This is a genomic window from Polaribacter sp. Asnod1-A03 (assembly GCF_045063585.1).
GTDB lineage: Bacteria > Bacteroidota > Bacteroidia > Flavobacteriales > Flavobacteriaceae > Polaribacter.
Genome location: NZ_JBEFOE010000009.1, coordinates 3563140 through 3620810, shown reverse-complemented (window position 1 = coordinate 3620810; position 57671 = coordinate 3563140). Strand labels below are relative to the sequence as shown.

Here is a 57671-nt window from a genome sequence, read left to right as displayed (position 1 = left end):
AAAAAGTAATTTTTTTTCATGTTTTATAAATTATAAGTTATAGTGTAAAAGTAGAAATAATTTAATAAAACTAGCTTTATAGCAGATTAATTTATAGTTAACCTATTTAGCAAACCCCCAAAAAAGCTTATGTTAGTTAAACATTAATTAAGTGTTATCAAATTAAATGATTGTTAAGTAACAACCTTTCTAATATATTTATTAGTATTTTTGGTCTTCAATTTGTACTTTAATTAGTGATATGAATAAAAACGATATTAAAATTTTATTAGTTGACGATGAACCAGATATTTTAGAAATTGTTGGTTACAATTTAAAAAATGAAGGTTATCAAGTTTTTACTGCAACAAATGGACAAGAAGCCATAAAATCTGCTAAAAAAAATATTCCACATCTTATTTTATTAGATATTATGATGCCAGAAATGGACGGAATAGAAGCTTGTGAGAAAATTAGAAAGATAAAATCTTTAGAAAATGTTATTATTTCTTTTTTAACTGCAAGAGGAGAAGATTACTCTCAGGTTGCTGGTTTTGAAGCTGGTGCAGATGACTACATTACAAAACCTATAAAACCAAAAGTTTTAGTTAGTAAAGTAAAATCTCTTTTACGTAGACTTAAAAGTGAAAAAGCTAATGATGAAGTTTTTACTATTGGAGATATTATTATTGATAGAGATGAATACGTTGTTTATAAAGCTGGTAAAAAGATAGCTCTACCAAGAAAAGAATTCGAACTTTTTTCTTTACTAACCTCTAAACCTGGTAAAGTTTTTAAAAGAGAAGTTATTTTAGATACCGTTTGGGGTAACGAAGTTGTTGTAGGAGGAAGAACAATTGATGTTCATATTAGAAAACTAAGAGAAAAAATTGGCGATAACCATTTTAAAACCGTAAAAGGTGTTGGTTATAAATTTGTTTTAGAAGGAGCAGATAAATAAGTATTAGCATTGCTCTTATGAAATTTAAAAAAACATACTCTTACGCTCTTTGGTCTGCAATTTATTTAACAATAATCTCTGTTGTTCTTGCTACAATAGCTTATTATTTTATAATAAATCATTTGGGTATTGGTGCGTTGGTTATTTCTATCATTTTACTTTTTTTACTTTCTTTCTTTATAATTCAATATAGAGCAGAGCATTTTATCTATAGAAGACTTAAAAAAATATACCGAGATGTATCTATCTTAGATGAAAAAGATTTAAGAAGAGATTCTGTAACAACAGATATAGATAAACTTTCTAAAAGAATGCAAAATTTTGTAGAAGGTAAAAGTCTAGAAATAAAAAGCTTAACAAAAAGAGATTCTTTTAGAAGAGATTTTTTAGGAAATGTTGCGCACGAGCTTAAAACACCCTTATTTACTGTACAAGGTTATATTTTAACCTTATTAGAAGGTGGTGCAATAGACGACAAACAAATTAGGACAAAATATTTAGAAAGAGCAAATAAAGGTGTAGAAAGATTAGTTGCAGTTATTAAAGATTTAGACATGATTGCCAAATTAGAGAATGATGGCATGAAGATAGATATGAAAGTTTTTAACATTTTAGAATTAATTCAAAATGTTTTTGACCTTTTTGATATGAAAGCTAAAAAGAGAAATGTAACCTTAAAATTTGATAAAATATATGAGTTTCCCATTTTTGTAAAAGGAGATTTAGAAAAAATAGAACAAGTTTTAATAAACTTAGTTGTAAATTCTATTAAATACGGAAAACCAAATGGAATTACTACAGTTTCTGTTGATAGTTACAACCAAAAAAAGTTTATTATTAAAGTTAATGATGATGGAGAAGGAATTAAACAAGAACATCTTTCTCGTCTTTTCGAAAGATTTTACAGAGTAGACCAAAGTAGATCTAGAGAGCAAGGTGGTTCTGGTTTAGGTTTATCTATTGTAAAACACATTATAGAAGCACACAACGAAACCATTTTGTTAAAAAGTACTTACGGCGAAGGGTCAGAGTTTTCTTTTACCATGCAAAAAGCTAATTAATTCGGATTTCAAATCTGATTTCAAATCTGTTTCTACAGAATATAAACCTTTGTAATCTTTAAGTTTACAAAGGTTTTCTTTTGTAAAGTTTTTAATATCAGAAGAAGGAGCAATCTTTTTTTCTTCTAAATATTTTGATAGATATTCTTGTTCTGGTTGATTTTCTGTAGGAATTAAAAACACCTTTTTACCTAAAACAGCCAAATCCATAATAGAAGAATATCCAGATCTACAAATAATCATTTCACTAGAATTGATAAAATTTTGAAGTTGATGAGAAAGTAAATAATTATAAAAAGTAATATTTTCTGATGTCCATTCTCTTTGTTCTAATTCTACTTTACCTAAAACAAAAATAATCTTTCTTTTATCATTTTTAAACTCAGAAATTAATTTATTTTCTAAAAACGTTCTGTTAGATTCTGGGCCAGAAATAATGACTAAAATGTCTATATTTTTAGTTAATTCTTCTTTTTTAAATCTACTTAAAACTCCAATATATTTTAAATTGATTTTCTTTTTGGTAGATGATAATTTTCCTGAAAATTCTGAATTTTCATTATCAGGAACCCAACATTCATCAAATTTTTTAATGATTTTTTGATGAAAATAAGAAGTTAAAAAAGTAGTACCACCAGACAGTACATTTATTTGATGGGTTACATAAACAGAATGTACTAAATTACTTCTTACTCCGAATCTGTTATCAGAAATTACACCAACTATTTCTTTGTTTTTAAGCACAAAATCACTTATAATTTTGTGCTCTTTTTTTATTGCTTTTAAAACTCTAGGAATTTGAAAAAGTAATTTTACTTTTAGATTTTTACCATAAGAAATATGGTAAGAAGGTAACTCTAAACTTTCTAAAGCAGAAAATTCTTTCTTTAGAAAAGACAAAGCAATTCCATCTGAAGCAATTATTGGTATAAAATTATTTTTTAACAACTCATTAATTAACGGCACACATCTAGTTGCATGCCCCAAACCCCAGTTAAGTGGCGAGATTATAATTTTTTTTTGAGTAGTATTCATTTATACACCTACTTTAAGCTACAATTTTTATAAAAAAGCAGTTAAAATTTGAACTAAAGTTTAGATTGTAAACAAATGCGTTAAGAATTCAAATGGCATCCTTTTTTTCTTTTTCTGAAAAAAAGATAGAACCTTTCGACTTCGGTCAAGATAAATTCCAAGTCTGTTTAAACACCTAAATAAAAAATTGTTTACACTAAATCGAAACCAATGTCTTTTCTATAATTCATTTGATCGAAGTTTATTTTATCGATGCTTTTGTAACTTTTTTCTAAAGCTTCTTCAATTGTATTTCCAAAAGAAGTTACCGCCATAACTCTACCTCCGCTTGTTACAACTTTATCCTCTTTAATTGTTGTTCCTGCATGAAAAACAATAGATTCCTCTACGGTATCATAACCTGTAATTTCTTTACCTTTTTGGTAAGTTTCTGGGTAACCGCCAGAAACCAACATAACAGTTGTTGCTGTTTTATCGGTAACAGAAAAAGATTTTTCATCTAAATTTTTATTGGCAACACCTTCAAATAAATCAAATAAATCTGACTCGATTCTTGGTAATACAACTTCTGTTTCTGGATCTCCCATTCTTACATTGTATTCTACCACAGAAGGGTTTCCGTTATCATTCATTAAACCAATAAAAATGAAACCTCTATAATCTATTCCATCTTTTTGTAAACCAGCAATGGTAGGTTTTACAACTAATTCTTCTACTTTATCTAAAAATGCTTTATCTGCAAATGGCACAGGAGAAATTGCCCCCATTCCACCAGTATTTAAACCTGCATCTCCTTCGCCAATTCTTTTATAATCTTTTGCTGAAGGTAAAATTTTATAATTTTTACCATCTGTTAATACAAAGACAGATAATTCTATTCCTTTTAAAAATTCTTCTATGACTACAGTTGATGAAGCTTCTCCAAACTTTTGATTAGAAACCATTTCTTCCAATTCTGCTTTTGCTTCTTCTAAAGAGTTTAAAATTAACACTCCTTTACCTGCTGCCAAACCATCTGCTTTTAGTACAAAAGGTGGTTCTAACGTTTCTAAGAAAGAAAAACCTTCTGTTAAGTTTTCTTTTGTGAATGATTTATAACGTGCAGTTGGAACTCCATGTTTTTGCATGAATTGTTTCGAAAAGTCTTTAGAACCTTCTAACAATGCTCCGTCTTTTTTAGGTCCGATTACTGGAACGCCTTTTAAATCATTGTCTGCTAAAAAGAAGTCGTGTACACCTTCTACCAAAGGTGCTTCTGGACCAACAACTACCATTTTAATATCATTTTCTAAAACAAGTTCTTTAACTGCTTTAAAATCCGTTGGATTAATATTGATATTTTTTGCTATTTTATCTGTTCCTGCATTTCCTGGTGCTACAAAAAGTTGTTCAATTTTTTTGCTTTCCGTTAATTTTAATGCAAAAGCGTGTTCTCTACCTCCAGAACCTAAAATAAGTACATTCATTGTTTGTTGTGTTGTTGTTATTGCAAATATATTTTAATTTATTAGGAAATTAGAATCCCCACTTTAAAAAATATTTAATTGCAGATGTTGCATGTCTAAAGAATAATTTTATGTCTTTAGAAGAGCCTTGTTTTAGAACATGTACTATTTCTTCTTTCGGAAAATAAATTGTCTTTTTACCTAATTCATCTATCCTTTTACAGATATCTACATCTTCCATATATAAAAAATAACGTTCATCAAAACCCTGTAAACTAACAAAATCTAATGTTTTGTATAAATGAAAACATCCTGTTACCCATTCTACAAAAAAGGGTTTCTTTAAATCTTTATCCTTGTATTGCCCTTTGAATTTAGTTGATTTAAAAAGTGGTTGTAAAAAAGTAAACCTTCTTACTAAAAGTTCTGATATTAATGGAAACCTCCTACAGGAATATTGATGTTCTCCATTAGGAAACAAAACTTTTGGGGCAATCATAGAGACGTTTTCCTCTTTTTCTAATGCTGAAATTAAATTAGGAATAACCAATGACGTAAAACTAACATCAGGGTTTAGAACTAAATGAAATTTTGATTCTTCTTTTACTCTAGGTAATACAACATTATGTCCTGCACCAAACCCAATATTATTACCTACACCAATATACTCTACCTCTTTTTGTCCAAAAATATTCTCGAATATTTTACCTTGAGTATTGTCTATTAAATAGAGCTTTTTCTTTAACGGAGTATTTAAAAAACAATTAATTGTATTTGTAAGCTCTTCTAAATTCTCATTATAAAGAACTATTGATACAGTTAGATCTAATTTTTCTACCATTTATTAATATGCATTTTCTTCTCCTTGAGAAACATTTAAAATAGTTTTTAAAATGATTTTAATATCTAAGAAAAATGACCAATTTTCTATGTAAAAAATATCAAAACGGACTCGATTCTTAATATCTGCTCTTTTTTTAATCTCACCTCTGTAACCACTTACTTGAGCTAAACCTGTGATACCTGGTTTTACAATGTGTCTTTTTAGATAATCATCTACCTCTTTTTGATATTCTAAAGATAAACTACCTAAATGTGGCCTAGGTCCAACTATACTCATGTTCCCTAACAGAACATTAAAAAACTGAGGTAATTCATCCATACTTGTTTTTCGTAAAAATGAACCTATTTTAGTAATTCTACTATCATTTTTTGTAGCGTGTATTTTATCTGCATTACTATTTATTTTCATAGATCTAAATTTGTAACACATAAACTCTTCTCCATTAATTCCTTCTCTTTTTTGTTTAAAAATTAAAGGTCCTTTTGACTCCAATTTTATTAAAACCCAAAGAATTGGCATTAACCAAGATAAAATAAATAGGCAAACAAATAAAGAAAAAAATATATCAAAAAGTCTTTTTATATAGAAATTTTCTGCAAACTCGAAAGGTAACTTGTTTACATTTAAAACCATTAATGAATCATCATAATATTGTATACTTTGATTTTTACTATATAATTCTGTAGAATTAGGAATCAATTTAAGTATGATGTTTTTCTCAATGGCAAATTTGTTTATTTTTTTGATTTCACCATTAGATAACGTAGTTAAAGAACAATATATTTCATCTACATCATATAATTTATTATATTTAAAAAACTCTTCTAAACTACCTAAATATTCTTTATTCTTATAAACTCTGTCGGAAAAAAAACCTAAATAACTGTACCCTAAATTAGATTTACTTTTAAAGAGTTTAATGATATTTTTTGATGATTCGTCAAAACCTATTACAATAGTTTTTCTAAGGTTATTACCTAAATATCTGTAACGCTTTAAAAGAAAAAACCATAAAAACTTAAAACCTGATATACTTAAAAAAATAGAGGCCAAAACTAAAGATTGCTTGTCTACAATTTCTCCTTCTCTAAAAATACCATAATAGGTAAAATAGCCTAAGAAAAACAGTATAAACTGTTTACCTAATAAAGTAAACAGCCTAAGATATCTGGTATATCTATAAACAGCATAGAATTTTACTAAGTAAGAAGTTATAAGCCAAAAAAACGAAATATAAAATAAAAAATTAACACTTAAATATTCTTGATCAGAAATAAAATAAGCAATAAAATTTATAATAAATACATCTAAAATAATTTTAAGGGGCTTAATCAAATAAGAGTATCTTTTTTTCAAACGATTTTTTAATTTATAGTTTTAACGAAAAACTTTTAATATCATTTCATCAATTGTAAATAATTTAGCAGCTACTAACTTTTGATGTTCTTTATTGATATTTTTTTCAATTAATAATTTCATTTTTTTTACTAATGTATTTGTATCCCAATTTGTAGCAATTAAATCTAAATTATTTTTTTCAAAAAGCATTTCTATTTCACTTTCTTTATCTGTAATAACTAATAATTTACAGCCAGATGCTAACAAATTTGGTAACTTAGATGGTAAAGAGCCTTTAGAAGTATTTTCTTTTTGAGGCACAATTTGTATTGTACTTTTACTATATAACTCTTCTAAATTTTCCTTTTTTACTAGTGGATAAAAAAGAATTTTTTTATTATTATTTTGTTTTTCTAACATTTTAAATGATTCTCCTTCAGAAAAAATATAATAGACTGTATTCTCAATTTGGTCTGATGCTTTTAAGAAAAAATCATATAATTTTTCTGGGTTTTGTTTATCACCTAAAGCACCTGAATAAACTATATTATTTTTGTCCTTATCAAAAATTGATTCTAAATCATTAGTTATATTATCTGTTATGGAAACAAATGGATACTGTACTTCTAGTATTTTTTCTTGTAAAGAATATAGCTTTTTAGCCTCATTTTTCATTTCATGAGAAAGAAATAAAAGTTTATCGCAATTTAAATAACATTTTTTTTCTACTCTATGAATAAAAAAACGAATAGCTTTATTTAGAAAACCAGATTTACCTTCTGAATAAACTTCTTGTAAATCATGTACCATACCAACTTTCCTTGTTTTTTTATTTAAAAAAGGAAGAATAAAATAAAATGCAAAACTTGGCGGAAATATAGGTATTATTAGATCTTTGTTTTTTTGATGTTTTCTTAGTTTTCTTAAAACAAAAAAAGCAAAACTAAACTCTAAAACTAACCGTCTTATTATAGTTTTATTTGAATAATACAAATAAGAACCTCCTCTTATAATCTTAACACCTTTAAGTTTGTCTTTTGATTTTTTAACCTTCCATTTAGGATAAAATGGATGAAAACACAGAACAGTTACTTCATGCCCTTTATTAACTAATTCTAAAACAAAATTTGTATTAAATTTTCCGGTAGAAATAGGTTCTGGATAAAAAAATGGGGAAATTATTAATATTTTTTTTTTACTTAACACTTTTTCTGTCTCTAATTATTTTTGCAGGATTACCATTACAAACTTTATAAGCGGGTAAATCTTTATATACACTACTTCTAGCTCCAACAACAGTTCCTCTTTCTATTGTTACTCCTGGCCCTACAAAAACATCAGTTGCCAACCAACACTGATCTTTTATTGTCACTTTTTTAGAGAAAATATTAAAAGTTGACTTTTTGTAATCATGAGAAGCTGCGCAAATATAACTTTTTTGAGAGACAACCGTATTATTTCCTATTTCAATTTCTCCTAAAGAATATAGAACTACATCATCTCCAATCTGACAGTAATCGCCTATAGAAACCCTCCAAGGATATGTAACCCTTACCGTAGGTCTTATAATAACGTTCCTACCTATTTTGGCTCCAAAAAATCTCAATAAAAAATTACGAAAACCATACATAAATTGTGGAGAGTTTTTAAAAAAAACACTCTGCACAATCCACCATAATTGAACAACAAAAGCATTTCTCCCTCTAAAGTTTTTAGGTAGTTTATATGTGTCTAATTGTTGCATTAATCCTCTCTTTTTTACAAAAAATAAATAAGGATGTAAAATAACAAAATAAAACTAGTCCGTAATGCCTAGAAAGGTAATTTTCTGTAAGATTTATAAACAAAATCTGAAAAAAAATAAAAAGACCCAATAAATTATATCTTATACTTTTAAAAACAATATACAAGTATAGCAGAAATATTAAAAGAAATAAGACACCGCCATATAAGATTAAATTAAAATAATAATTATGTGTATTAAATGTACTAATTTTATAAAAATCACTATCATTATTCTCTGCAAAACAATTATTTAATTCCTCTTGCAAATTACTACCATACCCCCAGAAAGGCACTTTCTCTGTTAACAAAACATCACATTTATATATAGCAACTCTTGTATTGGTAGAGTTATAACGATTACCAATTATTGGTTTACTAATTTCATTTTTTATTTCATCGAATCTTTTTGAAACAAAACTGTTATTTAAAAAACAAAAAACAGTTAAAATAGTTAAATTACTTACTATTAATATAAGTTTTCCTCTTTTAATTTTTGGAGAAAAAGAATAAAAGACAAACAATAATACAGTTAATAAAAGTAAAATAATTACAATTCTTGAACTAAATAAAAACAAAAAGAATATTGAAAATATAATGTTTAAAAAATTAAATATTTTAGCTTTTTTTAAATTAAATAACGAAATTGTTATACTTAATAAAATGTAAGAACTAAAATATGTTGGATGTATTTCAAAAAAATAATTATTACTAACATACTCTCTAAAAAAAGGAATATTTTCTTTACTTATATAAAACAATTTATCCATCGGGTTCTTAAGTAAAAAAGTAATTAAAAACAATAATGTTTGAATTATAACTGATACTTGAAAAACAATAAGAGACTTAATTTTTATGTGATAATTTATAAATTTAGGTTTATATAAAAATAGAAGCGGAAAAATTAAAAAAGGAAGATTTAATAAAATTATTTTAGAATTATAACTTTTAGATAAGAATTCATACGATAAGAATAAAAAGAACGGAATTAAAAAAGTTAAATTTTTAAATTGAAACTTGTGTTTCTCTGGGTTTTTAAAAAAATAAAATAATGTTAAAAGTGAACATAAAATAATAATCATAGAATTATGATTAGGTTGTAGCAAAGGCAGTGTCGCTAGACTAATAAATGCCCCTTTTGTAAAATATTCGAGTGCCTTACTCATTCTCTTATTTGATTTGACAAGATTTATACAATTCTAACCAATCCTTAAATCTCTCTGACCAAGAATAATTATTAATAACAAAATTATATAATTGTTCTCCGTTTTTATTTCTTTTTTCAACATCCCATTCTAAAATTTCGTCCAAAGCAATTATTAACTCTTTTAAATTAGGGTTTATTAATCTGCCTCCATTATTGTTCCATTCTGGTTTTAAACCAGTTTGATGAGTGGTAATAACAGGCGTTTTTAATATTGCTGCTTCTAAATTTACCATCCCAATAACTTCTGAATGAGATGGAGCTACTAATACATGAGCATTACTAATTAGTGTTTGTTTTTTATCTCCAGAAATTAAACCTAAAAACTCAACTTGATTATCTATTTTTAATCGCTCTATTAAATCATCTAAGTTTGATTTATATTCATTTATTTTTCCTGCAATTTTTAACTTTACACCTTTATTCTTCATTTTTGAAAAAGCTTCTATTAAAAGATCGATTCCCTTTTTTTTATCTAATCTTCCTAAATAAAGAATATACTTTTCCTTTATTTTGTCTTTTAAAAAAACATCTTTCGAATCACTTATAAGATTAGGTATTTCTATTATACTCTCTTTATTAAATAATTTTGTAAGATTATGTTTTTCATCTGGTGTTATTGCATGAATAAAATTTGCTTTTTTAAAAACATTTTTAGCAACATTATTAAAATAGATTTTCTTTTTTACAGTTCCTTTTTTCCATAACCAAGGCTCATACATACCATGACAACTTAAAATAAAAGGAATTTTATTATCAATCGAAAATTGAGCCGATTTATATTGCGGGTACGTCCAAACACCATGTATATGAATTACATCAAAATTATATTCTTCATTGATTAATGTTATTTTTTTTATCCATTCTTTAGAATATAACCAAGGCTTACTGGTGTTTACAATAAAAATATTATCTAATTTTTCTTCTTTAGATGATAAAATACAAGAAAAAAATCCTGCTTTATTTAAATAGTGATTCAAATCCTTAATAACAGTTCTCAATCCTCCACTTTCAATTGAATAATCTTCAACTACATGTAATATCTTCATTAGAATTTTTTAAAAATATTAATAAAAAAAAGTAAAATTCAGGCGGAAAATAATGTCCTTCTCTAATCAGTTTCAGTGTTAAATAGAAAAAAACACTTTGTTGCTCTATTTTTTTATCACTTTTAAATAATTTAAAACTTCTATAAATAAAATACGTAAAAAAAAGAAAAGAAAAAATTCCTAAATCTGCAATCATTCTTAAAAATAAAGAATTTGCATCGGTCTTATTAATTTTAGAAAAATTTAAAGAAATTAAATACGGAGGAGGTGTCATTTTCGAAAAATATTTTTCATACTCATGTCTATAACTTCCTAAACCTGCACCTAAAGGTTTGTCTAAAAATATTTCTCTTACTATAAATGCATTACTTAAAAATGCATAAGAACTCAAATTTGTGTTTTTTTCGAACTTACCAGTAAAAACAGCACTTAGAGATTTATTTGTTTCTTTTAATTTTCTTACAAAAGGATTACTTGTATTTTCATCTATTGCCTCATTCCATACCGTGCTTATATAAAAAACACTACAACTTAATAGCAAAATTACCAACCAAGAATATTTTAAAAAGTGTTTTACTTTTATTAAAGGTAAAATAACTATTAATCCTAGTCCAATAAAACCAATAGAAGATTTAGATAAAAATATTGTAATTACTAAAATAAATAACCTTAAGTATTTTTTATTTCTAAGAAAATAATATGTTGCAGGAAGCATTATAGCCGCATAATGGGCAGGTTCTTGCATAATACCATTAAGTCTAAATTCTGAGAATGAGTTTATGTTTAAGTAGAAAGTAAGTATAGAAATAATTGCTATATAAAAAGAAAAATCTAAGTACACTGCAAAAAGCTTTTTTACACTAAAAAATTTTAAAAGATTATGGTAATATATACTACTTAAAGAAATACCTAAGATTTGTGCAATTAACAATTGTATTGGGCTAAGTAACAATAAATAGCTAATAGCACCATGAATCAAAAAAAAACCAATTATAAAAATTAAATTTTTATGTATTGTTATTTTTTTAGTACTAGCTAAAATGAAAAAATTTGATAATAATATTACATAATAAAGTTTGATATCTATTACAAAATGAAAAAAAAAGGCTTCTGTAAACAAAGCAAAAATACTACTATAAATTAGGTATTTATCTAATAATGACATTTAGAATAGTTTTAACTTTATACTTAAACATCCATTTAAAATAATATAATTTAGCTATAACATGATTTATTTTACCTGACTCTATTTTGGCTTTGGTTGTTTCTAAATATACTTTCTTTATTTGAGAATTACTAACACCATCTGGTGCCATAATTGCTGTAACAGCATTAAACCAATGAGTTTTTAAATTCTCTTTTGATCTTAATAGTAATTCATAATCTCCAGCAATTTCATAATCAGTATTATAAATACCGAATTTTTTAAAATAATTTTTGTTATGAAATGCACCCACATGAGCAATATTCATACTTTTTCTAAAATCTTTCCACACCCATCTATCTTTAATAATTTTGCTCTCTTCTACTTTTACAATAGAATGAATAAAATCTAATTCGTTAGGTTGTTTTTCTATTTCATTTTTATATTTCTCTAAAGCATTATCTAGATAATAATCATCAGATCCTAAAAAAGAAATCCAACTACCTTTAGCTAATTTTATTGCCTTGTTAAAGGCATCATAAATACCAGTGTCTTTTTCAGAAACCCATGTAAATCTAATATTTTTCTCTTCAAAATCTTGTTCGTAAGATTTAATAATATCTACAGTATTATCTGATGATTTTCCGTCTACAACGATAAACTCAAAATCAGATATTGTTTGGGACAACAAAGAATTTATTGTTCTTTTTAGTGTTTCTCCACTATTAAACGTTACAGTAACAACACTAAACAACATATTTTTTAATTTTCTATTTTTTTGATGAATTTAGCAGGATTACCTCCCCAAATTTCATTATCAGGTATATTTTTTGATATAACACTTCCAGCTGCAATAACAGATTTCTCTCCTATTTCAACTCCTTTTAAAATGATAGAACTTGCTCCAATAAAAGCACCCTCTTTAATTAACACCTTTTCTTTTTTAATACCTGTTTCTGGTATTTTCTTTCTGTCTTCAATATAAATAGAATGAAAATCCGTGTCATAAATCTTGCAGTTTCCTCCTATAAAAACGAAATCTTCAATAACAATTTCTTCACTACAAAATATAGCACAATTAGACATTCCAACGTTATTTCCTATTTTTAGTTTTGCTTTATGCGCAACAACAATACTTGTAAACGTTTGTCCTCCAATCGGGTTTTTAAAATAGCTTGAGTTAATAATAACATTATCGCCTATTACAGTCGATCCTTTTCCCTTTAAAAATAAAGAGCCATTTACTGTAGAGTTTTTACCAAATTTTATATCAAAAATCCTAAATTTTAAATAATTAATAATTTTAGATTTTATAAAATAAAAAAACAAGAAAAACTTATACATAACGCTTTTATTTACTTTAATAAATTATTATAAATGGTATAAACCTTTTTGTTATTATTAATATGACAAAAATTATTTACAGCAAAATCTCTAGCATTGTTCTTCATCAAAGTTAATAATTCTTTATTATTCTTAAGAGTTATTATTTTATCTATGGCTTTGTCAACAGAACCCGGTTTATAAATGTAACCTGTTTTATCATTTATTAATAGTGTATTTTGAGACTCTACATCTGATACTAAAACAGGAATAGACATGGATTGTGCTTCTATTACAGATCTAGAAAAATGAGGTGTTTTAAACGGGCTAATTAATAAATCTATCATTTGCATTTTAGCCTGCACATCTTTAACCATCCCTTTCACAATTACATTATTAGGCATTCTTTTTGCGAGACTCTTTATCTCTTCACTTAGTACCTCAGGCTCAAAACCGTAAATTATTATTTTAATTTTTTTGTCTACCTCTTCTAATTTTAAAGAAATTGACAGTAAATCTTCTATTCCATTTTCGAAATTAAACCTAGCAAAAAAACCTATTATAAAATCATGTTTATTCAGTCCTATAACCTCTCTTTCTTTTTCTCTTATTAAAGAATTAAAAGCATATACATTTTTATCTATCGAATTTTTTATAATTTCTAACCTCTCTTTCTTGAAAGGTTTAGATTCATAATCATTAATTGGGATAAAAAAATCTACATATTTATTATTATAAAAACTTAAGATTTTTCCGAAAAAATTATTTAATAATGGTTCCCTTATATGAGAAACAACTTTTATATTTTTAAAAAAAAAATTTGCAACAAAAGCATATACAAATAAACAACTCGTATTTAAATGCACAATATCTGGTTTTATTTTTTTAATTACTTTGTAAGCAGCAATAATATTAGGTATAATATATAAAATATTTTTAACAAACAATCTAAAACTCATTCCAGAAACTGTAGTTCCATGAAAAGCAAATAATCTTTTTTTACTAACAATAACTTCTGCATTTGCTTTTATAAATAAATCTTTTGCAGGCCCATTAATTAACATAAAAACATATGGTTTATATTTTTTGTTATCTAAACCGCTAAGTAAAATAGATAAACTTTTAGGAGCTCCACCTAATTCCCCAGCATGATGAATATATAAAATTTTATGCAACATTTTGTGTTAACAATCTATTTAATATTAAAAAAACTCCCTTTAAAACTTATCATAGATATTGTGTTTAATGATAAAAAACATCTATCAAACTGTTTTTCCCAAAGTTTTACAATCTTTTTTTCTCCATTTCTATTAGTGTCATCTAAAAAAATTGAATTACGTTTATTCAGGTAATTATTTATAAAAGGTAAAGCAGGATATCTAGACATTTCGAATTCTTTTTCATAAGCTAAAGGTCCATCCACAATTACTAAATCAAACTTCATCCCTTTTATATTGTTTTTAATAACAGATTCGCTATACCATTTGTTATTTTCTATTGAAAGACTTGAACTATCTAAAGGACAATAAATTAAATTTACATATTCAATAAGCTCTTCTTCTTTTAGGATATTTGTTAGAATAGAAATCCATTTTTCATCATGGTCAATTGTCGTTATTTTTAAATTTTTTTTAGAAGTTTTAGCTAATTTAGCCAAATATACTGTTGAAATTCCACCACCAAATTCAATTATATCTTTTCTATCATTAATAATAACATCATTTAATATATAGCTAATACTGCTATAACTTAAAGATGATTTAGAATATGGAAGATATGTTTTAAATTTAAAAACAGACAAATTTAATTTACCAATAATATCTTCTTGATTATTTAAAAAACTGAGTTTATGTTTTATTTTTGACTTCATTAATTTATACATAATATAGATTTTAACTTTAGTTTGAAATTTACCCTTAATTCTTTGAATATTAAATCATAAAATAAACCAACAAAACTGTAAGAAATTAAAGTTGATATTGCCGCTCCTGTTAGTCCAATTTTATTTATTAAAACAATATTTAATATTACGTTTAAAACAGCACCAATAATATTTCTATAGAAAGAATGTAAATAAAAACCTTCTGCTACCAACCATTTTGAACTAATGGTTGTAAAAAAGAAAAATATATTAGACCATATATAAATACTTAAAATCTTATAAGAATTATAAAAACTACTTCCATATAAAATCTCTATAATCCACTCTCCAAAAAAAGTAATAAATAACGATATAAAAACAGCTAACCAGAAAAGCAAACTATAAAGATTTGTAATTCTTTTATGATAAATCTTTTGATCTTTTGATTTATAAAATAAAATTGCCGGAAAAAAAGAAGCTGCAATTATATTAGGTATAAAATACCAAACTTCACTCAAACTAATTGATACAGCATACAATCCTGCAGCATTTGCTCCCAATAGTTCTTTTACCATTATTTGATCTATCTTTACATAAACGATATACATCATACCACTTAAAAACAGAGGCCAACTTCTTTTAAGAAGACTAAGAACATAACTTTTATCAAAACTGAAAACAGAGATTTTAATTTTAGTTTTATTGAAGTATAAAAACGTACATAAATGTATTATCAAAAATTCTAATACAATAACTATCGCAAAATATTTAACTGGTGAATTATAATTTATCAATAAAATTTTCAACAAACTCGATAAAGAAACTGCTATAATTCTAGCATAAACTACAAATCTAGATTTAACTTGACTTTGAAAATAAAAATCGAAAACTTCTAAACTTTGAAATATTAAAAAGGAGGAAAATATTAAAATTAAAAGTCTAATTTCTAAAAAATCTTTATTTAGAAACACAAATACAGTTAGAAAAATTAATGATATTAAACCAAAAAATAGTTTTGTTAAAAAGGCTGTTCCTAAAATATCACTTATTTCTATCTCATTTTTAGCATTTACTAATTCCTTTATTATAATATCATTTAACCCAATCATGGCAATAGGTAAAAATAAAGCAACCAAACTATTACTATATGCTAAAAGCCCATAAGTTTCTGGACCTAAATACCGAGCGACCCAAGCACTTACAAAAATAGCTGAAAAGAAACCTAAAATCTTACTGATAAAAAGCCATAATGTATTATTAAAATACTTTAGAAAATTTACGTTTTCTTTTACTTTAATAATTTTACTTATTAATGATTTAAATATCATTTGTAGCTTGTTAACTTTATAAATTATTTGTGTTATTAAATGTTAAAAAACTTTCTAATACTTTATCTTTTTCTGAAAGCGTAATTTTATCAGAGGGTATTTGCCAATCAATATTTAAGTCTTTATCATTATAAATTACACCAGATTCTGCTGTCGGATTATAATAGTTATCACATTTATAAGAAACGATTGTATCGTCTTCTAAAACAGAAAAACCGTGTAAAAAACCTCTTGGAACAAATAATTGTTTAAAATTTTCGCCAGATAATTCTACTGAGAAAATTTTTCCAAAAGTTTCTGAATCTTTTCTTACATCAACGGCAACATCTAAGATTTTACCTTTTACAACTCTTACTAGTTTTGCTTGAGCAAACTCTTCTGTTTGTAAATGTAAACCTCTTATTACCCCGTATTCAGATTTAGATTGATTTCCTAAAACGAAATCACCCATAAAACCTGTTCTTTCTTGAAATTCTTTTTTATTATACTCTAACAAAAAATACCCTCTATTGTCTTTAAAAAAAGTAGGTTCTATAACAAAGCAATCTTTTAAAATTGTTTCTTTAACTATCATTATATCTTTAATAAATTATTACCATAACCACTTTTTAAAACCGGTTTTGCTAATTGATGCATTTCTTCTTTAGAGATAAAACCTGCTCTAAAAGCTGCTTCTTCAATAGCTCCTATTTTTAAACCTTGTCTTTCTTCTATTACTTGTACAAACTGACCCGCTTGCATTAAAGAATCAAAAGTACCGGTATCTAACCAGGCTGTACCTCTATCTAAAATTTCTACAGAAAGTTTTCCTTGTTTTAAATACACATTGTTTACTTCTGTAATTTCTAACTCACCTCTTTTACTTGGTTTTATATTTTTTACAATTTCTACAACATCATTATCATAAAAATAAATACCAGGTACTGCATAATTAGATTTTGGTTTTAAAGGCTTCTCTTCTATTGATATTGCTTTTAAATTCTCATCAAATTCTACAACTCCATAGCGCTCTGGATCATTAACATGATAAGCGTAAACAATTCCGCCTTCGGGATTGTTATTTGCTTTTAATAAGCTTGCCAGACCCGTTCCGTAAAAAATATTATCTCCTAAAATTAAAGCTACTTTTTCGTTGCCAATAAACTCTTCTCCAATAATAAATGCTTCTGCTAAACCATTTGGGTTTTCTTGAACTTCATACTCAAAACTACAACCAATTTGATTTCCATTTCCTAAAAGTTTTTTGAATAATGGTAAATCTTGAGGTGTAGATATAATTAGTATTTCTCTAATTCCGGCAGAAATTAATGTAGAAATAGGATAATAAATCATCGGTTTATCATAGACCGGCATTAACTGTTTACTAACTGCCAACGTTAATGGATGTAACCTTGTACCAGAACCTCCAGCTAAAATAATTCCTTTCATATTATTGATACTTTTTTAAATACCACTGAATCGTTTTTCTAATTCCCGATTCAAAGTTTTCTTTAGCTCTCCAACCTAATTCATTTTCTATTTTTGATGCATCAATTGCATATCTAAAATCATGACCAGGTCTATCTGTTACAAAACTAATTTGTTCTTTATAAGATTTTTCTTTAGGATATTCTTCGTCTAAAATTTCACAAATTGTATTTGCTATATATAAATTATTTCTTTCGTTTTTACCACCAATATTATAGGTCTCACCTATTTTACCTTCTTTAAACGCGATATCTATTCCTGTGCAATGATCTAATACAAACAACCAATCTCTAATGTTTTTTCCATTACCATAAATGGGAATATTTTCACCAGAAATTGCTTTTCTGATGATGGTTGGAATTAATTTTTCATCATGTTGTTTCGGCCCGTAATTATTAGAACAATTTGTGGTAACAACATTCATCCCATAAGTATGAAAGTAACTTCTTACCATAAAATCTGACGATGCTTTTGATGCACTATAAGGACTGTTTGGCGCATACGGAGTTTCTTCGGTAAACAATCCTGTTTCTCCTAAAGTTCCATAAACCTCATCTGTAGACACATGAAGAAATTTTGAATTATTATATCCTTCTTTAAAAACATTAGGACTTTCCATCCAATAATTTTTAGTTACATCAAGTAAATTAAAAGTTCCGAAAACATTTGTTTTAACAAATGCATCTGGATTTTTAATTGAATTATCTACATGAGATTCTGCTGCAAAATGAATAACACCAACAAAATTATATTCTTTAAAAAGTTTATCAACTAAACTTCTATCACAAATATCTCCTTCAACAAAAATATATCTATCATTATTTTCTAATTCAGACAAGTTAAAAATATCTCCTGCATAAGTTAATAAATCTAAGTTTACAACCTTAAAGCCTTCATTTTTATCTAAAAAAAAAGGAATGAAATTAGAACCTATAAATCCTGCTCCACCAGTTACTAAAATTGAATCCATTTTATTTTTTATAATTATCTAAATATTTATTAACTTGTAATAATAGAAGAACCAAAACCATAAAAACAGCTCCTACAATCGCTAATAAAAAACCATAATTCTTAGTAATACCCTTTATTTTATATCCTGTAGATTGAAAATTAGAAACCACATTAATTATTTCGTATTTCTCAGACTTTTCATCTGCAATATTTCTTAAATCTGAATTTATTTGCCTGTTCGTTGTAAAAAGTTCTAACTCTTTTGTAGTGCTTTTTTGCCCCCCTAAATCTATACTTGTACCTGTAGTTTGCTTTTTTGCTTCTTCTACCATAACCTGCATATAAACTTTTCTTAGAGAATCTATCTGTGCTAAATTTTCTCTATAAATAGAATCTGTTCTATTTAAGTTTTCGTTAATTGATTCTTTTAGCCTATTAAAGTATTTATTTTTTACAACAGAAGAAATAATAACATCGTCTAAAGCATCAAAAACATCATTTTTTTCTGCTACAACACTTATTTTATGCATATAATAATCATAGTCTGTAAATGATTTTTTAAATTCTTCGAATGTATAGCTCTTTACTGTTGTAGTATCAACTGCTAGAACAAAGGTGTTATAAGATTTAATAACATCATTCTCATTTACAATTGGTTTTATAGAAAACTTTTTTAAAGAACCTGCTGTTTCTTTATCTAAATTAAATGTATTTGCTAAACCTAAAGTGTCCTTTTGTTTAACTAAATCATTGTAATAATTAATATTATTATATAATTGTCTAGCACTACTAAAATTTGGTTTCACTAATAAATCTGAACCATACAAATCATTTTTTTTTATCTCCCAAAAAACACCAATTAGACCACCAATTACAGTCGCTATAACTATTTTTATAATATTCTTTTTAAAGAAAACAAGAATGGTTATTATAGAGTGAAATACTCCTTTAAAAATACTACCTATAAAATTAAATAAATTAGAAAATCCTTTTCCTATAATTACAAACAAGGAACCTAAATCTACTTCTTCTTCGTTGTTATTTTGTTTTGTTGACATTGTTTTAGTTTGGTAAAAGTGTAATAGTAAATTATTAAAAAATTTGTTCTAATATTTTTTGAGTAATTGCATATGTTGGTGTAACTCCTGTCATACCTAGACCACCTGAAGCTAATGTTGCACCTGTTTCTAATGGATTATCAGATGCATAATATGCATATCTTACTTTCACTTTTTTAGAAATATTACCTCTAATTTTAGATGCAGATTGTATGGCTTTTTGATAATGTGCTCCTTCCATTTCTAATCCAATAACATTCCATGTAGAGTCATGGAAAAACTTTAAAAGATCTTTATTTTGTAAAGATGTTCCTAAAACAGAAATCATAGAACCATCAAAAACTTCTACTCCAAAACCTTCTAAATCTTCTTTTGTTAGTTCATTTTTAAAAGGATAATTATCTGCTGTACCCTCAAAAATATGTGCAGACGGAATCATAATATCTCCTTTACCTCCTTCTAAAATACCTGCTTTACCCATTATCGAAACAGATTTTACAACTAAATGGTTCTTTTTCTTACTATTTTTATAAGGTTTTAAAAGCTCGTCCATCGTTTCGTAAGCTTGTTCGCCAAAAGCATAATCCATTACAATAATAACAGGACTTTTATCTACAGAATTTACTTTTTTAAAGGGAGAGTTTTCAAAATTAATTTTATCAGTATCTATAACTTGTACATTAATATTTGTACCAGATGTATCTTTAATATAAATTAAACCATTTTTAGAGGCATATTCTTTAACAGCCGTTTGTAAGGGTTTACTATCAGAATTACTTAACAATTGATACAACTCAAACCCTTCATGCTCTTCTGCCTCTTTTGGTAAAGCTCCTTTTGCATAAATAGAATTTAGTACACTGTGCATATTTGCACTGATAATGTGTATTGGCCTTTTTAGAAGTTTATTTTCTTTAAGTATCTTCTTTATATTATTTGCCCAAACATCTCCATAAATATGATGCCCGATTTCTTCAATTAAAACAGAGCTAAAAGTTACTTTTCTTTTCTTATTATCTAAAACCTCATTAATCGCTAACTTACCTAACCAATAGATTAGATGAAAGAATCTGTCTTCGTTACTTTCTGTTTGAAAAGTTTTATGAATTCCTTGTACCTCATCAAAAGTTCTTCCTAAAATATTACTTAAATGAGCAATAGCAACTTCTCTTTCTTTAGCTGTAATTTGTTTATTATAAATAACTATATCTTCTAAATATTTCCATTCTCTAATAAAATCTGCTCCTTCATTAATAGTTACTCTTTTCTGAATCTTATGAGATTCTATAAACAAAAAAGTTAAATGTGTTAGAATGTCATAGATCTCAGATCTACCTCTGGTAATCTCAATATTCATTTGATCTCTGTCTATTCTATAACAATTTCTTCTTCTTTTAGGAGGAATTATTGTTTTAAAATGAGAATCTCTATAACCTTCATCTGCTGTTAAATTAATAAACTGACATTCTTCTATACCTTCTGGTAATCTCTCAATTACATAAGTCAATCCGTTTAACTCTATTCTCTCTTCTGCAATAGAACCATAAATTTCTGGCCTTAAAGACAGTAAAGACTTTCTTAAAGCTTCTCCAGAAATACCCATAGGTTTATAAAAACCTCTAGTAAATAAATGACGCATAGAAATATATAATTTTTCTATGGCATTTGTAGATTCTTGTGCTCTTGTTCTATTTATTTTTATTGCTTTTGTCATTCTATATTTTAAAATTCAAAGATAAAATTATTTAGCCGATAATATTCGTCTATATTCATCTTGGTTTTGCAGTAAATTAACCGCTTGCTTTATTACCTCATCATTTTTTAAATTGTGCTTAAAAACCCCTTCTTGGTAATAATATCTATTTAATATTTCTTCTGTAAGAATTACTTTTAATATGTCTTTATTTTTTGCTATTTCATCAACTTTATTTTTAAATAATTCTTCTTGAATCTTATTATATTCTTTAGAAATATTTTTTAATGTTGATGCTTTGTAAGCTTCTTTAAACAAAGCTTCTTGCTTAGTAACAAATGTAGTGTCTGATTTTAAATAATTTTTAAAACTCTCAAAATCGCTTTCTTTAAATTCAAAATCAATCTCCTTTTCTATTTCTGTATTCTGATAAAAATAATTTACCGAAAAATTAAAAATAGCTTTAGAACTTAACAACTCTTCGGTAGTTTCTGTTTTTGTTGATGTTTTAATTAATACATCAGGTAAAACTCCTCCTCCATCATAAACCGTTCTTCCGTTTGCTGTTTTAAACTCATTTATTCCATTTTCAGAAAATTTTGGAACATTTCCATCTTCATCTCTATTGGTATAATCTAATTCTTGAATACATCTACCACTTGGCGTATAATACTTAGATATTGTTAATTTTAACTGTGTACCATAAGTTAACTCTCTATAACGTTGCACCAATCCTTTACCAAAAGAACGTTGACCCATAATTACAGCTCTATCGTAATCTTGTAAAGATCCACCTACAATTTCTGATGCAGATGCAGAACGATCGTTTACTAGAACAACAACAGATATTTCTAAATCTAAAGGTTTATTTGTGGTTTTATAGGTATTGCTCCATTTTTTTATTTTTGCTTTTGTAGAAACAATTGTTTTTCCTTTTGGTAAAAAGAAATTAGAAATATTAATAGATTCTAATAATGATCCTCCTGGGTTTCCTCTTAAATCAAAAACCAGCTTTTTCATTCCAGATTCTTTTAACTCTTTAAATGCTTTTTTAACTTCTGATGAAGCTTTATCATTAAAACGAGTTAACACAATATAACCAGTTTCTTCGTCTATCATTTTATAAAAAGGAACCGGATTTATAACTACTTTATCTCTAGTAATTTCTTTTTTAAGAATTTTCCCTTGTCTTTCAATTTCTACAGAAAAACGACTGTTAGGTGTTCCTTTTAAAAACATAGATAGTTCTTCTCTTTCCATATTTTTTAACGATTGTCCATCAACAGAAATAATAATATCACCAGAATTTAAACCTGCTTTATCTGCAGAAAACCCTTTATAAATCTCATTAACCTGAATTCCTTTTTCTGTATAAAATACAGAAATCCCGATTCCTCCATATTCCCCCTCTCTACTAATTCTTGCATTTTCTACATCTTGTTCATTGTAAAAATTGGTATAAGGATCTAAATCTTTTAACGTATTTTTTATTGCTTTATTTGTTAATTCTGCAGGGTTAATTTCATCTACATAATACATATTTAACTCTTTAAATAAAGTATTATAGATTTCTATTTGTTTTGCAACCTCAAAAAATTTTGATTTAAAAGAAAACGATAAAAAAATGGCTACAACCAGTAAAATTACAAGCGTAAATGGTTTTATTTTAAAAAGTTTCATCTGATTTTATTTTAACATCTTCTACAAATAAATTCAACAATTTATTCATTTTAGAAAAAAGTTCTTCGTACGTTTTTTCTTCTCTGCCAATATACGAAATCATAAAAACATAAGGTTTTTCTAAATTATCGTAAACAATGTTTTTTTGTAAACGATATGTTTCTCTCATTAATCTTTTTAATCGATTTCTATCTGGAGCTCTTTTAAAATTTCTTTTTGCTACAGAAACCCCCACTTGAGCAGGAAAGTTTGAAGTATGTTCTGTTTGTAAATATACCATTCTAAACGGAAAAGCTTTTACAGAATTCCCTTCTGCATAAAGTCTGCCAATTAGCTTTTTGCTTTTTAAACGCTCTTGTTTTCCTAAAGTATACTTCATTGCCACAAAACTAATAGAAAAGAACTAATTTTTGCCTTTTACATACTTATACTTTACATAAAAATATTCTTTCAAATAATTAAATAACGAATCCTTAAAATATAACATCAAAAAAATAGAGATATTTCTCAATCGTATTCGTTAATAAAATATTGAAACATGATATTTAACAGTTTTTTTTTTTTTTTCGTTATCTAAATTTGTTTCAGAAATTAAGTCTAATTATATCAAGATATATACCATGCAAGAAACTAGAAAAGACATTGTTCAATTTATTAATTTACAATTAGCTACTATAGGGCAACCTATATACAAAGATAATAAAGGTAGTGATGAACAATTATGCGATCCTGATTTTGAAAAAACAACAAGACCATTAATAATGAGTCTTAGAGAAAAATCTAGACTTTTATCGCATCATCTTTCTCCTGCTGACTCAAGAATTCAAGAATTTTTAGATGATTATTTAAAAGAAGTTTCTATAGATAAATCAATTAAATTACCTAACAACACATTAATTTTATCTAAAAAAGGGCAAGCTAGAGAAGCTAGTTTACCTCCAAATGGAGATTCTTTTGTTAGTGATTTAGTAACATCAAAAAGACTTAAACAAGGGGTTTTAAACAATCCTTTACACGATAAAAGAACAACAAAAGGTACTTTTCATATTGTAGAAGGAGATTTACCAGTGCCTTTAGATAAATTTGAAGTACCAAAGATTGTTTTTGCTCACTTTTTAAATGCAGCTTTTAAACCTACTGATGACTTAAATTTATTACCATTTACATCTACGCAAGAAGAAAAAGCAAAAACAATGGTTTCTATGTTACTAAGACCTGTTGTTTGCCCAGAAGTAAAAGGTGTTATTTCAGAAAAATCTTTAGAAGTACGTTTCTATGCTCCAGGTACTTTAGTAAGTAATTTAGATTTTGTAGAATCTATTTTTGGAAATGCCGGAGACCCAAGTTTAGCTCATAATGATGCTGCTCTTGATCCAGAGCATTGGACAGGTCATACAGGTTGTATTGTTTTAGCTCCGCAATTATTAAAACTTAAAAAGAAAGAAGTTGGTTTACCTCATTTTGATGAGGCAACAGATCGTCAGAAGAAAGATGGAATGTGCTGGAAAGATGAAAATGAACTTTATAATAATGGTGGTGCATTTAAAATTACTTGTAGAGACGACAGAGGAGTTGTTGTAACTTTAATTGCAGATAACTACTACGGATATTCTAAAAAAGAAATAAAAACACAAATAAGTTATTCTGCTAATCTTTTTGGTTTGGCAGAAGAAGAGCATGCTGGTGGTGCAATTGCTTATGCAAGACGTGTTATGGGTAACACTGTTACTTGTACAGATTACAATAAATATTATGGTTTAGACCAAACTTTTGAAGATGTTAAAACTTTATTAGCAGATAGAATTGAGTTAATGCCAGAAAATTATGCTGTAGATAAAAACTATCCTAATATCGTTTATATACCAGAAACTTCTTATTTTGATACTAAAACAAATAGTATCACTTGGGATTATAAGGGAGAAGAACAAAAATTAACAATCTCTCCATTTAAAACATATATTCATCCATCTGGAAACAAATTAAACTTAGAAAAACACAAATCTGTTAATCTATGGAGAATGGTAGAAACTTACCCAGAAGGAGTTTTTTGTCATAAACCTTGTACAGTTTCTGGTGGAGGAAAATCAGAAATATCTAAATCTATGCAAAATGCCATTACTTATGGTAGTTTTAATATTCATAATATAGAAGAAGACTTTAAAAAAGCGGATGAAATTATAGAGTTTGATTATTCTACTAGATGGAAAGTTAAAGATCCTAACAGACCAAAATCTAGATCTTTATTAAGTGAAAAAAGAACTTTAGGTTCTGTTGTAAAATTACTTACTCCTAATGAAGAAAACTCAGATGAATTCAATGAATTTTTAGCAAATATCCCTGTACACGTTCGTACTTTAGTTTTATTTGTAAAACGTTTGTTTAGACAAGCACATGGTGCTAAACTAAACTGGAAAGACATGATGTCTGTAGAAATTATTAACGGTGTTAAAGGAACTTCTTTAATATATAACAATACACCAGTTGTTGGTAGTTATGTTCGTATTGGTTTTAATGAACACGGTAATTGGATGCTAAATAAATTGCGTTCTGATTTTGCTGCTTGCGAAAAAATACAAACAGAAGATGATATTACAGCATCTATAACTTTACCAAAAAATCAGTTTAAAGATTTAAACAAAGAGTACACAAACCAAAGTGTAAAAGTAATTGCAAATTGCGAAGCTCATTTATTTCAAAGACCAGATGAAGCAATTGTAAGAGGTTATGATAAATTGGCAGAATTTGATATTATTTCTGATGGTAGGTTTTTAACCAACTACGAAATGTTAACTAAAGAAGATGCAATTGCAATTTACGAAGACACTTTAAACTACGATAAATACACCCAACCTGTTAAAAATTTCATTAAAGAAATCATTGATAGTAAAGATGAAGATATACAGTTTGTTTTACCATCTCATCCAAGAATTGTAGGTGGAGAACCAACTAAAAACCCACGTTATTTAGAACCAAACAAGTTTTATAATGAAACAGAAGCTTCTTATATTTCTGATGTTGGTGTGCGTTTAAAAAGAAAAATTAAACCAGAAGACCCAGTAATTCATGTAGTAAATGCTGTTTTACCTGGTAGAAGAAATAATCCTGCAGAGCGTGAAGCTGGTATTAGACCTTTAGCAGTTTATAATCCAATTCACTACCAAGAAACTCCAGAATTATTTATGGACTTTATCTGTAGTTTAACAGGTAAATCTCCATCAACCACAGGTGCTGGTTCTGAGGGTGCATTAACAAAAGCTCCGTTTAACATGTTAACACCAACAACAGATTTAAATAATGCTTTATTATCTCATATCTTAACAGAATCTAATGGTTTTAGTACAGCAGCAGGTTATGTAGGTGCAGAAAATAAAATTGATCATGATGTTAGTTTATTGATTCCAGAAATTTGGGCAAGAATGGCTCCACAAGACAGAGATCCTAATTACCTAATTAAAAAAGGAGCTTTAGAGAAATTAGAAGATTTTGAACATAATGGAGAAACTATTTTAGCTAGTAGATTAGGTTACAGAATTACTAAAAAATTCTCTTTACTTTGTTTAAATAGATTGTTTGATGAACCTACAGCAGTTTTTAACAAACGCATGCTTAAACCAGAATTACAAAACTTAGAAGATTTTGTAGACGGAATTAAAAATATAACAGAAGCTCAACAAAAAGTTGCTTTAAACTATTTTGAAGACGGAAGTATAGAAGCTGCAATTCCACCATTAAAAATTCTTTTAAACATTATGGCCTATGGTAATTACGAAGGTAAAGACATTAGTGATCCTGAATTAAGAAAATACTTTGACAGAGATTACGTTGTAAATAGCGATTGGTATAAAGAAAGATTACTATTAAAACAACAAAAAGAAATTGCTTTTTTAACAAAACAAGTTCAATATTTAGAAGATTTTATGAGTGATGATAGAAACGAAAAATTAGTTAAAGAAATGGATATTGATGCTCGTTTAGAAAAAGTGAAACAACAATTATCTGAAGCAAAATCTGAAAATTATTTAGAGCTATTAAACGGAACTATTGGTGCAGATCCATTATGTAGAAAATAAATTTAAGAAGCTTCTTTTAGCAATAAATTTGGGCATCGCTTACAGTTGATGCCCTTTTTTTTATACTTATTACAACATTTACTTTTTGGTTTTATACAATTTGTAGAACATACAGTATTACATACAGAAGTCTCTAGTAATGGTGCAACAGCGTTATTTTCAGTATAAAAAACAATCATTCTTTTAAAAATATATTGCAAATATAAATCTTTATTTAGAATAAATAAAAATAATATAATTATAAGTAAATGTTATAAAACATAAAGTTCTGTTAAAGAAGAGTCAGTATTTGATTATTAGTTAAATATTTGCAAAAAATTACTGACTAAAATGACCAAAAAACTACTCCTTATTTGTCTTTTTTTAAGCACAATAACTTTTTCTCAAACTAAAAAATTCTCAATTTCTGGTACTATTAAATCTCAAGAAGATTTAGAGTTATTAGAGTCTGCAACAGTTCATGCAGAGAGGTTAAAAGATAGTAGCATTGTTTCTTATACAATATCAGAAGCAAAAGGTTATTTTAATCTTGTAGGAGAAACATCAGATTCTAAAGTAAAATTAGTAGTTTCTTTTATCGGATTTGAACCTTATTCAAAAATAATTGATGTAAAAAATCAAAATTTAGGAGATTTACTTTTAAAAACAGAAAACTCTTTAGATGCTGTTGTAATTAGATCTAGTGCGCCAATAACAATCAAAAAAGACACATTAGAATTTAATGTAAAATCTTTTAAAACAAAAGCAGATGCCAATGTAGAAGATTTATTAAAAAAATTACCTGGTGTAGAAGTAGATGATGAAGGAGCAATTACGGTTAATGGTAAATCTGTAGATAAAATTCTAGTAAACGGAAAACCATTTTTTGGTAACGACCCAACTATTACTACAAGAAACTTAACCAAAGATATTATAGAAAAAATACAAATTTCTGATACAAAAAACAATGCACAAGCTTTTTCTGGTGAAGATTCTGATGGAGAAAACAAAACTATAAACCTAACCATCAAAAAAGAAAATAACAAAGGATACTTTGGTAAAGTTGCTGCTGGTGCTGGTACTGATAAAAGATATGAGTATGCTGGTATGGCAACTCGTTTTAAAGGGACGGAAAGAATAGGGCTTTTAGCTGGTGGAAACAATATTAACTCACCTGGTTTTAGTTTTGGTAACCAACGTTTACAATTTGGCGGTAATAACAGAAGTTTTGGTGGTGGGCAAGGTATTGTAACCTCTAACAACTATGGTTTAAATTACATTAATTCTTTTGGAAAAATATTTGAATTTTCTGGAGATTATTTCTACAAAAACAGTGAATCTGACAATAAATCGGCAACAAGTACAGAAACTTTTTTATCCGACGGTACAAGTTATTTTAGTACATCAGAAAATACTTCTTTAAACGATAGTGATAGCCATGAAGCTAGTATCGATTTTGAAATAGAAGTAGATAGTACTTTTAGGGTTGATATTGAAAGTGATTTTAATAAAAATTTAAATACCAATAGATACAACAGTTTTTCAGAAACTTTAGATAATAGTAGATCACTTACAAATGATTCTAAAACAGAATCAATTGCAGATTCTGATAAAACTACTTTTGATAATGAACTTAATTTTACAAAAAGATTTGGTAGTAGAGGAGCTTTTTTAAGATTAGAATTAACTGCAAATCTAAACAAAACAGAAAGTGATGATTTAGTAAAATCAGAAACTAATATTTATGGCTCTAGTTCAGAACAAATTATTAGAGATCAATATTCTGATGGTGATATAGATGTAAAAGAATTTGCAAGTGAGTTAACATATCGTTTCCCTTTAATTAGTAATAAATTGTTTTTAGATGTTGCCTATAAAGTTGGTAATACAAAAACAAAAAATACAAGAAGTACTTTCGATTTTGATTCGAATACAGATGCTTATACAAGCTTTAGCGATTTATTAAGTACAGATTTTGAGTATTCAGACAAAACTAGCAGACCAAGTACCAAATTGCAATTTAGAAATGAAAAATGGTCAGCTTCTACAGATATTGCTTTTAATAATAGAACATTAAAAAATTCTGATTTTTTAAGACCAGAAACAAATCTAGAAAGAGAGTTTAATAATTTAGAATATGGAGTAAATGTTCGTTACAGAAAAAGTAGAACTAGCAACTACAGACTTAGATATAACTTTAGAAATGCAACACCAAGTTTATCTCAATTACAACCTTTTAGAGATGAATCTAATCCGTTAAATATAGTAACTGGTAATCCTTTATTATCACCTTCCAAAATACATAGTATAAGATTAGGTGCCTCTAATTTTAACTGGCAAAAAAGAACAGGATTTTGGTCTTTTGCAAACATTACTTTAACCAATGATAGAGTTGTAGCTAATACAATAATTGATACAAGTACATTAATTAGAGAAACAACGTATGCAAATGTAGATGGTTTTATAAGCGCTACTGTAGGTGGTAGTTTTAGTCTTACCAAAAAATGGGAAGATTTTGGAAGTTTAAAAACAGATTTTAGACTTTTTGCTAACTACAATAAAAACATCAACTTTAATAACGGAGTGCAATACTCTAGTGAAATAACTTCTCTTTCTCCAACAATTGGTTTTGATTTTTCTTGGGATGAAGTTTTACAAATAAGGCCAGAATATACAGTTTCTATAAGTCAAAATAGATATGATATAGAAAGTTTTAGCAACAATGATTTTATTAGCCACAATGTTAACATTACAACATCGAGTAGCTTCTTAAAGAAATTTGAGTGGTTAAATGATGTAAACTTTAACTACAATCCTAATATTGCAGACGGGTTTCAAAAAAGTGCTTGGTTTTGGAACACAACATTACGTTATTCAATCTTAAAGGACCAAGGTGCAATTAGTTTAAAAATCTATGATATTTTAGATCAAAACACAAATGCAAGAAGAGTTGCAACAGAAGATTATATTCAAGATTCTTCAAGTACTGTTTTAAATCAATATGCAATGTTATCTTTTACTTGGAAGTTTAATAGTTTGGGTAATGCCGGTAAAAAGTTTGAGCCTAAAGACAGAAGAAGATATAGAGGTTAGACTTTAAAAAACTAAAAATATAAGAATTTATTAACTTTATAAAGGTATTCAGTAAAGCTAATTACAGATTGATTTATTTTTTATTCTGTAAATTAGCTTTATATGATAAATAAGGAAGAAAAAAACACAAATCTAAAGTTTAAACTAACCCATTTACCTAGTTTATTAATTACAAGTGCAAAATCTTGGTTTAATGATGATCCTTTTAATAAAGCTGCAATTATTGCTTATTATGCGATACTCTCATTACCTGCATTAGTAATTATAATCTTTAACTTAGTAGGTTCTATTTGGGGAAAAGATATAGTTGAGGGACAAATTTTAAATGAAATATCGACTGCTATTGGTTCAGAAACAGCTGGAACAATTAAAGAAATGATGGTAAATGATGGAAATCAAAAAACCTCTTTTTTTACAACCATTATTGGTATTGCTACTTTGTTATATGGTTCTACAGGAGTTTTTTTTCAAATACAAAACATTTTAGACTCTATATGGAATGCAAAACCTAGATTTGAAAATGGAGTTTTACAAACAGTTTTTGGTAGATTAAAAAGTTTTGGTTTTATCTTAATAATTGTTTTTCTATTACTGATAAGTCTTGTTTTAACATCCTTATTAAGTACTTTTGGTGAAAACTTAAAAAATATTATTTCTGAGAGTTTGGTTAAATATCTTTTTACTTTAGATATTTTTATCTCTTTAGGTTCTATTTATTTTGTTTTTGCCGCCATGTTTAAAGTGCTACCAAATGTAAACATCCCATGGAAAGCTGTTAGAATTGGTGCTTTGCTAACGTCTATTCTTTTTGTCTTGGGTAAATACTTATTAGCAATTTATTTTAGTGAGCTAGAACCAGGCTCAACATATGGAGCAGCTGGTTCTATAATTTTAGTTATGCTATGGGTTTCTTACACGAGTTTAATACTCTTTTTTGGTGCTCATTTTACTAGAAACTATTCGCAAAAATATCTTTTACAACAACCTGAGTAATAGATTATTTCTTAACACCTAATTTTATTAAAATAGTTTCTAACAAACACCATTTTGTAAATGCAGACTGTATCATATTTACACCAATAAATACACCGAACCACAACCAGTTTATACTTACATAATACGTAAGAAAAACAGTTAACAACACCATAAAACCTACAATCACTCTAAAATATTTATTTAACATTACTTTCTGTTTTTTAAATTTATATAAATCTTTCTATTGGTAAAACAATCGCTTTTAAAGGATTGTTTGTCTCAATATTTTTATTAAACTCTTCTAACAACACAAATAACCCATCTATTTTTTCTTTACCTGTAAAAGAAAAAAACATCGTAGATTCATTTCCGTTTTTTTCTCCAGAAAACCAACTAGAAGCTTTTAATAATGTGGATACATTTTTATAACCATCAATATCTGAACTACTAAAATTTTCAATATTTGCTTTTTTGAAGATTTGTAAAACTTCTTTTTGAAATTCTTCTACGGCTGTAACTAATACTAATTTCATATTATTTTATTTTAATGTCCGTTCGAGCGCAGTCGAGAACTATTTATAATTCTTCTTTTCTATCATGTAATATACTAATGGCACAACCAATAAGGTTAATACTGTAGAAACAATCGTACCTCCCATTAAAGAAATTGCCAATCCTTGAAAAATGGGATCAAATAAAATTACAAATGCTCCAATTACAACAGTTCCTGCAGTTAATAAAATTGGCGTTGTTCTTACTGCTCCTGCTTCAATTGCAGCTTGTTTTAAAGGAATTCCTTCTTCTAATCTTAAGTTGATAAAATCAATCAATAATACCGAGTTTCTTACCATAATTCCTGCTAATGCAATCATTCCAATAAATGAAGTTGCAGTAAAAAAGGCTCCCATAATCCAATGTCCTAAAACAATTCCAATTAATGATAATGGTATCGCAACCATCATTACAATTGGCGCTTTAAAGTTTTGAAACCATCCCACAATTAAAATATAAATTAAGATAATTGCGCCTAAAAATGCGATTCCTAAATCTCTAAAAACCTCTAAAGTAATTTGCCATTCTCCATCCCATTTTACAGTATAATCGTCTTCAAATTCTGGCTGACCTAAATACATTTCGTTTAATTTATAACCTTCTGGAAGTTCAATTTTATTCAATTTTTCTTCCATACCAAGAATTGCATAAGCAGGACTTTCTAATTCTCCAGCCATATCTGCCATCACATAAACAACACGTTTTTGATTTTTTCTATAAATACTTTTGGCAGCAATCGTCTCTTTAATTTCAACCAAATCAGCAATTGGAACCATATTTCCCATTTTAGATTTTACTTTCAATTGAGAAATATCAGAAATTGTAGACTTTTCTTTTTCATCCAAAGTTAAAACTAAGCCAATTTGATTTACTGCATTTTCATCATACAAATTTGTAATTGCTCTGTTAGACAAAGCCATATTCATTGTATATGCAATTTGCTGAGGAGCAACTCCATACAACATGGCTTTTTCTTTATTTATTTCAAATTGATATTCAGTTTGATCGGCTTCAACCATCCAATCAACATCAACTACATCATCTGTATTATTTAAAATATTTTGAACGCTGTTTGCTATTTTAATTTGCTGCTCATAATCTGGCCCATAAACTTCTGCAACAATGGTTGATAAAACTGGAGGTCCTGGTGGCACCTCAACCAACTTTACATTTGCATTATATTTTTTAGCAATTTTCTGAATTTCTGGTCTTAACAATTTTGCAATTCCGTGACTTTGAATTTCACGTTCTCCTTTATCAACCAAATTCACTTGAATATCTGCCATATTGCTTCCACCACGTAAATCATAATGACGCACTAAACCATTAAAAGTTATTGGTGCAGAAGTACCAATATAGTTTTGGTAATTTACAACCTCTGGTCTTGTAGATAAATACTGAGCAATTTCTTGCGTTACAACAGCTGTTCTTTCTAAAGTTGTTCCTTCTGGCATATCTATTACCACCTGAAACTCATTTTTATTATCAAAAGGTAACATTTTTACGGCAACAGAATTGGTGAAAAACAACACCATTGTTGCCATTAAAACTACAAACGTTCCGCCTAAAAACAACCATCTTTTCGTTCCATTTTCTAATAAAGGTCTTTCAAACTTGTTGTATACTCTATAAATAAACGTTTCTTCTAACGGTTTTTCAACTTTTTCTTCTCCTCCTTTTTTATCTTTTTCTCTTAAGAAAATATATCCTAAATAAGGTGTAATTGTTAAAGCTACAAATAATGATAAAATCATTGCAATTGAGGCTCCAATTGGCATTGGCGCCATATAAGGTCCCATTAAACCAGACACAAAAGCCATTGGTAAAACAGAAGCAATTACAGTAAATGTTGCTAAAATTGTTGGGTTACCAACTTCATTAATTGCATATAAAGCTGCTTGTTTAAAAGGCAAACGTTTCATTTTAAAATGCCTGTGCATATTTTCTGCAATAATAATAGAATCATCAACTACAATACCTGTAACAAAAACCAATGCAAAAAGCGTAATTCTGTTTAAAGTATAATCTAACATGTAGTAACTCAACAATGTTAAAGCAAACGTAATTGGTACAGATAAAAACACTACCAATCCACCACGCCAACCCATAGCTAACATCACTACAAGCGTTACAGCAATTATAGAACCAATAAGGTGTAATAACAATTCTGATACTTTATGAGAAGCTGTTTCTCCATAATTTCTTGTCACTTCTACATGAACATCATCTGGAATTAAAGTAGTTCTTAAATGAGCTACTTTATCTAAAACCACCTCTGCAATTTTCATTGCATCTGCTCCTTTTCTTTTAGCAACAGAAATCGTTACTGCAGGATATTCAGATTTATATGTTTGAGCTTTATCACTTGCTTGTCCAAAACCTAAAGACACATAGTTTTGTGGAATTTCTGGTCCGTCAACAATAGTTGCAATCTGTTTTAAATAAATTGGCAAATTCTGCTGCACACCAACTACTAAGTTTTCTACATCTGTAACTGAAGCTAAAAATTTACCAGTATTTACTAAAAATTCAGTATCATTTTTATCAAAACTACCAGAACTTAATTGTGTATTATTGGCTTTTATCATTTCAGAAACAGATAAGAAATCTAATCCGCTAGCAGCCAATTTATCTTTATCTAAAACAACTCTTAACTGACGATTTCTTCCTCCAATTTTATGTGTAATAGAAACATCATTTACTTTCTTAATTTCTGTTTCTAACTCTTGCGCCATTTGGCTAATTTGATAATCACTGTAGTTTTCACTCCACAACGTTAAACCTAGCATTGGCACATCATCAATAGCACGTGTTTTAACCAATGGAAATGTAACACCTTGCGGCATTTGATCCATATGTTTGTTAATTTCATTATACAGTTTTACAAACGAACGCTCAATATCTTCGCCCACATAAAACTGAACAATTACCATTGCTTTTTCGTTCATTGCAGTCGCATACACATACTCTACACCTTTAATATTAGAAATTAATTTCTCTAAAGGTTTTACAACTCTATTTTCTACTTCTGTAGGACTTGCACCTGGATATCCTACAAAAATATCTGCCATTGGCACATCAATTTGTGGTTCTTCTTCTCTCGGAATTAAAAACGAGCTGTACACACCAACAACCATAAAAACGATCATTAGCAAGACTGTCAATTTTGATCCAATAAAGACTTTTGCAATTTTACCAGCTAAACCTTCTTTCATTTTTTTTATTTTTTTGGGCGTTTTAACAGGCTATTCATTTCAATCTTTTTTTGCCATAAATGGCAGCAAAAAAAGGATTTCCACTACTATCCTTAACGCGGAATGTTAGTTATTGAATTGTAATTTTTGCTCCATTAAATAATTTTCCTTCCGCAGAAATTATATAAGATTCATCAGCATTTAAACCTGATAAAACCTCAACATTATTTCCGTAAGTTCTACCTAAACGCAACCAACGCAACAATGCTGTATTACTTTCACTCACTGTATAAACTCCAGATAATTGTCCGTTTTTAACAATTGCATCCGTAGGAATTAAAACCAAAGAAGACTTTGTTTGTCTTTCTACCGGAAACTGAACTGTAGAAAACATTCCTGATAAAATATTTGCATCTGTTGTTTCTAAAGCTATTTTTACTAAATATTGTCCTCCCGTATTTTTAGCAGAAGTACTTACTTCTGTAACTTTTCCTTTTACCGATTTATAAATTGCTTTTACTAAAACATTTACAGTTGTCCCTTTTTTAATTTGAGAAATTTCTGTTTCTGGCACCATTGCAATTACTTCAAAAACTTTAGGAGTTTCTAAACTAATTAATGGCATTCCTGGGTTTGCCATATCTCCTGCTTCAATATTTTTACTGGTAATTACACCGCTAAAAGGTGCTGTAATGTTAGAATAAGTAAACTGAGCATTAATTTCGTTTTTCATTTGATTTGCAGATTCTAAACCAGCTTTTGCTATTTGGTAATTAGCTGTCATGTCATCCATTTCTTTTTGAGAAATACTTTTACTTGCAAACAAATTCTTAAAACGATTGTAATTTTTTTCTGCATTATTAAAAGCTGTTTGTGCCTGTGTAATTCCGGCGTTTACTTGTGCTTTTTTCGCTTGTAAATCAGTATTGTTAATAGAAACTAACAACTGACCTTTTTTTACTTTATCACCAACATTTACGTGTACATTTTTAACGTACCCCATCATTCTTGTGCTTAAATCTGCACTGTTAGTTGCTTGTATTTTTCCACTTACAGATAAAAACTGGCTATCACTATTTATTGCAACTTTACTTACTGTAATTTTAATTGCAGGTGTAGTATCTATTGCTGCTTTTTTTTCTTCACTGCCACAACTCGTTATTAATAATGATGTTGTAAATATTGCTATTATGTATATGTATTTTTTCATTTGTATTGGTTTTATTTTTTACTAAAAACTGCGACTATTTACTGCCAACTATTTCTATTGCTTGGTTAAAAATTCTAAATAGGTTTGTGTATAATTGTATTCGAAAATTGTTTGATAATATTCTAATTGCTTTTGAGCAAATTGAGTTTCGGCTATTAATAAATCTGATGTTTTTTCTAAACCTTCTTTAAATCTATTTTTTCTAATTCTTAAAGATTCTTCAGATTGTTGCACTGCTAAACTTGTTAATTCTAATCTGTTTTTTGCATCAACCAATTGTCGTTTTACTTTGTTTAATTCTAAATTACTTTTAGACACATATTGATTGTATTCTAGCTTCGATTTTTCTAATTCAGCTTTACTTTTTTGGGCTTTTCCAAAACGTTTAGAACCTTGAAAAATATCCCAACTTAATTGCGCACCAATAATGTAACCATTAGCATCACCAGAAAAAACTTTGTTATCATACATTTCGTAACTTCCAAAAGCATTTAATCTTGGTAAAAAAGCCATTTTATCAGCTTTATTCATTTGTTCATATCCTTTTAAAGCAAGTTCCATTGCTTTGATATCACTTCTATTTTCTGATATATTTTTGTCATCAACATTTAAATTAACAACAGATAAATTTTCTGTTGGTTTATAAATAAAATCACTTTTGTCATTCATCAAAAAAGACAAATAATTAGAAGCATTTTGTACATTACTTTTTGCAGTTTGTAGTTGGTTTTTAACTTCGGTAACGCGTATTTCTACATTTAAAACATCTGCTCTTTGTAAAAAACCTTCTTTATAACTATTATCTGCCATTTTTTTATTGGCATTTGCTGCTTCTAAAGCTTTTTCTAAAACAGTAACTGCTTTGTATGCCAATTGCAATTGCATGTAAGCTTTATCAACTTCAAACAGCAAATAATCTTGCGTTCTTTCTGTCTTTAAAGACATTGCTTGCATTTTAGATTTTGCAGCTTTTCGCTGATAAAAACCATCAAGATTTATTAATGGTTGCTGAACTTCTATCTTTGTTGCAAAATTTCTAGTAACTGATGGATCATTTAACAAAGCAGGATTAAAATCGTTTGATGTTAAAATTTCTTGATTCAATTTAGACCCAAAAGCCATTAACGGATTTGTTGTAGAAATACCTGTATGACTCGCAGAAATGTTTGGTAAAAACACTGCATTGGTTTGACTATAATCTGCTTTGGCAGCATTAAACTCTTCTTGAGAGATTTTGATACTGGTATTGTTTTCTCTAACTTTTAATAATACTTCATTTACAGAAATTGGTATTATTTCTTGTGATTGTAAAAACAAAGTTCCTACAAATAAAAAAAGTATAAATAGTATATTTTTCATGTATCATTTATTTATCTGAGGCAAAAGTACATTAGATAATTACTGTAGTTAGTAACATAAGTTACCGAGTAGAGAATGATTTTAAATTAAAGTTGAATACAATATTTATTTTCTGAAAGCTTAAGAATAATCTATTTTTTTTTAAATATCTTCACAATTTTAAAACCAAATTGGTATGAACATTACTGCTGCATATACAGATCTTTATCAAATTACCATGGCTCAAGTCTATTTTAGTACAAAACCTAAAGGACGTGCTGTTTTCGATTACTATTATCGCCATAATCCTTTTAAAAGTGGTTATTCCATTTTTGCAGGATTAGAAGATGTATTAAATATTCTTGAAACCTTAGAGTTTTCTTCTTCAGATATTTCTTATTTAAAACAAAAAGGATTTGAAAATGATTTTTTAGAGTATTTAAAAAGTTTTCGTTTTAAAGGAACTATTTATGCTAGTAAAGAAGGTGATATTGTTTTTCCAAATCGACCAATATTACAAGTAGAGGCTAACATTATAGAAGCTCAAATTATAGAAACGCTTCTATTAAATATTCTTAACTTTCAAACCTTAATAGCAACCAAAGCGAGTAGAATAAAATATAGTGCAAAAGATGGCATATTGTTAGATATGGGTTTACGTCGTGCTCATGCCACAGGTGGCTATTATGCATCTAGAGCTGCCGCAATTGGTGGTTTTGATAGTACAAGCAACGTTAAAGCTGCAGAAGATTATAACATTCCATCAACGGGCACAATGGCACATTCTTTTATACAAAGTTATGAGAATGAATTGCAAGCATTTAGAGATTTCGCTAAAATGAGACCAAAAAATTGCGTTCTTTTAATAGACACTTATAGTACCTTAAAGAGTGGATTACCAAATGCTATTATAGTTGCTAAAGAAATGGAAGAAAGAGGAGATAAATTACTAGGTATACGTTTAGATAGTGGAGATTTAGCTTATTTATCTAAAAAAACACGTAATTTATTAGACCAAGCAAATTTAGAATATGTAAAAATTGTAGTTTCTAATCAATTAGATGAGTACGTTATTAAAAGTTTAAAAGAGCAAGGAGCTCCTATAGATATTTACGGAGTTGGTACTAACTTGGTTACCGGTAAACCTGATGCTTCATTAGATGGAGTCTATAAATTATCTGAATTTAATGATACTCCAAGAATTAAACTTTCAGAAAATATTATAAAAACCTCTCTCCCATTTAAAAAACAAGTTTACAGAATGATAGATGATAAAAACATGTTTTATGGAGCAGATGCAATAACAATGTATGCTGAAGATAAAGTTACTCTTATGCAACATCCTTTTGATACAACAAAAAGTTTAGAACTTGATAATTACAAACACGAACCTTTACTTGAGTTGGTAATGGAAAATGGAAAAAGAACAACTCCTCATAGAACTGTAACTGAAATTACTCAATACTCACAATCGCGTTTAAAACAATTACCTGATGAATATAAGCGTTTTCAGAATCCGCATATTTATAAGATTGGTCTTAGTCCTCAACTTAAAAAAGAACGAGATCTTTTAATTAATAAATATAAAATCTAAATAAAATTTCTACTTATGAAAACGCTACTTATTATTGATGTACAAAACGATTTTATGCCAAACGGTTCGCTTCCTGTTTCTAAGGGTGATAAAATTGTACCTATAATTAATAAGATCTTAGATAAATTTGATTTAATTGTTGCTACACAAGATTGGCACCCTATAAATCATGTAAGTTTTGCAAAAAATCATAAAGGAAAATCTAATTTTGATGAAATTGAATTGCATGGTAAGTCACAAACTTTATGGCCAAACCATTGCGTACAAAATACTAAAGGTTCAGAATTTCATCCAGAGTTAAATACAAAAAATTTTGAGGCTATTTTTAGAAAAGGAACAGATACAAAAATTGATAGTTATAGTGCATTTTTTGACAACGGGTACTTAAAATCTACAGGATTAGCAGGTTATTTAAAAGAAAAAGGAACTTCGGAACTTTATTTATGCGGTTTAGCTGCAGATATTTGTGTTTACTTTTCTATCAGAGATGCTATTAAAGAAGGTTTTAACTGTTTTTTTATTGAAGATGCTTCTAAAGCTTTAGATGAAGAAACTTTTAATACAACTAAAGAAGAAATGATTTCTATGGGCATTCAGGTTATAACATCAGAATCTATAGAGTAAATATTCTTTATTGAAAAGCGTTTTTTTTAATTACTTGTTCATTTTAATGTAAATTATTTTAGAAATAAAAACCCCTAAAATACCACCTAAAGCAGAAACAATACCGTTAATTATAAACAACCAAATATCAAATGTTTCGTTTTGCATAATGTACCAAGGATTAAAACCTAACCTGCCAAAAACTTTGATGAGAAAAATACTACCAAAAACACCTACTAAGGTGTTTCCTGTAAAACCAAAAGAGTATTTTTCTTTATAAACACCAAAAAGGTTCGCACCTAAAATCCCAATAAAAATACTAATTAAAGAGATTAATGTTCCTGTCATAATTCAAGTTTTTAATGCTCTCCATAACCAACATTATCCATTTTTCCTTTAAAAACTCTGTATTGAATCACCATATAAGCCGCAACTAAAACGGCCGCAATTGCAAACCAATATACACCAACAGATAATCCGTATTCATCTGCAGCAACATTGTACAAAGTTAAATCTGGATTGATGTTATTTGTTGATGGCAATACTTTTGGAAAAATTGATGCCACTGTTGATGTTAATCCGCCAAATAAAAATAACGAACTGAACAAAAATCCTAATCCGTGTTTTTTAAATGATTTCACTTTAAAAAGACCAAACAATCCCGTAAAACAAATTATGGGAAAGATAATTAACCAAGGTTTATCTATAAAATTACGAAACGGTTCTGGATCTATAATATGCCAAATAAATAGTGAGATAATCACCAAACCTAATAACACAAAATTCAAATTAAAAACTACTTTTTTTAGCTTTTCATTGATATCTGAATTGGTTTTAAAAATAATCCAATTGGCACCGTGAATTGTTAAAGCAACAACTCCGATAATTCCTAATAATAATGTAAACCAATCTATAATTCCTAATTGTTCTGCTTGTGGACTAAATGTAGGATTCCAAAGAGGCAAAAAGAAATAATGCGCTTCTTGAGTAGAAATACCGTCTACCACGTTTCCTAAATTTACACCTCTTACCACGTTTCCTAAAGCAACTCCAAAAAACAAAGCCAGTAATAAACTAGAAATTCCAAATGCTTTATCCCAAATAGATTCCCACATTTTGTTATGTATTTGTCCTCTTAATTCTAAACCAATTGCTCTAAAAATCAGCAACCATAAAATCATCATTAATGGTAAATAAAATCCACTAAAAGAAGATGCATATAAAGTTGGGAAAGCAAAGAATAAAACTCCTCCAGAAGCAATTAACCAAACTTCATTCGCATCCCAAAAAGGACCAATTGCATTTGTAATTGCTTTTTTATCTTTCTCTTTTTTTGCAAAAAATAAATGAATAATTCCTGCTCCAAAATCATAACCATCTAAAATTACATAAACAGCCAACATTGTCATTAAAACGATATACCAAAATAATTCCATAATTTATTAGTGTGTTTCTGGTTCTGGACCTTTATTAATAATTTTTCCTGCTAACATTAAAAACAACATTCCTAAAAGAAGGTATAAACCAATAAAACCTAATAATGTAAATAATGTATTTCCTGATGAAACTGTTGGAGATGCTCCTGCAGATGTTCTTAATAAATTATATACTAACCAAGGTTGTCTACCTAATTCTGCTGTGTACCAACCTGTAGTATTTGCGATATATGGAAAAGGCAACATAAACATTAATGCCCATAAAATCCATTTTGTTTTGTATAATTTTCTTCGGAATAATTGCACAGTTGCCAACAACATTAATCCTATAAAAATAGTACCTAAACCAACCATAATATGATACGAATAATACAAACCAGGCACGTTTGTAGGATGAACGCTTTTATCAAACTCATTTAAACCTTTAATTTCTGCATTCCAATCTTGGTAGGTTAAAAAACTTAAAATGTTAGGAACTGCTATTTTGTTATCTAATTTTTTCTCTAACATGTTTGGCTGTCCAATTAATACAATTTCAGAACCTCCTTCTTCAGTTTCAAAAATTCCTTCCATGGCGGCAAAAGTAGCTGGTTGATATTTAACCACATTTTTAGCCACTAAATCTCCCGTTGGGAAAGCAACTAATAAACTAGAAATTAAACCAAAAACAACACCTGTTTTTACAAATAATTTCCCGAATTCATGATGTTTATTATTCAATAAATAAAAAGCACCAATTGCAGCAACTACAAAAGATGATGTTACTAAAGAAGCTGCCTGATTGTGTAAATAAGATGGTAATAACCAAGGGTTAGAAAATAAAGCACCAAAATTATTTAATACAAATTTTCCGTTTTCAATAATTTCATATCCTACAGGATATTGCATCCAAGAATGTGTAGCGATAATTAAATACCCACTTGCCCAAGAGCCTAAAAAAACCAGAAAACCTGTGAGAAAATGGAGTTTATGTCCTAAGAGTTTTTCACCAAAGAGAAAGAGTCCTAAAAAGGACGATTCTAAAAAGAATGAAAACATGCCTTCCATTGCTAAAGTTTGCCCGATAATACCTCCCGTCAATTCAGAAAATTTAGCCCAATTTGTACCAAATTGAAATTCCATAGGAATACCAGTAACTACACCCATTGCAAAATTGAGTGCAAAAATTTTCATCCAAAATTTTGCAGCATCGTTGTATTTTTCAATTTCTGTTCTTAAAAACTTCCATTTAAAATACACAATCATCAATGATAAACCCATTGTTAATTGCGGAAATAAATAGTGAAATGTGATAGTAAACGCAAATTGCATTCTATCGTAAAATAACATGTCTTCCATATCCTGATTTTAAACTATAAAAATACAAAAACAAGATTGGTCTTCTGTAACATTTATTACAATTAAATTCCTTTTTTAACAAACTTCACAAACAGCTCCATATCTTGTCTGTTAGGATAAGAATTGTAACATTCTGTAAAAATATCCATAGAAAAATACTTTTTAAAATAAGTTAAGTATTCTTTTTTGTTTCCACCAAAAGGTGGATGATCTTTGTTAAGTCTCGCATCAAAAAGTAAACCCACTAACTTTCCTTTTTCACTTAATAACTCATTCATTTTAAAAGCATATTTTTGTCTTAAATCAGGATTTATGGCACAGAAAAAAGTTTGTTCAATAATCAAATCAAACTTACCTTCTAAATCAAAAAAATTAGTATGAATTAATTGAGTTTCAGGAAAATTTGGAACTCTTATTTTTAAGTTTTCTAAAGGTACTTTAGAAATGTCTAAAACATACATATTTATAAATCCGTTGTTAAAAAGATATTCGGCTTCGTAAGAATTTCCAGCACCAGGAATTAAGATTTTAAGCTCTTTATTAGTTAATTGATCAAAATACGATTTTAAAGGAGGAGAAACCGTTCCTAAATCCCAACCAATTTTATTTCTTTGATACTTCTTACCCCAAAAATCTTCAGATAAATTCAACATTTACTGCATTATAGTTATAATTTAATAGAAAAATAACATTCATTTTCCTACCAACAAAATAGAGTTTATATTTGTACTCTAGTTAAAAATAACACATTTTTTATGGAAGCTTTAATTGCTGCGAAAAAAAATTTAAATAAAAAGGGTTTTTTAGATATAGAAACTCCTAATATTAATTATGTTGAGGAGATTTTAAAGCTAAAAAAAGAAAAGAATGCTGTTCTTTTAGCGCATTATTATCAAATTGATGAAATACAAGAAATTGCAGATTTTGTTGGTGATAGTCTAGCTTTAGCACAACAAGCCGCCAAAACAGATGCAGACATGATTATTTTTGCTGGTGTACATTTTATGGCAGAAACCGCAAAAATTTTAAACCCAAACAAAAAAGTACTTTTACCAGATTTATTAGCAGGTTGTTCTTTGGCAGATTCTTGTCCACCAGAAGAATTTTCTGCATTTAAAAAACAGCATCCAGATCATATAGTAGTAACATATATTAACTGTTCTGCAGATATTAAAGCTTTAAGCGATTATGTTTGTACTTCTTCTAACGCTTTAAAAATCATCAATTCTATACCTAAAGAGCAACCAATTATTTTTGCTCCGGATAAAAATTTAGGTGATTATTTAAACAAAGAAACTGGTAGAGAAATGTTACTTTGGGATGGAGCCTGTATGGTTCATGAAGCTTTTTCCATGGAAAAGTTAATCGACTTATACAAAGAGCATCCAGATGCAGAATTAATAGCACATCCAGAATCTGAAGCTCATATGCTTAAAGTTGCCAAATATATTGGTTCTACTTCTGGTTTATTAAATCATGTAAAAAATAGCGATAAACAAAAATTTATTGTTGCTACAGAAGCAGGTATTTTATATGAAATGCTACAAGAAAACCCTGATAAAATTATTATTCCTGCACCTGCAAAAGAAGACAATACTTGTGCTTGTAGCGAATGTGCTTACATGAAAATGAATACAATGAAAAAATTGTATTTATGTTTAAAACACGAATTACCAAACATAGAAGTTGATGCAGAATTAGCTAAAAAAGCGATTATACCTATCAATAGAATGTTAGAAATATCTAAATAGTACTTCTTAAAATGTTAACTGATAAAAATATTATTGCTACAGATTTTCTAGTAATTGGTTCTGGAGTTTCTGGATTAACGTTTGCTTTAAAAGTTGCCTTAGAGCATAAAGATGCTAAAGTTGTTATTGTAACAAAAGACAAACAAAGCGAATCTAATACAAAATATGCACAAGGCGGTATTGCTACCGTTTACAATAAAACAGTTGACACTTTTAAACAACATATACAAGACACTTTAATTGCTGGTGATGGTTTGTGCGATGAAGATGTTGTTAAAATGGTTGTTAGAGATGCTCCAGAAAGGTTACAAGAGTTAATAGATTGGGGAACAAAGTTTGATAAAAATGAAAAAGGAAACTACGATTTAGGTAGAGAAGGTGGCCATTCTCAAAACAGAATTTTACATCATACAGATATTACAGGCGCAGAAATAGAACGTGCTTTATTAGCGCAAGTAAATGCACAACCTAATATTGAGTTTTTAACGCATCATTATGCGATAGATTTAATTACAGAGCATCAAGTTAAAAAAACCAAAACAAAACGAAATGGTAAAGTTTCTTGTTTTGGGGCGTATGTTTTAGATATTAATAACTCTAAAGTAAAAACATTTGTAAGTAAATTTACAATGCTAGCTTCTGGGGGTAATGGGCAAGTTTACGAAACTACTACAAACCCAGCTGTTGCTACTGGAGACGGGATAGGAATTGCATACAGAGCGAAAGCAGAAATTTCTGAAATGGAATTTATACAGTTTCACCCAACAGCATTATATAATCCAGGTGAATATCCTGCATTTTTAATATCTGAAGCTGTTAGAGGTTTTGGCGCTAAACTAAGAGATTATAATGGCGATTTCTTTATGCATAAATATGATGAAAGAGAAGAATTAGCTTCTAGAGATATTGTTGCAAGAGCCATTGACAACGAATTAAAAAAAAGTGGAAGACCTCATGTTTATTTAGATTGTACCCATTTAGATATAGTTAAATTTAAAGAACATTTTCCGAATATTACAGAAAAATGCGCTTCTCTTAATATTGATATTAGTAAAGATTATATACCTGTTGTACCTGCAGCTCATTACATTTGCGGAGGTGTAAACGTTAATAAAAAAGCAAAAACCTCTATTAAAAGATTATACGCTTGCGGAGAAGTTACAAGAACTGGATTACATGGCGGAAATAGATTGGCTTCTAATTCTCTTTTAGAAGGTTTAGTTTATGCCCATAAAGCTTTTTTAAATGCTTCTAAAAAATATGAAAATTCAAAATTACCAACAGACATTCCTATTTGGAATAATAGTCAGGTAATTAAAAATATGGAAAAAAGATTGATTGCTCATGATAGAAATGAAGTAAAAACTATTATGACTAATTATGTGGGTATTGTTAGATCTGATGAACGTTTATTAAGAGCCGAAAAAAGATTAAAAGTACTTTATAAAGACAACAAACGCTTATACGATTATTCTGAGCTTTCTGTTGATTTATGCGAGTTAAGAAACTTAATTACAACGGCGTATTTAATTACTCAGTTTTCTAAAAAGAGAACAGAAAATTGTGGTGGTTTTTATAGCTTAGACTGTATTTAATCATAAAAAAAGCATTTAAATAATTAGATGCTTTTTTTATGATTTTCACTATATTTTTACGAAAACTTATTTACAAGTGTAACTAATTCGTTTTTTTGCACCACTCCAGATTGTCTCCAAACTTGTTTGCCTTGTTTATAAAGAATTAAAGTTGGCACACCTCTTACTTGATACTTAGAAGCTATAGATTGATTTTTATCTACGTCAATTTTAATAATAGCAACTTTATTACCTAAAGCATCTTTTGCTTCTTTTAAAATAGGGCTCATTGTTTTACAAGGTCCGCACCATTCTGCAAAAAAATCTACTAAAACGGGTTTATCTTGATTAATTATCTCTGAAAATTTACTCATCTTTTATTCTAATTATTTGTTATATGATATACTCCAAATACCTCTTACTTCATTATCATTATAACCTAAAGCTAGATCATTAGGATACAATTTTTTTAACATTTCTGCTGTATTCTCTTTAACTTTATTATTTATTCCGTGGCATTGTAAACACATAGCATTTGTTTTAATAGGATAATAAAACTGTACATTATCATCTGTAGTTACAATAACCGGTTTAGATTCTATTTGTTGTTTTACATCACCTTTAAAAACATTAATATATTTTAATTCTTCTGTATTGGCTTTATTCTTTAGGTTTCTTGGTTTATCTGATACTCTTTTTATATTAGCATTATGCACAATAGACATACTATCTGTTAAAGGATATGCTTTTATATTACAAAATTTAAGAGCCGCCAATGCCCCTTCTTGTTGTATTTTAGATATCAAATTTTTACCTAAAACAGCCTTTGTAGTCAACGCAAAATTCAATCCTTTTTTAATATAAACTTCATTATCTAAATTACCTTGTTGGTTATTTATCATTTTTTTATCATAGGCTTTACCTTTTTTTAAATGACTTTCAAACCATTCTGGTTTCTCTATTTCAAAATCAAACATATATTCGGATATTTGCTGAATCGTTTTTTCTGGATATCTTAATTTTGGCATTAAACCATATTTTTTAACTGCTCCGTACATTTTCGCCTTTTCTTCTGTTGGGTTATTCATCCAACTTTGTATATCATTTATAAAAGCTTCTTTAGAAATATTCTCATTGATGTATCTTCTTTTTATAGCAATCATTGGTGGCGCAAGTCTACTATCTTCCGAAGCAGTAACACTATGACAGGTATAACAACTTGCTTCCATCAATTTTTTTCCTGGATGTTCTTCTGCCAAGTTTTTATTCGAAGTCTGGTTTTTTATGGTATAGGATGGTTTTTTAGAATCTTTACAACTAAATAAAAACGTAAATAATATTAGCACAGTAATTAACCTCATCTTTTTGTATTTTATTATTATCAAAAATAAAGTAAACTACTTTTTAAGTTAGTAACTTAAGTTACAGTTCTAAAACTTTAATACTATTTCTAAAAAGTTGAATTTTACTTTCATTCTCTAACTTTTTAAGTAATCTAGAAATTACAACTCTAGAGGTGTGTAAATCTTCTGAAATTTGCTTGTGAGTTACATTTAAAACATCATTATGTGTAACCATTGCTTTGTCTTTTAAATATTTAAAAAGGCGTTCATCCATCTTTAAAAAGGCAATGGTATCTACAGCATCTAAAAGTTCATCCATTCTATTATGGTAACTTTGTAAAATATAATCTTGCCAGGTTTTATACTTACTTAACCAAGTAGCCATTTTTTCTTTAGGCAACATAATTAACTCTACTTCTGTTTCTGCAACAGCTCTAATTTTACTTTTGGCTTGCCCCATACAGCAAGAAAGCGTCATTGCACAAGTATCTCCTTTTTCTAAATAATAAAGTACCAATTCGTCTCCATCTTCATCTTCTCTCAAGATTTTAATAGCTCCAGAAATTAATAAAGGCATCGATTTTATATACTCGCCAATTTCTATAATGATATAATCTTGTTTAAAAACTTTGTGAACACCAACTGTGTCTATCTCATTAATCAATTCTTCTACGAAGAGGTAACCAAAACTTTCTTTAAAATCAGTATTCATTAAATTGCTTTTGTAATCATTAAATTTAAGCAAATGTTTTTAAAGGCAAAACTATTTTCTTTAAAACCAAAAAATCCGAGTTTTTCAACTCGGATTTTTATGACTAAACGCTACTTCTATCATTTACTAGGCTTCTTATCACTATTTATTAAAAGAAATACAGCAACAACTAAGCCTACAACAACCAATGCAAAAAAACCTATTAGGATGGTACCAAGTGTCCAAGAAACCTGAGGTATGATAGAAAAATTCATTTTCACTAATATTTATACCCCAAAATTACATATTAAGTTTTGTCTGAATTATGACAAAAGTCAGTTTGCTTAAAAACTTACATTTAAAATATCTCCGCTTAATTGTAGTAATTGTAATTCTATTAATTTTGTATCGAATTTTGCATTATTTAAAGCTGTTTTTGCATTTATCAAATTAATTTGAGCCTGTCTAAACTCAATAGAAGTTACTTGTCCTAATTTGTAACGCTCTTCTGTTCTATCAAAATTATTTTGTGTAGTAGCAACATTTTTTTCTTGAGCACCAATAATAAAAAGTTGATTATTATAAGTATCCCAAGTATTTTTTAAATTATTTTGAATAGTAATCTTTTGTTGCTCTAATAATATTTGCTGATTTTCTAAACTAATTTTTGCATTCGCAACATTTGTTTTTGTACTACCTCCATCAAACAAACTCCAAGACAGACTTAAACCAGCATTCAATCCATTAGAAGTAGAACCTGCTAAGAAAGATGTTGCAGGGTTTTCACTTTTACCCCAATCGTAAGATGTACTTAATGCTAAAGTTGGTAAATAATTTGCTTTGTTTACTTTAATATTAAACTCGCTAATTGCAATGTTTTTTTCATTTTGTTTTAATAAAGAATTATTTGCTAAAGTTTTAGCTTCTAAGTCAACAAAATTCATCATTCCAATAAATTCCACTTCCGTTTCTACCACATAATCTACTTTCTTTTCTACCCCTAAAATAATGTTTAAACCACGTTTTTCATTACTCAATTGTTGTCTTGCAGAAATTAAAGCAATACTATCATTATTAACATCTACTTCTGCATTTAACAACTCTAACCTTGTAGATTGTCCATAATCATATTGATATTTCGCACGCTCTAACCTTTGTTTAGAAATGGTTAACGCTTCTGATAGGTTATTTCTATTTTCTGATAAACGAGCAATTTGAAAATATGCCGTAAACAACTGTAAGTAGGTGTTTTCTATTGTTTCTTTTGCTTGTAGCTCTGTTAAATTATAGGTTTCCTTTAGTTGCTTATAATTATACCTTCTGCCCAATCCATCAAAAAGTGTATAATCTAAACCAACAGAAGCACTATAAGACTTTGTAACTGCTCCATTTACTGTTGTAGACGTACCATCTTGCCTAGTAATTGTCTGATCATCGTTACTGTAATTTGCACCAGAAAAAACAGATACCGTTGGCAAAAAACCAGTGTTAAAGATGCTCTTATTATTTTTAGCTACTTCTAAATTATTATTTGCAATTTTTACGCCAAAATTATTTTCTAAAGTAATTTCTAACGCTTCTTTTTTAGTTAAAATTTCTTGTGATATTCCTTGTAAAGTCGATAAAAAAATGACCAACAATACTGTATTTTTAATGATCTTCATCTTCGTCGAATTTAGATTCTATTATAGCACTTTCTACTTCTTCTTTAGTAACATTATCTCCTGTTTTTAACCACTTAATTCCTACTTTTATAGAGTTAGAAACCGATAATAATAATGGTAACATTATTAAAGTTAAAACAGTTGCAATTGCAATACCATAAGATATAGATATTGCCATCGGAATTAAAAATTGCGCTTGTCTACTTTTTTCTAACATTAAAGGTGCTAAACCTGCAATTGTTGTTAAAGAGGTTAAGAAAATTGCTCTAAAACGAGATTGACCTGCCGCAACAAGTGCATCATCAAACAACATACCTTCTTTTAAGTAACTATTAAACTTACCAATTAAAACTAAACCATCGTTTACCATAATACCCACTAAAGCAATTATACCTAACCAAGATAAAATGTTAATAGGAAAATCGTGAAAATAATGACCTACAACAACACCGATCATACTAAATGGTATCATTAAAAGTAACAAAATTGGCTGACTGTAAGAACGAAATGTAAACGCAATTACAATGTAAATTAATGCCAAAATTATCCATTTTAACCATTCTAAAGAATCTAAAGTTTTATTTGCTTCTCTATTTTGACCTTCATAAAGTGGAGAAACCGAATGATATTTAGACATTATCTGTGGCATAACACGTGTTTTAATGTCTTCTAATATTTCTGTTGCACTTTCTTTAGCATCTTTTAAATCTGCAGAAACTTGTATTTCTCTCTTACCACTTAAGTGATTAATAGCAATATCTCCTCTTTTAATTTCATAAGTTCCTATTTCTGAAAACGGTATTCTTGTCCCGTTTGGAGCAACAATACGCATATCATCTAAATTTTTAATTGATGATCTATCTTCTCTATTATAACGTACCCAAACTTTTATTTCATCTTGCCCTCTTTGAAAACGTTGTGCCTGAAAACCGAAGAAACCATTACGTATTTGTGCCATTACAGACTGTAAATTAAGCCCTAATAAATATGCATTGTCTTTTAACGTAATATTTACCTCTTTAATTCCGGCAGGATCATTATCAGAAATATCTTTTAATAAAGGATTATTTTCTAAGGCTATTTTTAGATCTTCTTTTGCAGCTTTTAACTCATCAATATTATTACCTAATAAAGAAACTGCAACCGGACTTCCTCCAAAATTTCCTCCAGAACCAAAGACTAAACTTTCTACACCATAAACTTTACCTACTTTCTCTCTTAAAGCATTGGTAATTTCTGGTGATGAAAACTCTCTACTTTCCCCTGGCAATAAATTAATATTTAAAGTAGCATTTGCACTACCAGGACCAACTCTTTTTATAATATTTTGTACAACCTCTTCTTTACCAGATTGTTTTTCTGTAAACTCTTTACCTACAATCCAAGCTTTTTCTTCAATACCAGAAATTATAGAATCTGTAATTTTTTCGTTTGTACCTTGTGGCATTTTTAAAGTTACTTGTATTTTATCACTTGCAATAGAAGGAAAAAATGCAGTTCTTACAATACCTCCTCCAATAGATGTTATACTAAGAATTAGTAATGCAATTGGCACTGAAAACGCAAATATTTTATTTTTTAACGAAAACTTTAAAAAAGGGACATAAAATTTTTCGTTGATTTTAGTTAAACCTCCATCAGCAAATTTGTTTATCTTATTAAAAAACCCATCAATACCGCTTGTTTTAATTTCATCACCATTTTCTAACTTTTTTCTATCTAAAGCCTTAGAATGTGCAATATGTGCTGGTAAAATAACCAATGCCTCAATTAAAGAAACACTTAAAGTTAAGAGTACAATTGTAGAAACTTCACTAAAGAAATTACCGATTCTTCCATCCACAAAAAACAATGTAGAAAAAGCAATAATAGTGGTTAAAATTGCAGAAATAATTGGTGGAATTACCTCTACCGTTCCGTCTATTGCTGCTTGAATTTTTGTTTTCCCTAAATCGTAATAATGATGATAAATATTTTCTCCAATTACAATTCCATCATCAACCAAAATACCAATTACAATAATCATCCCAAAAAGAGATAAAATATTTATGGTTACATCAAATTGCGCTGCAAAAATAAACATTCCTAAAAATGCTACTGGCAGACCAAATGCTACCCAAATTGCCAAACGTAAATTTAAAAACAAGGCTAAAAAGAACAAAACAAGTAATATACCAACAATTCCGTTTTCTACTAAAAGCCACGTTCTTCCTTGTAAAGTTTCACTTCTATCATCTGTAATATCTAAGTATACATTTTGGTTTTGTTGATTAAACTTATGTATGTATTCTTTAATTTTATCTGCAGATGAAAGTAAATCTTCATTATTGGTATTACTGATAGAAATATCTATGGCTAAGTTACCATTGTAGTATAACCTGTCTGGTGTTTCTGACCAAGTATCTTTAACGTCTGCAATATCTTTTAAACGGATTATATTACCGTTTGGCTCTGTTCTTACAATTAAATTTTGCAATTCTACACCATAATAAGAACGATTACTTGCTCTAATTAAATAATCTTCTTCTGGTGTTTTTATATTACCACCAGTAATTAAAAGGTTAGAGTTTTGTACTGCAGTTGCTACTTCTGCAAAAGATAAGTTATAGGCACGTAAATCGTTTTCTTTAACAGCAATTTCTATTTCCTCATCAGGGAAACCAGAAATACTAACTTGCGAAATTCCTTCGATACCTCTAATATCATTTTCTATACCTCTAGCATATTGCTTTAAAGATTTTAGTTCAATATTTTCTCCACTAACAGTAAAACTAATAGTAGGCCTTATGTTTTCTACTTTTGCAATTACTGCAGGTTCCATACCAGAAGGAAAAGAAGGTACTCTGTCTACCGCATTTTTTACATCCGATAAAACAACATCTATATCCTTACCCTTTTCTACCTCTATACTTACAGTTGCTGAGTTTTCACTAGAGACGGATGTTACACGCTCTACACCAACAATTCCTTTTAGATTGTCTTCAATTTTTAATACAACACCTTCTTCCATTTCTTGAGGTGATGCCCCAGGATATGCTAAAGAAATGCTTATTAATTCTGAGTCTGTTAACGGAAAGAAAGAAGATTTCATTGTGAAAGCACCTACCAAACCAAAGGCTATAAATGCAATAATAAATACATTTACAGCAACAGGATATTTTATAAAATAAGTAATTAGTTTTTTCATGTAATTACTTTTTATTGATTTTTACAATCATACCATCAAAAGCACCTGGTAAAACCTGTGTTAATATTTTTTGATTGTTTTCTAAACCTTTAATAACCACATTTTCATCAGAAAAATAAACAGGATTAACATTTACTAATGATAAAATACTATCGTTTTTAACGGTATAAATAGCTTTATCATCCACTAATAATTTTCTTGAAACCTCAACTGCATCTGTTTCTGATTTAGCAACTAAGTCTGCCTCTAAAAACATACCTTCTTTTAAATCATTACTAGCAACATCTACATATGCTTTTATAGTTTGCGATGTTTGGTCTACTTTACCATTTACACGGACTACTTTACCTGTATAAGATTTTGTTTTTTCTAAATTAGTTAAAGCAACAGAATTACCTACTTTTAATAAATCTGCAAATGCTGCATTTATAGAAACTTCCATTTCATAAACGCCTGGGTTTATAAACTCTCCTAATTTTTGTCCAGTTCTTACTAAAGTTCCTGGGCTTACTAATGCTTCTGTTAGTATACCTGTAAATGGTGCTTTAATTTGATGTTTTGTTAAACGCACTTCTAAGTTTTTAACATTGTAATATGCCGTTAAAATACCTCTACCTGTAATAAAGTACTTTTCTTTATCCGAAGAAAAAGCAGGTAATTTTGGCGTAGTTTTATCTAAGTCATAATTTTGTAAATACGATTGCCATTTTTTAAATTCTGATGGATAATCTAAACGTAAATCTGGTAATGTAGACGTTATTAAATTATATAAATTACTCTTTTGTGATTGTATACTTGCGTAAAATTCATCACTATTTAAGCTTAACAAAGTTTCTCCTTTTCTGTAGGTTGAACCTGCCTTAAATGGTTTTCTAGATGTTTTTAAAAGACCTTGTACTTCTGAGTAAATTTCTATTTTATCTTTAGCAACCAAACTACCACTTGCCGTTAAAACAATATCTATTTCTTTATTATTAACTTCTTCTACAAAAACAGTTTTAAGTGTTCTAGAAAATTTTGGCTTTGGTTTTGTATTATTATCAATTAAGAATTTCCCTAAGAAAATAGCACCAACAGCAAATGCTATACCTAGAATAGATAGTATTGTTTTCCTCATAATTAGTTAGTTGTACTTTATAGTTTAAAACCTATAAAGCATTAAGTTTTTGCAAATATAGTTTTAAGACGTCTAGAATATTAAATAGTTTACAGATAAGAATGTTAAAGAAACGTTATAATTATCCAATAAGCATTAAAATTTAATGCTGTTTTAACAGAAAGCTACTTCTAATTTGCTTCTAAAAATTACTATTTAGATTTATTATAAATAATTTGCAAATGTCAATTTAGTAAAATACATTTGCCAAAAATAAATATAATTTATAATAAGTCTAAATAAATACAAATGAAATATCAATTATTAACTTCATTATTATTTTTAACTACTTTTTTTGCCTTTAGTCAAAAATCAACAATAACAGGGGTTATAAAAGACAACTCTCAACAACCTATATCAGCAGTAAATATTTCTATAAAAAACACAGAACATGGTACACAAACTAACGTAAACGGAGAGTTTAAAATAGAGAATGTTAAAGAAGGGAATTACACTTTATCTATCTCTTATCTTGGCTTTAAAACAAAAGAGGTTAAAGTTTCAGTATCTAAAGACGAACAAAAAAGCATAGAAACGATTACTCTTTTTGAAGGAAATGAAATTTTAGAGGAAGTTATTATAGAATCTAACAGAAAAAATAAGTTCTCTAGAAAACAAAGTGCTTATGTAGCAAAAATGCCTTTAAAAGATATCGAAAACTCTCAGGTTTACAATACAGTTACTAATCAATTAATTGTATCTCAATCTGTAAATACTTTAGACGATGCTTTAAAAAACGTAACTGGTGTTTCTAAACTATGGGCTTCTACAGGTAGATCTAATGATGGAGCTGCTTATTTTAGTAGTCGTGGTTTTTCTGTACAACCACAATTAGTTAACGGTGTTGCTGGTATTACAAATAGTTTTATAAACGCATCTAACATAGAGCGTATAGAAGTTATTAAAGGGCCTTCTGGTACTTTGTTTGGTAGTGCTGTAACTTCTTACGGAGGTTTAATTAACATTGTAACTAAAAAACCATACAACGGTACAGGTGGTAATATTTCTGCTAGTTATGGTTCTTTTGGATTTAACAGATTAAATGCTGATATAAATGTTACGGATAAAAGTAAAAAACTATCTTTCCGTTTAAATACAGGTTATCAAAACGAAGATAGTTTTCAGGATGCTGGTTTAAAAAAATCTTTATTTATAGCACCTGCTATTTCTTATAAAGTAAATAACGATTTAACGCTTAATTTATCTTACGAAGCAAATTCTACTGAACAAACAAACGGAGTATCTTTATTTTTAAACAGATCTGCGCCTTTGCATTTTACTGATATCGCCTCTTTAGATTACGATACAAACTTATCTTTTACAGATAATAGCGTAACTATCAAAAGTCCAACTCAAAATTATAGAGCAGAAGCTGCTTGGAAAGTTTCTGACAATTGGTCTTCTCAAACAATTCTATCTGGTAGTACTGCAAAATCTAGTGGTTATTATACTTATTTATGGAATGCTGCCGACTATACTACTGGCGTTGCTGTTGGTACACCTTATTTTGCCATGTATATGCAAGAGTTAGACACCAAAACAAATACTTTTAACGCGCAACAAAATTTTGTTGGAGATTTTAAAGTTGGTGAATTAAGAAACAAATTATTAGTTGGTGCAGACTTTTTATCTAAAAAAATTACAGATAATAGCTCTAACTGGGGATATTTACACACAGTAACACTTCAAGGTGATTTACCTTACGGAGAACCAGTAGTAAATGAAACTAATTTAGAAACTGCATTAGCAGATTCTGGAAATTTAAATAGTGATCTTCGTCAGAATATTTTTGGTGCTTACGTTTCTGATGTAATTAATATTTTACCAGAATTGTCTGTTATGGCAAGTGTACGTTACGATAGGTTTCAATACGAAGGAGACCAAAATACAGATACAGATGATGATACTGAATATACTAAATCAACATTTTCTCCAAAATTTGGTATTGTTTATCAACCAATTTTAGACAAAGTTTCTCTTTTTGCCAATTATCAAAACGGTTTTTCTTACATAAACCCACAATATATTACAGACTACTCTTCAGGTGATGCCGTTACAACTTTACAGTCTTTTGATGTAGAAGAAGCAAATCAATTAGAATTTGGTGTAAAAACAAACATGTTTAATAATAAGTTAGAAACTACTTTAAGTTATTACAACATTAATGTTCAGAACAAATATTTATTCTATTCTCAAACTCAAGATGCAAAAGTTAATAGTCAAGGTTTTGAATTAGATGTAAATACAAATCCAATAGACGGTTTAAATATTCATACAGGTTTTAGTTATAATGATTCTGAAGTAAAAGATTCTCCATCTGCACTTTATTTAGAGGGTTTACGTTATCAAGAATCAGGACCAGATGTAACTTATAATTTCTGGGCAGATTATAAATTTACACAAGGTGCTATTAAAAATTTAGGTTTTGGTGCTGGTTTTAATGGTGCAAGTGAATATGACACAATGGTTGGTTATAAATATGCAACTGGTAGTTTCTATTTACCATCTTACACTATTTTTAACGCGGCTGTTTATTATGAAACTGATAAATTTAGAGTTAGCTTAAAAGCAAATAACTTTACAGATAAAGAATATTATTCTGGTTGGAGTACAATTACTCCAGAACAGCCAAGGTCTTTCTTAGGGACTTTAACATATAAATTTTAATTAATTTAATTAGTAATTAAGAGCGTCATAAAATGATGCTCTTTTTTTATTTTTGTCGCATGAAAACAAAAAAACTTATTTTTCAACTTCATAAAATCTTAGGATTAGCTACAGGTATTGTAGTTTTTATTGTTTCAATTACTGGCTGTTGTTGGGCTTTTAGAGACGAAATAGAAAGTTTATATGATGATTATAAAACGGTAGAATATAAAAATCAATCAGTAATTACAGTTACAGAAGCAAAAGAAATTGCTCAAGAAGTTTTTCCAGAAAACACGGTTCATGGTACTCTTTATAAAAAACAAAATGATGCTGTAGAAGTAATTTTTTATGATGCCGAACCAGAGTTTTATCAAAGTGTATTCCTAAATCCATATTCCGGAGAAATTATACAAGTTGATAACCATACAACCGGTTTTTTTGCTTTTATTTTAAAAGGTCATATGCGAATGTGGTTGCCTAAAGAAATTGGAGAACAAGTTGTAGGTGCATCAATATTAATTTTTATTTTAATTATTATTTCTGGTTTTATTTTATGGATTCCTAAAAAGCGTAAAAACCTAAAACAACGTTTAAAATTCGATTGGAAAAAAACTACAAAATGGAAACGCAAAAACTTTGATTTACACACCGTAACTGGTTTTTACATTTGTTCTTTAGCTTTATTGATTGCATTTACAGGTTCTGTAATGTCTTATGATTGGTTAAAATATGTAGTTTATAAATCTAGTGGTGGAGATAGAACTGTTTTCTTTGAAATACCACAAAATGTAGATTCTTTAGCAATTGCAAACAATACAAAACCCATAGATTTATTAATACCTAAATTACAAAATGCAAACCCAAATGCAGATAGTTTTGAGCTTCATTACCCAGAAACAAAAGACCAAAGTATCTACGTAGAAGTTTCTAATACAAAAGGTATTTATTACGACGCAGATTTTCGATTCTTTGATCAAAATAGTCTTAAAGAAATAGAAACTGAAGCAATTTATGGTAAATATAAAAATGCTACAATACCAGATAAAATATTAAGAATGAATTATGATATTC

49 protein-coding genes (2 of these 49 only partly in view) are annotated in these 57671 nt (G+C 28.2%); 11 read left to right on the top strand and 38 right to left on the bottom strand.

The window, feature by feature from the left end; all coding sequences use genetic code 11:
• Nucleotides 1–20: the beginning of a T9SS type A sorting domain-containing protein gene (locus ACJJVY_RS16265; protein ID WP_405611301.1), read on the bottom strand. Its footprint begins 856 nt before the window's first position; 20 of the gene's 876 nt are visible here — the first part of the coding sequence; its start codon is at nucleotides 18–20; its stop codon lies beyond the left edge, outside the window.
• Nucleotides 21–241: 221 nt separating this feature from the next.
• On the opposite strand from ACJJVY_RS16265, the gene ACJJVY_RS16260 reads away from it, so the two are divergent.
• Both ACJJVY_RS16260 and ACJJVY_RS16255 read left to right on the top strand, forming a co-directional pair.
• The gene (locus tag ACJJVY_RS16260; protein ID WP_405611298.1) at nucleotides 242–940 is read left to right on the top strand and encodes a response regulator transcription factor; all 699 of its coding nucleotides are present in this window, start codon (nucleotides 242–244) and stop codon (nucleotides 938–940) included.
• Between the two features lie 17 nt (nucleotides 941–957).
• Nucleotides 958–2001 carry a sensor histidine kinase gene (locus tag ACJJVY_RS16255; RefSeq protein ID WP_405611295.1) on the top strand — a complete coding sequence of 348 codons (1044 nt, stop codon included), beginning with the start codon at nucleotides 958–960 and terminating at the stop codon, nucleotides 1999–2001.
• On the opposite strand, the gene ACJJVY_RS16250 is transcribed toward ACJJVY_RS16255, so the two are convergent.
• The 21 genes from ACJJVY_RS16250 to rnpA form a co-directional block, all read right to left on the bottom strand.
• Nucleotides 1966–3036 carry a glycosyltransferase gene (locus tag ACJJVY_RS16250; RefSeq protein ID WP_405611292.1) on the bottom strand — a complete coding sequence of 357 codons (1071 nt, stop codon included), beginning with the start codon at nucleotides 3034–3036 and terminating at the stop codon, nucleotides 1966–1968. The genes ACJJVY_RS16255 and ACJJVY_RS16250 overlap by 36 nt on opposite strands.
• Nucleotides 3037–3227: 191 nt before the next feature.
• A complete protein-coding gene (gene purD / locus ACJJVY_RS16245) occupies nucleotides 3228–4502 on the bottom strand; it encodes a phosphoribosylamine--glycine ligase (RefSeq protein WP_405611289.1) in 1275 nt (424 codons plus the stop codon).
• A 49-nt stretch (nucleotides 4503–4551) separates the two neighbouring features.
• On the bottom strand, nucleotides 4552–5322 hold the full coding sequence (locus tag ACJJVY_RS16240; protein WP_405611286.1) for a glycosyl transferase family 2: 771 nt from the start codon (nucleotides 5320–5322) through the stop codon (nucleotides 4552–4554).
• A 3-nt stretch (nucleotides 5323–5325) separates the two neighbouring features.
• Nucleotides 5326–6681, bottom strand: a complete 1356-nt coding sequence (locus ACJJVY_RS16235) for an exopolysaccharide biosynthesis polyprenyl glycosylphosphotransferase (RefSeq protein ID WP_405611283.1) — start codon at nucleotides 6679–6681, stop codon at nucleotides 5326–5328.
• A gap of 21 nt (nucleotides 6682–6702) precedes the next feature.
• Complete coding sequence (locus ACJJVY_RS16230; protein ID WP_405611280.1) at nucleotides 6703–7869, bottom strand: glycosyltransferase family 4 protein; 1167 nt, start codon at nucleotides 7867–7869, stop codon at nucleotides 6703–6705.
• Nucleotides 7859–8407, bottom strand: a complete 549-nt coding sequence (locus tag ACJJVY_RS16225; RefSeq protein WP_405611277.1) for a putative colanic acid biosynthesis acetyltransferase — start codon at nucleotides 8405–8407, stop codon at nucleotides 7859–7861. Before ACJJVY_RS16225 ends, ACJJVY_RS16230 begins: the two co-directional genes overlap by 11 nt.
• Nucleotides 8385–9215 carry an O-antigen ligase family protein gene (locus ACJJVY_RS16220; protein WP_405611696.1) on the bottom strand — a complete coding sequence of 277 codons (831 nt, stop codon included), beginning with the start codon at nucleotides 9213–9215 and terminating at the stop codon, nucleotides 8385–8387. Before ACJJVY_RS16220 ends, ACJJVY_RS16225 begins: the two co-directional genes overlap by 23 nt.
• A 400-nt stretch (nucleotides 9216–9615) precedes the next feature.
• A complete protein-coding gene (locus ACJJVY_RS16215; protein WP_405611274.1) occupies nucleotides 9616–10698 on the bottom strand; it encodes a glycosyltransferase in 1083 nt (360 codons plus the stop codon).
• Nucleotides 10676–11863, bottom strand: a complete 1188-nt coding sequence (locus ACJJVY_RS16210; protein ID WP_405611271.1) for an O-antigen ligase family protein — start codon at nucleotides 11861–11863, stop codon at nucleotides 10676–10678. Before ACJJVY_RS16210 ends, ACJJVY_RS16215 begins: the two co-directional genes overlap by 23 nt.
• On the bottom strand, nucleotides 11847–12599 hold the full coding sequence (locus ACJJVY_RS16205) for a glycosyltransferase family 2 protein (RefSeq protein WP_405611268.1): 753 nt from the start codon (nucleotides 12597–12599) through the stop codon (nucleotides 11847–11849). The genes ACJJVY_RS16210 and ACJJVY_RS16205 overlap by 17 nt, the downstream gene beginning before the upstream one ends.
• Nucleotides 12600–12604: 5 nt before the next feature.
• Entirely contained in the window at nucleotides 12605–13186 is a 582-nt protein-coding gene (locus ACJJVY_RS16200) for an acyltransferase (protein WP_405611265.1), read from the bottom strand.
• An 11-nt stretch (nucleotides 13187–13197) separates the two neighbouring features.
• Entirely contained in the window at nucleotides 13198–14343 is a 1146-nt protein-coding gene (locus ACJJVY_RS16195) for a glycosyltransferase (protein WP_405611262.1), read from the bottom strand.
• 14 nt (nucleotides 14344–14357) lie between these two features.
• Nucleotides 14358–15035 carry a class I SAM-dependent methyltransferase gene (locus ACJJVY_RS16190; protein WP_405611259.1) on the bottom strand — a complete coding sequence of 226 codons (678 nt, stop codon included), beginning with the start codon at nucleotides 15033–15035 and terminating at the stop codon, nucleotides 14358–14360.
• Nucleotides 15035–16354 (bottom strand): flippase, encoded by a 1320-nt coding sequence (locus tag ACJJVY_RS16185; protein WP_405611256.1) that lies wholly within the window; start codon nucleotides 16352–16354, stop codon nucleotides 15035–15037. Before ACJJVY_RS16185 ends, ACJJVY_RS16190 begins: the two co-directional genes overlap by 1 nt.
• Before the next feature lie 16 nt (nucleotides 16355–16370).
• Complete coding sequence (rfbC, locus tag ACJJVY_RS16180; RefSeq protein WP_405611253.1) at nucleotides 16371–16928, bottom strand: dTDP-4-dehydrorhamnose 3,5-epimerase; 558 nt, start codon at nucleotides 16926–16928, stop codon at nucleotides 16371–16373.
• A complete protein-coding gene (rfbA, locus tag ACJJVY_RS16175; RefSeq protein WP_405611250.1) occupies nucleotides 16928–17782 on the bottom strand; it encodes a glucose-1-phosphate thymidylyltransferase RfbA in 855 nt (284 codons plus the stop codon). Before rfbA ends, rfbC begins: the two co-directional genes overlap by 1 nt.
• Nucleotide 17783: 1 nt before the next feature.
• Nucleotides 17784–18791 (bottom strand): dTDP-glucose 4,6-dehydratase, encoded by a 1008-nt coding sequence (rfbB, locus tag ACJJVY_RS16170; protein ID WP_405611247.1) that lies wholly within the window; start codon nucleotides 18789–18791, stop codon nucleotides 17784–17786.
• A gap of 1 nt (nucleotide 18792) precedes the next feature.
• Nucleotides 18793–19830: a hypothetical protein gene (locus tag ACJJVY_RS16165; RefSeq protein WP_405611244.1), complete on the bottom strand. Its 1038-nt coding sequence runs from the start codon at nucleotides 19828–19830 to the stop codon at nucleotides 18793–18795.
• A 34-nt stretch (nucleotides 19831–19864) separates the two neighbouring features.
• Nucleotides 19865–21544, bottom strand: a complete 1680-nt coding sequence (locus ACJJVY_RS16160; RefSeq protein WP_405611241.1) for a DUF6909 family protein — start codon at nucleotides 21542–21544, stop codon at nucleotides 19865–19867.
• A 27-nt stretch (nucleotides 21545–21571) separates the two neighbouring features.
• Nucleotides 21572–23203 carry a S41 family peptidase gene (locus ACJJVY_RS16155; protein ID WP_405611238.1) on the bottom strand — a complete coding sequence of 544 codons (1632 nt, stop codon included), beginning with the start codon at nucleotides 23201–23203 and terminating at the stop codon, nucleotides 21572–21574.
• Nucleotides 23190–23582: a ribonuclease P protein component gene (gene rnpA, locus ACJJVY_RS16150; RefSeq protein ID WP_405611235.1), complete on the bottom strand. Its 393-nt coding sequence runs from the start codon at nucleotides 23580–23582 to the stop codon at nucleotides 23190–23192. The genes ACJJVY_RS16155 and rnpA overlap by 14 nt, the downstream gene beginning before the upstream one ends.
• Before the next feature lie 241 nt (nucleotides 23583–23823).
• On the opposite strand from rnpA, the gene ACJJVY_RS16145 reads away from it, so the two are divergent.
• From ACJJVY_RS16145 to ACJJVY_RS16135, 3 genes are all read left to right on the top strand, one after another.
• Nucleotides 23824–27273 (top strand): hypothetical protein, encoded by a 3450-nt coding sequence (locus ACJJVY_RS16145; RefSeq protein WP_405611232.1) that lies wholly within the window; start codon nucleotides 23824–23826, stop codon nucleotides 27271–27273.
• A gap of 330 nt (nucleotides 27274–27603) precedes the next feature.
• A complete protein-coding gene (locus ACJJVY_RS16140) occupies nucleotides 27604–30345 on the top strand; it encodes an outer membrane beta-barrel protein (RefSeq protein ID WP_405611229.1) in 2742 nt (913 codons plus the stop codon).
• 102 nt (nucleotides 30346–30447) lie between these two features.
• The gene (locus ACJJVY_RS16135; protein ID WP_405611226.1) at nucleotides 30448–31338 is read left to right on the top strand and encodes a YihY/virulence factor BrkB family protein; all 891 of its coding nucleotides are present in this window, start codon (nucleotides 30448–30450) and stop codon (nucleotides 31336–31338) included.
• Nucleotides 31339–31342: 4 nt separating this feature from the next.
• Here ACJJVY_RS16135 and ACJJVY_RS16130 read toward each other — a convergent pair whose 3' ends face one another.
• From ACJJVY_RS16130 to ACJJVY_RS16110, 5 genes are all read right to left on the bottom strand, one after another.
• Entirely contained in the window at nucleotides 31343–31528 is a 186-nt protein-coding gene (locus ACJJVY_RS16130; protein WP_405611223.1) for a DUF2892 domain-containing protein, read from the bottom strand.
• Nucleotides 31529–31547: 19 nt separating this feature from the next.
• Complete coding sequence (locus ACJJVY_RS16125) at nucleotides 31548–31853, bottom strand: hypothetical protein (protein WP_405611220.1); 306 nt, start codon at nucleotides 31851–31853, stop codon at nucleotides 31548–31550.
• Between the two features lie 39 nt (nucleotides 31854–31892).
• Entirely contained in the window at nucleotides 31893–35087 is a 3195-nt protein-coding gene (locus tag ACJJVY_RS16120) for an efflux RND transporter permease subunit (protein WP_405611217.1), read from the bottom strand.
• A gap of 109 nt (nucleotides 35088–35196) precedes the next feature.
• A complete protein-coding gene (locus ACJJVY_RS16115) occupies nucleotides 35197–36276 on the bottom strand; it encodes an efflux RND transporter periplasmic adaptor subunit (RefSeq protein ID WP_405611214.1) in 1080 nt (359 codons plus the stop codon).
• Between the two features lie 54 nt (nucleotides 36277–36330).
• Nucleotides 36331–37635 (bottom strand): TolC family protein, encoded by a 1305-nt coding sequence (locus ACJJVY_RS16110; RefSeq protein WP_405611211.1) that lies wholly within the window; start codon nucleotides 37633–37635, stop codon nucleotides 36331–36333.
• Between the two features lie 175 nt (nucleotides 37636–37810).
• On the opposite strand from ACJJVY_RS16110, the gene ACJJVY_RS16105 reads away from it, so the two are divergent.
• Nucleotides 37811–39208: a nicotinate phosphoribosyltransferase gene (locus ACJJVY_RS16105; RefSeq protein ID WP_405611208.1), complete on the top strand. Its 1398-nt coding sequence runs from the start codon at nucleotides 37811–37813 to the stop codon at nucleotides 39206–39208.
• 15 nt (nucleotides 39209–39223) lie between these two features.
• On the top strand, nucleotides 39224–39832 hold the full coding sequence (gene pncA / locus ACJJVY_RS16100) for a bifunctional nicotinamidase/pyrazinamidase (RefSeq protein WP_405611205.1): 609 nt from the start codon (nucleotides 39224–39226) through the stop codon (nucleotides 39830–39832).
• Nucleotides 39833–39862: 30 nt separating this feature from the next.
• Here the strand turns inward: pncA and ACJJVY_RS16095 are convergent, their stop codons facing one another.
• From ACJJVY_RS16095 to ACJJVY_RS16080, 4 genes are all read right to left on the bottom strand, one after another.
• Nucleotides 39863–40159 carry a hypothetical protein gene (locus ACJJVY_RS16095; RefSeq protein WP_405611202.1) on the bottom strand — a complete coding sequence of 99 codons (297 nt, stop codon included), beginning with the start codon at nucleotides 40157–40159 and terminating at the stop codon, nucleotides 39863–39865.
• An 11-nt stretch (nucleotides 40160–40170) separates the two neighbouring features.
• Nucleotides 40171–41247: a cytochrome d ubiquinol oxidase subunit II gene (gene cydB, locus ACJJVY_RS16090; RefSeq protein WP_405611199.1), complete on the bottom strand. Its 1077-nt coding sequence runs from the start codon at nucleotides 41245–41247 to the stop codon at nucleotides 40171–40173.
• Between the two features lie 6 nt (nucleotides 41248–41253).
• The gene (locus ACJJVY_RS16085) at nucleotides 41254–42585 is read right to left on the bottom strand and encodes a cytochrome ubiquinol oxidase subunit I (protein WP_405611196.1); all 1332 of its coding nucleotides are present in this window, start codon (nucleotides 42583–42585) and stop codon (nucleotides 41254–41256) included.
• A 62-nt stretch (nucleotides 42586–42647) separates the two neighbouring features.
• Nucleotides 42648–43235, bottom strand: a complete 588-nt coding sequence (locus ACJJVY_RS16080; protein WP_405611693.1) for an SAM-dependent methyltransferase — start codon at nucleotides 43233–43235, stop codon at nucleotides 42648–42650.
• A 105-nt stretch (nucleotides 43236–43340) separates the two neighbouring features.
• Between ACJJVY_RS16080 and nadA the strand changes: the two genes are divergently transcribed.
• Both nadA and nadB read left to right on the top strand, forming a co-directional pair.
• On the top strand, nucleotides 43341–44336 hold the full coding sequence (gene nadA, locus ACJJVY_RS16075) for a quinolinate synthase NadA (protein ID WP_405611193.1): 996 nt from the start codon (nucleotides 43341–43343) through the stop codon (nucleotides 44334–44336).
• 11 nt (nucleotides 44337–44347) lie between these two features.
• Nucleotides 44348–45931, top strand: a complete 1584-nt coding sequence (gene nadB / locus ACJJVY_RS16070) for an L-aspartate oxidase (RefSeq protein ID WP_405611190.1) — start codon at nucleotides 44348–44350, stop codon at nucleotides 45929–45931.
• Nucleotides 45932–45987: 56 nt separating this feature from the next.
• Here nadB and trxA read toward each other — a convergent pair whose 3' ends face one another.
• From trxA to ACJJVY_RS16035, 7 genes are all read right to left on the bottom strand, one after another.
• Nucleotides 45988–46284 carry a thioredoxin gene (gene trxA / locus ACJJVY_RS16065; protein ID WP_405611187.1) on the bottom strand — a complete coding sequence of 99 codons (297 nt, stop codon included), beginning with the start codon at nucleotides 46282–46284 and terminating at the stop codon, nucleotides 45988–45990.
• A 12-nt stretch (nucleotides 46285–46296) separates the two neighbouring features.
• Entirely contained in the window at nucleotides 46297–47271 is a 975-nt protein-coding gene (locus ACJJVY_RS16060; RefSeq protein WP_405611184.1) for a DUF3365 domain-containing protein, read from the bottom strand.
• Nucleotides 47272–47332: 61 nt separating this feature from the next.
• A complete protein-coding gene (locus ACJJVY_RS16055; protein ID WP_405611181.1) occupies nucleotides 47333–47965 on the bottom strand; it encodes a Crp/Fnr family transcriptional regulator in 633 nt (210 codons plus the stop codon).
• A 119-nt stretch (nucleotides 47966–48084) separates the two neighbouring features.
• A complete protein-coding gene (locus ACJJVY_RS16050) occupies nucleotides 48085–48219 on the bottom strand; it encodes a hypothetical protein (RefSeq protein WP_405611178.1) in 135 nt (44 codons plus the stop codon).
• A gap of 69 nt (nucleotides 48220–48288) precedes the next feature.
• Complete coding sequence (locus ACJJVY_RS16045) at nucleotides 48289–49608, bottom strand: TolC family protein (RefSeq protein WP_405611175.1); 1320 nt, start codon at nucleotides 49606–49608, stop codon at nucleotides 48289–48291.
• Nucleotides 49595–52795 (bottom strand): efflux RND transporter permease subunit, encoded by a 3201-nt coding sequence (locus ACJJVY_RS16040; protein ID WP_405611172.1) that lies wholly within the window; start codon nucleotides 52793–52795, stop codon nucleotides 49595–49597. The genes ACJJVY_RS16045 and ACJJVY_RS16040 overlap by 14 nt, the downstream gene beginning before the upstream one ends.
• A 4-nt stretch (nucleotides 52796–52799) precedes the next feature.
• A complete protein-coding gene (locus ACJJVY_RS16035; RefSeq protein ID WP_405611169.1) occupies nucleotides 52800–53912 on the bottom strand; it encodes an efflux RND transporter periplasmic adaptor subunit in 1113 nt (370 codons plus the stop codon).
• Nucleotides 53913–54200: 288 nt separating this feature from the next.
• On the opposite strand from ACJJVY_RS16035, the gene ACJJVY_RS16030 reads away from it, so the two are divergent.
• Nucleotides 54201–56618, top strand: a complete 2418-nt coding sequence (locus tag ACJJVY_RS16030) for a TonB-dependent siderophore receptor (protein ID WP_405611166.1) — start codon at nucleotides 54201–54203, stop codon at nucleotides 56616–56618.
• A gap of 59 nt (nucleotides 56619–56677) precedes the next feature.
• Nucleotides 56678–57671, top strand: partial view of a PepSY-associated TM helix domain-containing protein gene (locus ACJJVY_RS16025; protein ID WP_405611163.1) — the 5' portion only. Its footprint extends 137 nt past the window's final position; only the first 994 of its 1131 coding nucleotides appear in the window; it begins with the start codon at nucleotides 56678–56680; its stop codon lies beyond the right edge, outside the window.

What these genes read in the sequence shown, in the direction of transcription:
- ACJJVY_RS16155 (WP_405611238.1), bottom strand. Translation starts at nt 23,203, where the DNA reads ATGAAACTTTTTAAAATAAAACCATTTACGCTTGTAATTTTACTGGTT.
- ACJJVY_RS16125 (WP_405611220.1), bottom strand. Translation starts at nt 31,853, where the DNA reads ATGAAATTAGTATTAGTTACAGCCGTAGAAGAATTTCAAAAAGAAGTT.
- ACJJVY_RS16035 (WP_405611169.1), bottom strand. Translation starts at nt 53,912, where the DNA reads ATGAGGAAAACAATACTATCTATTCTAGGTATAGCATTTGCTGTTGGT.
- ACJJVY_RS16045 (WP_405611175.1), bottom strand. Translation starts at nt 49,608, where the DNA reads ATGAAGATCATTAAAAATACAGTATTGTTGGTCATTTTTTTATCGACT.
- ACJJVY_RS16255 (WP_405611295.1), top strand. Translation starts at nt 958, where the DNA reads ATGAAATTTAAAAAAACATACTCTTACGCTCTTTGGTCTGCAATTTAT.
- ACJJVY_RS16115 (WP_405611214.1), bottom strand. Translation starts at nt 36,276, where the DNA reads ATGAAAAAATACATATACATAATAGCAATATTTACAACATCATTATTA.
- ACJJVY_RS16095 (WP_405611202.1), bottom strand. Translation starts at nt 40,159, where the DNA reads ATGACAGGAACATTAATCTCTTTAATTAGTATTTTTATTGGGATTTTA.
- rfbB (WP_405611247.1), bottom strand. Translation starts at nt 18,791, where the DNA reads ATGGATTCAATTTTAGTAACTGGTGGAGCAGGATTTATAGGTTCTAAT.
- ACJJVY_RS16085 (WP_405611196.1), bottom strand. Translation starts at nt 42,585, where the DNA reads ATGGAAGACATGTTATTTTACGATAGAATGCAATTTGCGTTTACTATC.
- pncA (WP_405611205.1), top strand. Translation starts at nt 39,224, where the DNA reads ATGAAAACGCTACTTATTATTGATGTACAAAACGATTTTATGCCAAAC.
- ACJJVY_RS16250 (WP_405611292.1), bottom strand. Translation starts at nt 3,036, where the DNA reads ATGAATACTACTCAAAAAAAAATTATAATCTCGCCACTTAACTGGGGT.
- ACJJVY_RS16260 (WP_405611298.1), top strand. Translation starts at nt 242, where the DNA reads ATGAATAAAAACGATATTAAAATTTTATTAGTTGACGATGAACCAGAT.
- ACJJVY_RS16165 (WP_405611244.1), bottom strand. Translation starts at nt 19,830, where the DNA reads ATGTCAACAAAACAAAATAACAACGAAGAAGAAGTAGATTTAGGTTCC.
- purD (WP_405611289.1), bottom strand. Translation starts at nt 4,502, where the DNA reads ATGAATGTACTTATTTTAGGTTCTGGAGGTAGAGAACACGCTTTTGCA.
- ACJJVY_RS16120 (WP_405611217.1), bottom strand. Translation starts at nt 35,087, where the DNA reads ATGAAAGAAGGTTTAGCTGGTAAAATTGCAAAAGTCTTTATTGGATCA.
- ACJJVY_RS16060 (WP_405611184.1), bottom strand. Translation starts at nt 47,271, where the DNA reads ATGAGGTTAATTACTGTGCTAATATTATTTACGTTTTTATTTAGTTGT.
- ACJJVY_RS16135 (WP_405611226.1), top strand. Translation starts at nt 30,448, where the DNA reads ATGATAAATAAGGAAGAAAAAAACACAAATCTAAAGTTTAAACTAACC.
- ACJJVY_RS16190 (WP_405611259.1), bottom strand. Translation starts at nt 15,035, where the DNA reads ATGAAGTCAAAAATAAAACATAAACTCAGTTTTTTAAATAATCAAGAA.
- ACJJVY_RS16130 (WP_405611223.1), bottom strand. Translation starts at nt 31,528, where the DNA reads ATGTTAAATAAATATTTTAGAGTGATTGTAGGTTTTATGGTGTTGTTA.
- rfbC (WP_405611253.1), bottom strand. Translation starts at nt 16,928, where the DNA reads ATGATAGTTAAAGAAACAATTTTAAAAGATTGCTTTGTTATAGAACCT.
- ACJJVY_RS16195 (WP_405611262.1), bottom strand. Translation starts at nt 14,343, where the DNA reads ATGTTGCATAAAATTTTATATATTCATCATGCTGGGGAATTAGGTGGA.
- ACJJVY_RS16110 (WP_405611211.1), bottom strand. Translation starts at nt 37,635, where the DNA reads ATGAAAAATATACTATTTATACTTTTTTTATTTGTAGGAACTTTGTTT.
- ACJJVY_RS16210 (WP_405611271.1), bottom strand. Translation starts at nt 11,863, where the DNA reads ATGTCATTATTAGATAAATACCTAATTTATAGTAGTATTTTTGCTTTG.
- cydB (WP_405611199.1), bottom strand. Translation starts at nt 41,247, where the DNA reads ATGGAATTATTTTGGTATATCGTTTTAATGACAATGTTGGCTGTTTAT.
- rnpA (WP_405611235.1), bottom strand. Translation starts at nt 23,582, where the DNA reads ATGAAGTATACTTTAGGAAAACAAGAGCGTTTAAAAAGCAAAAAGCTA.
- ACJJVY_RS16160 (WP_405611241.1), bottom strand. Translation starts at nt 21,544, where the DNA reads ATGACAAAAGCAATAAAAATAAATAGAACAAGAGCACAAGAATCTACA.
- ACJJVY_RS16145 (WP_405611232.1), top strand. Translation starts at nt 23,824, where the DNA reads ATGCAAGAAACTAGAAAAGACATTGTTCAATTTATTAATTTACAATTA.
- ACJJVY_RS16240 (WP_405611286.1), bottom strand. Translation starts at nt 5,322, where the DNA reads ATGGTAGAAAAATTAGATCTAACTGTATCAATAGTTCTTTATAATGAG.
- ACJJVY_RS16040 (WP_405611172.1), bottom strand. Translation starts at nt 52,795, where the DNA reads ATGAAAAAACTAATTACTTATTTTATAAAATATCCTGTTGCTGTAAAT.
- trxA (WP_405611187.1), bottom strand. Translation starts at nt 46,284, where the DNA reads ATGAGTAAATTTTCAGAGATAATTAATCAAGATAAACCCGTTTTAGTA.
- rfbA (WP_405611250.1), bottom strand. Translation starts at nt 17,782, where the DNA reads ATGAAAGGAATTATTTTAGCTGGAGGTTCTGGTACAAGGTTACATCCA.
- ACJJVY_RS16215 (WP_405611274.1), bottom strand. Translation starts at nt 10,698, where the DNA reads ATGAAGATATTACATGTAGTTGAAGATTATTCAATTGAAAGTGGAGGA.
- ACJJVY_RS16140 (WP_405611229.1), top strand. Translation starts at nt 27,604, where the DNA reads ATGACCAAAAAACTACTCCTTATTTGTCTTTTTTTAAGCACAATAACT.
- ACJJVY_RS16050 (WP_405611178.1), bottom strand. Translation starts at nt 48,219, where the DNA reads ATGAATTTTTCTATCATACCTCAGGTTTCTTGGACACTTGGTACCATC.
- ACJJVY_RS16220 (WP_405611696.1), bottom strand. Translation starts at nt 9,215, where the DNA reads ATGGATAAATTGTTTTATATAAGTAAAGAAAATATTCCTTTTTTTAGA.
- ACJJVY_RS16225 (WP_405611277.1), bottom strand. Translation starts at nt 8,407, where the DNA reads ATGCAACAATTAGACACATATAAACTACCTAAAAACTTTAGAGGGAGA.
- ACJJVY_RS16030 (WP_405611166.1), top strand. Translation starts at nt 54,201, where the DNA reads ATGAAATATCAATTATTAACTTCATTATTATTTTTAACTACTTTTTTT.
- nadA (WP_405611193.1), top strand. Translation starts at nt 43,341, where the DNA reads ATGGAAGCTTTAATTGCTGCGAAAAAAAATTTAAATAAAAAGGGTTTT.
- ACJJVY_RS16185 (WP_405611256.1), bottom strand. Translation starts at nt 16,354, where the DNA reads ATGATATTTAAATCATTAATAAGTAAAATTATTAAAGTAAAAGAAAAC.
- ACJJVY_RS16105 (WP_405611208.1), top strand. Translation starts at nt 37,811, where the DNA reads ATGAACATTACTGCTGCATATACAGATCTTTATCAAATTACCATGGCT.
- ACJJVY_RS16205 (WP_405611268.1), bottom strand. Translation starts at nt 12,599, where the DNA reads ATGTTGTTTAGTGTTGTTACTGTAACGTTTAATAGTGGAGAAACACTA.
- ACJJVY_RS16200 (WP_405611265.1), bottom strand. Translation starts at nt 13,186, where the DNA reads ATGTATAAGTTTTTCTTGTTTTTTTATTTTATAAAATCTAAAATTATT.
- ACJJVY_RS16055 (WP_405611181.1), bottom strand. Translation starts at nt 47,965, where the DNA reads ATGAATACTGATTTTAAAGAAAGTTTTGGTTACCTCTTCGTAGAAGAA.
- nadB (WP_405611190.1), top strand. Translation starts at nt 44,348, where the DNA reads ATGTTAACTGATAAAAATATTATTGCTACAGATTTTCTAGTAATTGGT.